This is a genomic window from Pseudomonas sp. WS 5411 (genome assembly GCF_012985595.1).
GTDB lineage: Bacteria > Pseudomonadota > Gammaproteobacteria > Pseudomonadales > Pseudomonadaceae > Aquipseudomonas > Aquipseudomonas shahriarae.
In genome coordinates this window covers 1-57,671 of the sequence record NZ_JAARMC010000005.1, presented here as the reverse complement: position 1 = coordinate 57,671, position 57,671 = coordinate 1, and the positions used below count along the sequence as shown (strand labels likewise).

Sequence of the window (57,671 nt, the reverse complement as noted above, 5' to 3'; positions counted from 1 at the left end):
CTGACGTTTCTGGCATTGGCCGGTTGCTCGACGCCGACCGTCGTGACCTTGCAAAACGGTACGCAGTACCTGACCACAGACACGCCGAATGCCAAGACTCCCGATGGTTTCTACGAATTTACCGATATCGCCGGCAAGCGCGTACGGGTCAAGGCGGCGGATGTCGCGACCGTGCGCAAGGAAGACTGACCGAATCACCGTAGGAGCCGGCGAACCGGCGCCTACGGTTTGTTTCAGGTAATCACAAACGCCTCCGCCGACAGGCTGCCCAGCCCTACCCCCACCAGCGTCACCGAGTTATCGCCGAAGGTCAGCAGCGTATCGCTGCCCACTGCCTTGGCATGGTCGAGGTAGTTGTACTGCCCGCCCACCCCCGCCACGCCCATAAATACCAATTTGTCCGTCGACTGGTAGCCCAGGATCCGGTCCTGGCCGAAGTCGCCGTCGAACAGGAAGGTATTGCGCCCGCCACCCGCTTCCAGCAGGTCATTGCCGGCCCCGCCCACCAGAACATCGTTGCCTTTACCGCCGATCAGGTGGTCATTGCCGTCCAGGCCAAACAACCACTGCCCGCTATCGCCGGCCTTGAGAACATTGGCGCCGGCATCGCCCTTGAGCGACGCCGCATAGGCGGTCAGGTCCTTGCCCGCCAGCAACCCCTTGTCGGTCACGCTGTGGGTCACCTCTTTGCTGAACAGCAACAGATAGCTTTCCTTGCTCACTATCGCGCCCATATCGCGGGTCATGCTGATACCGCCTTGGCCGTCGCGGATGTACAGGGTGCCTGCGCCATCGTTGGCCACTTCGACGTTTTTCAGCGACTGCTGCAAGTCCAGGGTGTTGAACCCCTTGCCGCCCAGCAGGATGTTGTAGCCGCCGCCATCACGGAAGGTATCGTTGCCGGCGCGACCTTCCAGGTAGTCGTTGCCCCGGCCACCCTGGATCAGGTCATTGCCGTCGCTGGCGATAATGAACGTACTGCCCTGGTGGGCTTCGGCGTTGCGGTTGAGGTCCTGCACCCAGGTGTTGGCGCGCGCCGGATCCGACAGATTGGCGACGATGATCGTCGAATCACGGCTGGTCAGGTCATAGAACTTGGATTCGAGGATGCGGCTCATGCCATCGCCATAACCCGTGGGTAAATGGGAAATCCACGTCGGCAGGTTGAGAATGGAAAACGGCAGGATATTCCAGAGCGTCGAGGCGTAGTGGTCGTTGAAGCTGACGATGTTATCGGCGCTGGAGGCATGCGGTTGGTCATGCACCCCGAGGGACGACAGGTTGAACGACGAACCGTCGAGGGCGCGATAGACCGGGTCGTTTTCATAACCGATGTTCAACACCTTGTCGCCGCTGCTCTGGGTCGGCGAGGCATAGGCCACGTAGTTGGCGTCCTTATAGAAACCCGCCCAGGTGGTGTTGCTCAAGTCGGCCATGCTGTTGACCGCCAGGCCACCGAGGCTATGGCCGCTGACCAGTACATCCTGGCCACTGAGCCCCTGCGCGCCGGCATACGCGGCGACTTTGCCGAGCAAGTCGCCAAACGCCTGGCCCGCGTAGTTTTTCGCATAGTCCGCAGGGCCGAAGGCTGCCAGCAAGTCGCTGATCACATCGCCGATTGAATCGACAATCAGGTTCTCCCTGGGCCCCGAGGTGCCACGGAAGGCGATGCCGATTTCCAGCAGTTTGCCGGCGTCATCGTATTTGCCCAGGACTTCCACCTGGGCACTGGTATAGCCGGTTTTCTCACCAAAGAAGGTGCCCCGGGCATCGACCTTGCCGCCGTAGTCGAGGGTGCTGGCGCTGATGGGGGTCCAACCGGCCTTTTGCACCGCGTCGAGGGCGGCCTTTTCCGAGTCGGGGTTCCATGGGATACCGGGGATCACGCCCTGGGAGTCGGTGCTGCCCAGCAACGCCTGCACCAGGGTCACCGGCAAGCCAAGCCCCAGGCCATGCTGCTGGTAGCCCACGGCAAAGCCGTTATCCAGGTTGTGGTAGGAGTACAACGTGATCGCCATGGCATCGGCGAACAGTGCTTTGGAGTCCTCGGTAGTAAGGTTTTTGTAGTCGTAGACACCCATGGTATTGCCTCTCTTTTGTTGGAATTGTCGAGAAAGCCAAAACGGTTGGAATGCTGTAACTGTGGGAGCAAACCTGCTCCCACAGTTTGGAGCTGCGGTGTTTAGAAGGCCCAGTCCAGGCTCAAGCCCACACCGTGGATTTTCTCCTTGCTGGCCAGCAGGCCGTTGTAGTCAAAGTTCAGCCGCGCATCCTTGGTCAGCGCCAGGCTGGCCCGCGCACCGACCAATGCCGCATCGCGCACCATCGGCGAGCTTTCCACGGCAAACGCAGTGCTACCCGAAGCAAACGCCAGGTGACGCTCGGAATCGGTGGCGCTGAGGTTGTGCTGCCAGCCCAGGGTGCCGGAAACGTCGAGGGCCTGATGGTCGGTGACGTTGAAGGTCTTCAAGGCCCGTACGCCCAGGGTGCTGAGCACCAGGTCGCGGGTGTCATCGCCGCCCTTGAGCGCCGCTGCATCGCCTTTCTCGCTGAAGCCATCGCTGTCCAGATGCACATAGGCCAGGTTGGCGAATGGCTCCAGCGCCAGCGGTTGCAGGTTCAGGCGGTAAGCCGCTTCGGTAAAGACCTGGGTGCTGCGGGCATCGACCTTGGCTTTCTGCTTGCCGGCGACTTCGCCGTATTGCAGCTCACGCGTCACATCAGCACGGTGCCAGCTGTAGGTTGCCCCGCCGCTCAGGCGCCAGGCGCCGATGTCGTGACCGGCATAGGCGCCAAAGTGGTAACTGTCCACCGATGCCCGCGAATGGGTGCCATCGCCCATGTTCAGCGAGGTATCGCTGTAGCCGGCGACCAGGCCCAGGCGCGTGTCGTCATCCAGCGCACCGTCCACACCCGCCAGCAGGCCGCCGATGGAGGTGGTGTAGCCCGCCGTATCGCTGGCGCTGTCGGTTTTACCCCAGGCGCCGAGGGCCTTGATCCAGACGTTGCCACGCGAGTCGAGGGTTTGCGCTGAAGTGCCCATTTCCCCCTGCTGCAGGCGCTCGCCTACGGCTTCACGCAGGTAGCGGTTGTCGTTGACCAGCGCGGTTTCCAGGGCGGGGTAGATTTCCCCCGACAACTGTTGGAACGCCCCTTGCGCCGAGGCCGCACTCGGCGCCAGCAGCAGGCTTTCATACACCCCGTTACCTGCACCCAGTTGCTCGGCAGCCGCCGCCACCGCACGTTGGTTATCGGTCGCTGCGACGCTGGCAAAGCTATTGGCCGTGCGCGCGACATCCAGTTGCACGCCGTTGGCGCCATAGTTCAGGTTGCCGCCGACAAACAGGTAATTGGGCAGTACCGAGGCAAAACTACCGGTAATCCCCCCGGCCGCCTGCAGAATGTTGTACTGGCGACCAATCAGGCTTTGCGCTTCGGGCTGGCTAAGCAAGGTCGGGCTGTTCTCCAGGGCCAGGGTCACAGTGCCGCCGTTGAGGGTCGCCTTGCCACCGGCGACGATGCGGTCGCTGCTGGTCGTGGACAGCTCTACCGCATAGGTGGAGCCCGCATCGAAATTGACATCCCCAGCCACATTCAAGGTGCCGATGGAGTTGCCCGGCGCGACCGTACCGCCGCTTTTCGCGTTTAGCGCGCCGATGCTACCGGCCCCGCCCAAGACCCCACTGTTGCTGACAGTGACCTGCGATGTAAGCGAGCCATTGACCGCCAGCAGGCCTTGATTGACCAGGGTCGGCCCGCTGTAGGTGTTGCTGCCGGTCAGCACCAGTGTGCCGATGCCCTGCTTGGTCAGGCCGCCGTGACCGGAAATGTTGTTGCTCCACACGTCCCGCCCGCAGTGCACATCGGTGCACAGGCGCTCGGTGGGCTTGCCGGCATCGACCACCGCCCCAACCCCGGGCAAGTCCGCGACAAACTGGCCGCTGCCATAGCCACCGTCGATGCGAAACTCGGTCGGAATATCCTCGGCGGTGATAAACATCCCCGGGCCGTTGACCGCCTTGCCCAGGTTGATCATGCCCCAGCCGTACAGGGAGTCGATGCCCGGTGCGCCAAGGTCGGTGGCGGTGGTCTTGAGCAGCGTGGAAATCTGCTCGCCGCTCATATACGGGAAACGCTCCATCAACACCGCGGCCGCGCCCGCCACATGGGGCGCGGCCATGGAGGTACCGCTTTTATTGTTCCAGCCCAGGTTCATGTTATCGACGGTGGTGCCGACCATCACCGAGCTGTAGATCGCCGTGCCCGGTGCCGATACGCAGATGCTCGCGGCATACCCGCAGCGCGAGGAGAAGGTGCTGATCACATAGGGGTTGGGGCTGTTGACGTCCGGGTTGCGCTGCAACGCCGCCACCGACAGCCAATTGGGCGCGATCTCGGGGACAAAATACGCCAGGCCGGAAATCGCATCGGGGTTGTTCAGGTTGTAGTCGTTGCCGGCGGCAAAGATTGTCAGCACGCCGCTACGCGCCGCATTGATCGCGCCCGAATAAGCCCCCCCTGCAGCGGTGCCCAGCAAGGGTTTGATCTGGTCGAACTGCGCCTGCGCCTCGCTGAGGCCGAAATGGGGGAACGCCGGGTCCTTGCCGCCCTGGGCAAACTGATCGCCAATGCCGATGCCCCAACTGTTGTTGATGATGCGCGCACCATTGGCCACCAGGCTGTCCCAGCCGGCCTGGTACACCGCGCCGTCGTTGCCCAGGATGATCCCGTCTTCGGGGCCGGGGTCGCCGTTCTCGGCGCTGAGGATCTGTGCGTTGTAGGCCACGCCGTGCATCGGCCCACCGTTACGGTCGCCGGCGGCAATGCCACCGACATGGGTGCCGTGGTCGCCCAGCTTGCCATTGGAGCCCTGGGACGGTGTGCCGTCATAGCGGAACGGGTCACCGGCCTTTACCGGGATGTACGGGTCGGTGTACTGGCGGATCCCTTCAGTGACCAGGGTCTGCACCTTGCCCGGGCTGGAGAACTCAGGGTGCAAGGCGTACACCGGCTGGTCGAAAATCCCCAGCTTCACGCCCTTGCCGCTGTAACCGGCGGCATACGCCACATCGGCATTCACCGCCCCCAGGCCCCAGTCGGCCTTGAACTCATTGCTGCGCCAACTGGCGACATCCCCCAGCTTGCCGGTTTCGACGTAGGGTGCGGCCTGGGCGGTACCCAGGCTGGCCAGGCAACACAGCAACGCGCCGTATGGCACGCGACTCAGGGCCTTGAGCGGGTAGCCCGGGCCTGTTGGGATGGCGGAGTGAAACCCTCGTTGTTTTACGTTCACGGTGACCTTCCTTAGTTTCATTGCGTTTGTTGTTCTTTTTGTTGGCGCCGCTTCAGAACTGCCAGTCGAGGCTCAGGCCCACGCCCTGGTTGTTCTCCTTCGCACCCAATTGGCCGCTGTAATCGAGGTTGACCCGCGTGGTCTCGCTCAATGCCAGGCTGGCCTTCAAGCCCACCAGCGCGGCGTTGCGCTGCAACGGCGTGCTTTGCACGGCAAACGATGGGCCACCGGCAACAAAGGCCAGGTGCTCCTCGGATTCAACCGGTGTCAGGCTGTGCTGCCAGCCGAGCGAGCCGGAGAGTTCCAGTTGCTGGCGGTCATTCAGCGGCACTGTTTTAAGGGCGCGCAGGCCCAGGGTGCTCAGGGTCGCGTCGCGGCGATCACTGCCGCGCTGCAGGGCGGCGGCATCGCCTTTTTCATGGAAGCTTTCGCTGTCCAGGTGCACATAGGCCAGGTTGGCAAACGGTTCCAGAGCCAGCGCTTGCAGGTTCAAGCGGTAGGCCGCCTCGGTGAACACCTGCAGGCTGCGTGCATCCAGCTTGGCCTTTTGCTTGGCGCTGACGTCGCCGTATTGCAGGTCGCGCTGCACATCGCCGCGATGCCAGCTGTAGGCGCCGCCCACACTCACGCGCCAGTTGCCCAGCTCACGCCCGGCATAGGTGCCCAAGTGATAGCTGTCGACATCGGCCGACGAGTGCGTGCCATCGCCCATGTTCAGCGAGCTGTCGCTGTAGCCCGCCATCACGCCGACGCGGGTCTGTTCGTCCCACTGGCCATCGACCCCCAGCAACATTCCGCCGATAGAGCGGGTGTACCCCGCGTATTCGCTGCTGCTGTCGGCCTTGCCCCAGGCACCGAGGGCCTTGATCCAGAGGTTGCTTTCGCCGGTCGCCGGCACATGGCGCAGGCGCTCACCGACGGCCTCGCGCACATGGCGGCTGTCGTTGATCAGCATCGCGCCCACCGCCGGGTAGATTTCGCCAGACAACTGCTGGAAGGCCTGGCGCGCGACCACTGCGGAGTCGGCACTCAGCACGCTTTCATACACCGGGTTGCCGGCCCCCAACTGCTCGGCAGCGGAAGCCACGGCAAGCTGGTTGCGGGTCGCCGCGACGCTGGCAAAGCTTGCGTCATTGCGCGCGATAGCCAGTTGCACGCCGTTAGTGCCGTAATCGAGGTTGCCGCCCAGAAACAGATAGTTGGGCAATACCGCAGCAAAACTGCCGGTCACTCCGCCCGCCGCCTGCAAGATGTTGTACTGGCGGCCGATCAGGCTTTGCGCCTGGGGCTGGCTGAGCAGGGTCGGGCTGTTTTCCAGGGCCAGGGTCACGGTGCCGCCGTTGAGGGTGGCCTTGCCGCCCGCGACGATACGATCGCTGCTGGCGTCCGACAGCTCCACCGCATAGGTGGAACCGGCGTCGAAGCGCACATCCCCGGTCACGTTCAAGGTGCCGATGGAATTGCCCGGCGCAATCACACTGCCGCTGTTGGCCTGCAATGCGCCGATGCGCCCGGAACCGCCCAGGGTCCCGCCAGGGTTGACCGTGACCGCCGAGGTCAACGAACCATCGACCTTCAAAACACCGCCATTGACCGTGGTCGGGCCGCGATAGGTGCTGTCGCCACTGAGCAGCAGGCTACCGGCGCCGGACTTGATCAGGCTGCCTTGGTAAATGCGCTGGGCCGCCGCCGCATCCCGGGCCATGCCCACCGCGTAGTCGGTCTGCTCCTGCTGGCTGGCGCCGGCGCCAGGACCATTTTCCCAGCCCTTGTCCTGCACGGTCTGTTGCCATGCCAGGTGTTCGGCGCTGTCTTCCGCCTGGCGCTGCAGCAGCGCCTTGTCGGAAATGCCATTGCTCCACACATCGCCCTGCCCGGCCGCCAGATTGACGTCCATGGCGCCCAGTAACTGCCCCGGTCCATGCATCGCCCGGCCAAGGTCCGGCACGCCCCAGCCGACCTTGGCGTTCGGCGCGTCGGTCACCGAACCGTCCAGTTGCGTGGCCGTCGTCAGCAACACCTGCAAGGCCTGTTCGTTGTTCAAGTACGGGTAGCGCTCCATCACCAGCGCCAAGGCGCCTGTGGCATGGGGCGCCGACATCGAGGTGCCGGACTTGACCGCATAACCGCCGCCCGGGATGGTGCTGTCGATCTTCGCGCCGGGGGTGGAGATGCACCAGTACTTGGCGATGCCGCACTGGTTGTACTTCTGGTTATTGGCCTGGTCCAGGCCCGACACCGCCAGCCAGTGGCCTTCCAGCGCCGGCTCAAAGTACGGTAAGGCCGAGCGCACGCTGGCATTGGCATAACCGCTGTTGCCAGCGCTGAACACATTGATCACCCCGGCGCGCGCCACATCGGCGGCGGCGTCCAGCCAGGTGCCCTGGTTGAAGTGTTGCGCGTAGGCGGCGTGTAGATCACCCAGGGTCTGGTAGCTGACATCCTTGGGCTGGCTGCCCCAGCTGTTATTGATCACGCGTACCCCGGAATCGACCATGGCGCTGTACACCGCCTTGAAGTACTTGGGGTCGGGCGTCGGGCCAAACAGGAAGCTGTCGTTGGCGTTGGTATTGCCCACATAGATCTGCGCGTTGTAGGCCACGCCATGCATACCGTTGCCGTCCCGCGCAGCCGCCATGGTGCCGGTGACGTGGGTGCCATGGGAGTCGTTGTTGGGATTCAGCGCGCCGGTGGTGGAAAACGGGCTGCCATCCACATAAGTGCCGCTGGCGGTCACCGGGTGAAAACGCTGCGGGGAGGCTTCCGGGTGGCTGGCATCAAAACCCGAGTCCAGCGCGCCGATCTTCACCCCGGCACCGCTGATCCCCGCGGCATAGGCTTGATCAGCCTGCATGCGGCCCAGGCCCCAGTCCCTTTGATATTCCGCCGAGCGCCAACTGGCAGGGTCGCCCAGCTTGCCGGCCTCTACATAGGGCGCGGCCTGGGCAGTGCCCAGGCTGGCCAGCCCACACAGCATGACGCAGTGATAGCCTCGTTGTTTCGCGTTCACGGTGACCGTCCTCACTTTTATTGTGTTTTTTATTCAGCGCGGGCCTGGGCCAAAGGCTTCGTCGACCTTGGCCAGATCCGTGTCGCGCAGGTTGCCCGCGTAGTAATGCAATTTGGTCCAGGCCATCAGGTAGTCGTAACGGGCCTGGGCCAGGTCGCGACGGGTGCTGTACAGCTGCTGCTCGGCGTTGAGGGCGTCGAGGTTGACGCGCTCGCCGCCAAGGATGCTTTGCTTGGTCGACACCACCAGCGCTTCAGCCGAGGCCAGGGCCTTTTGATAGGCGCGCAGCTTGCTGACCCCCGACAGGCAGGCACTGAACTGGCGCCGCAGCTCGATCAGGGTCTCGCGGGTCTTGCCCTCCAGCTCGTACTCGGCCTGCTCCATGGAGCGACTGGCCTGGCGGGTGGACGCCGAGACGCCCCCCCCGGCATACAACGGCACGCTGACTTCAATGCCGATGGTGTTGGTGTCGTAGCGCTGGTTGTAGGTGTTGCCGCTGTCGGACTCCTGCTGGCGCGAACTGGCGTACGCGGTGATGCGTGGCAGGTGCCCGGCGCGGTTGCGTTCCACCTCATAGCGCGCCACTTCCACGGCCTGGCGCTGGGAGGCCAGGGTCGGGTTGTTGGTCAATGCCAGTTCGTGCCAGCTGTCGTAGTTGGCCGGGGCCAGGGTCAAGGCGGCGAAGTCCTGGTTCAGTGGCGCCAGGTCGGCAATGTCGACGCTCTGTACGCCAAGCAAAGCCCCCAGTTCGCGCAGTGACGCGTCCTGCTCGTCGAGCGCCTGGATCTCTTCGGCCGTCGCCAGTTCATAACGGGACTCGGCCTCCAGAATGTCGGTACGCGTACCCTCGCCTTGCTGGAACAGGTGCTGGTTCTGCTGGAACTGTTGCTCGTAGGCCTTCTTCTTGGCCCGAGCGATGGCGATCTGGTCCTGGGCGAACAGGGCCTGGGTGTAATAGGTCAGCACCCGCACCAACAGCGCCTGGCTCTTGTCGCGAAAGCTCTCATCGGCAAACAGCGCCTGGGCCACGCCCTTGCGGTAGTTGGCATAGGCTTCGTAGTCGAACAGCGGCTGTTGCAGGGTGAAGGTCGAACCGAAACTGTTGTAGTTACGGTCGTCGTGGTAGTGGCCGCCACGGCCATCGGGCAGGTTGGCCTGGGAGTTGTTGCGGCCCTTGTTGTAGTTGTACGACAGCCGGGGCAACAGGCCGGCGCGGCCGATGGTGCGGTTTTCCAGGCCGGCGTCACGCTCCTTGATTGCGCCGAGGAAGGCTGGATCGTTACGCAGGGCCTGTTCATACACATCGAACGGGCCCATGGCAGCCTGGGCGCCGGTGCAGGCGAGAAACAAGGCGATGAACACAGGCTTCATGCTCATTCCTCGGTCAACGCAGAGCCGGCACGGTCGAGCAGCGGCTTGAACAGGTAGTTGAGCAGCGAGCGCTCGCCCGTGCGCACGAACATCTCGGCGGGCATGCCCGGCTTGATCACCAGGCCCTGGAGTTTTTCCAGGGCGTCATCGCTGACCGTGGTGCGCAGCACGTAATACGGCACACCGGTTTTTTCGTCGAGCAACTGGTCGGCGGAGATCAGGCTCACCTCCCCCGGCACCCGGGGCGTACGGCTCTGGTTGAAAGCGGTGAACAGGATATCCACCGGCAGATCGGTGCCGACCTTGTCCACCAGGTTCACCGGCAGGCGCCCTTCGACTTCCAGGCGCGTGCCCTGGGGCACGATTTCCAGCAGGGTTTCCCCGGCCCGCACCACCGCACCGATGGTGTGCACGCCGAGATTGACCGCAATGCCATCGGCCGGCGCGTTGATTTCACTGTGTTGCAGGTCAAAGCCGGCGGAGGTCAGTTGCTGCTCCAGGGTCAGGCTGCGCAATTGCGCGTCGGCCAACTGGCTGCGGACTTCCTTCTGGTACTCCTCGCTGTGCTGTTGCAACTTGAGGCGCGATTCGAGGATGCCCTGCTCCAGGCGCCCGCTTTCGCCGCTGTTCTGCGCCAGGTCCTGTTGCACCTGGGACAGTTGGCGCTGGTACTCCAGCAGGCGGTTGCGCGGGATATAGCCGTTGTCGGCCAAGGGTTGCAGGTTGCCCAGTTGGTCACGCAGCGATTGCGCCTGGGCGCTGAGGTCCGTGCGGGCGCGGCGCATGCCGTTGAGCTGGGCGCTGGCGCCTTCGATATTGGCGCGGATCCCCGATTGCTCGCGGGCAAAGGCCTCGCGCCGGCTGCTGAACAGTTGGCGCTGGCCTTCAAGTACCAGGGCCAGCGCAGGATCGGGGTTGGCACTCAGTTCAGCGGGAAAGGTCACGGCCGGCAAGCTGTCGCGCTCGCTCTGCCAACGGGCGACGCTGGCCCAGGCCATGCGGTACTGGGCTTGCAGGGAATGCACATCGGCCTGGCTTTGGGTCTGGTCGAGGCGAAACAGCGCCTGGCCCTGTTTGACCACCTCGCCTTCGCGCACCAGGATCCGGCTGACCACGCCGGGGCTCAGGGTTTGCACGGCCTTGCGCTTGCCGGACACCACCACTGTGCCCTGCACCGGGATCCCCTGGTCCAGCGGCGCGAGGCTGGCCCAGAGGAAGAATCCCCCGGCGCCAACCACTGTCATCAGCCAGCCCAGGCGGGAGAAAAAGCGCGCATCGCGCTCGGGAAAGGTCTGCTCGAGTGGCAGGCTGTTATCGGTACTCATTGGCCTGGATTCCTTGCCGCAGGATATTGACGGTTCAAGCTGACGCCGGCCTTTTCACGGGGGGGCTCCGCGTGGCCGGACAGTGCCCGCAGCACCTCCTGGCTGGGGCCAAAGGCTTGCAGGCGCCCTTCATTGAGCACCAGCAACTTGTCGGCCTGGGCCAGGGCCGAGGAGCGATGGGTCACCAGGATCACGCTGCTGCCCTGGGCTTTCATCTGCATGATGGCGCTGGCCAGGGCGGCTTCGCCTACGGTGTCGAGGTTGGAGTTGGGTTCGTCGAGCACGATCAGGCGCGGCCCGCCATACAACGCGCGGGCCAGGGCCACCCGCTGTTTCTGCCCGCCGGACAAGCCGCTGCCGTCGTCGCCCAACACCGTGTCGTAGCCCTGGGGCAAGCGCAGGATCAGGTCATGCACCCCGGCTTGCTGGGCGGCCTGCACCACCCGCTCGGGGTCAGCCTGGCGAAAACGTGCAATGTTGTCGGCGATGCTGCCGCTGAACAGTTCGATGTCCTGGGGCAAGTAGCCGATATGGGGGCCGAGGTCGTCGCGGTCCCAGCGATGGATATCGGCGCCGTCCAGGCGCACCGTGCCGGCCAGGGTTGGCCACACCCCCACCAGCACCCGCGCCAGGGTCGACTTGCCGGAGCCGGAGGCGCCCAACACCCCCAGCACTTCACCGGCCGCCAGCTTGAAGCTGACCTGATGTAAGGTCGCCGCCCGCCGCCCCGGCGGCCCGGCGCTGACCTGCTCGAAACTCACCTGGCCCTGAGGCGCCGGCAACGCCATGGCCTGCGCCCCAGGCGGGAACTCCTGCAACAGCTCATCGAGGCGTTGATAGGCCAGCTTGGCCGAACTCCATTGCTTCCACACGGCGATCAACTGGTCAATCGGGCTCAGCACCCGGCCCATCAGAATGGTGCCGGCAATCATCATCCCGGCCGTCATCTGACCCTTGATCACCAGCAAGGCGCCCAAGCCCAGCACAAGGGATTGCAGGAGCAGGCGCAGGGATTTGCTCAAGGAGCTGATCACCGAACCGGTGTCGCTGGCCCGGTTTTGCAGGCCGAGGAATTGTGAATGCACCTGGAACCAGCGACTGCGCAGCGCCCCCAGCATGCCCATGGCCTGGATGGTCTCGGCGTTGTGCAAGTGGCTGGTGGCCAGTTGGGTGGACTGCTGGGAGTAGCCGCTGGCTTCGCGCAACGGCTTTTTGGTCAGGTATTCGTTAAGGCACGCCAGGCCGATCAACAGCACTGCACCCGCCGTGGCCAGCACGCCCAGCCACACGTTGAACAGGAAGATCACCAGCAAGTAGATCGGGAACCACGGCGCATCGAAGAACGCAAACAACGCCGGCCCCGTGAGGAACTGGCGGATATGGGTCAAATCCCCGAGCGATTGCCCGGCGTGCCCCTCACCCCGTTGCAGGTTGCGTTCGAAGGCGGCCTTGTACACCTGCAGGTTGAACCGCCGCTCCAACTGGCTGCCGATACGAATCACGATAAAGCTGCGGACGATTTCCAGGGTGCCGATAAAAGCAAAGAAGCCCACCACCATCAGGGTCAACATCACCAGGGTGGTTTCATTCTGCGAGGACAGTACCCGGTCATACACTTGCAGCATGTAAATGGACGGCACCAGCATCAGCAGATTGATCAGCGCGGTAAAGCAACCGACGCTGATCAGGATACTTTTATAATCGCCGAGGGCTTTAAACAGTGGTGCAGTGGGAGTGGTCTTCGCCATGTTGCCTGATCTTCCCTGGACTGAAATACGCGCAATAGTCTGCCGAGCGCCCCAAACAATGAGGCGGGCAACTATTTCAATAGTGCTTAATGCGTTGGAAGTGACAGGTCGATAAAGGTCACGACCAACAAATACCTCTATACCCGGCAGTTATAAGCATATAACCGCAATACTTAATTAGTGTGTGCGTCGCAGTAACAGCTCTACTCCAGAAGCAGAACGCGCGGTGTATTCGCCTTCTTTCTGTCGATTCAAATGGGTAATACCGGTGCCCTCGGTATTCATCAGCCAAATGCCATCCGGGGTGGGCAGCCAGGTCAGGGGTTTTTGCCCCAGCCACTGTTGCGCGCACTCAATATCACCGGCCAGGCTGTTGGGTTCGGCGATCAGATCCAGCTCGCACACCTGCTCCTGCTGGCGCAGTTGCCAGTGCCCCGCCAATTGCGCGGTGCTGGGTAAAACAAGACTGCTTGCCATTGCGTTGGCTCCTGCCGACACGAGCAATGCCAGGATCAACCAGGCGATTGCGTTGCGAAAATTAGTCATCACCATTACCCGTTTACGGGGCTGTTGCAAGGGAAGAGCAGCGCCGGGGCGCCACCCTTCGTTACGCCTTGATCAAGCCACGATGTCGCTATACATCGCCTGGCCTACGGTGGTGACGAGGAAATCCGCCACGCCGTGCCCGGAGAAGTCCACCGCCAAGGTGCCCAGGTTGGTACCCGAGGCATAAGTCAGCACGGCATCACCGATAGCGCCGGTAAAGGCGTTGACGAAATGCAGGCCGCTGCCGTTGGTGATGCCGGTCAGGTCGATCTTGTCCGAACCCGAGGTGAAATCAAGAATCTGATCCGCCGCACCCGGCTTGGAGTCAGAGCTGGCACCGAACACAAAGGTGTCCGAACCCGCGCCGCCCCACAGTTTGTCGGCACCGCCACCGCCGTAGATCAGGTCATTGCCGGCGCCACCCTTGAGGGTGTTGGCCACGGCGTTGCCGATCAGCAGGTCGTTGCCCGAGCCACCAAAGGCGTTTTCCACGGTCACGCCCTGGGCGATCGACACGTTACCCACCAGGCCACCCACGTCGGAGAACGAGGTCGCGTTGAGGTTGATTTTCTGGTTCTGGGTAAAGCCGGAGAAGTCCAGGGTGTCGTTGCCGCCACCGTCCCATACCGAGAACACCAGCTTGTCGGCGTTGGACGTGGCGCTGAGGTGATCGCGCCCGGTGTTGGAATTGAAACCGTAGGTGGTGTCACCGGCACGGGTGTTGTAGTTGGCACCGTAGAGCTTCTGGATCGCCGCAATATCGTCGATCAGCGGGCCGGACGCATAGGCCTCGACCCCGCCTTTGGTGAAGTTCTGGTTGGTGTTGTTTTCGCCCCAGTAGCTCATGACGCTGTAGCCACGGGTGTCCTGGCCGTAGTCCGCGTCTTTGTAAGACGGGTTGCCGGTCCCGGCGTTGTAGTCGCCAGGGTGATCCAGGCCCAGGGTATGGCCGATCTCGTGGGTCAGGGTCTGACGCCCGTAGTTGTTCAGGCCAGGGTTGATGTTGGCGGTGTAGCTGTTGTTGATCAGGTACCACGAGGTGCCATCCGTGCCACTCGTGTGGTACTTCTCATTGGTGCCAGGCAGGTAGGCAAACGCCGCGGCGCCGTCCTGGCCTGCGCTGTAGTTGCCGAAGGTCATGTGGAAGTCGCCGCCCGAGGCTTTCTCGGTGAAGGTGACATTGGCCACATCGGCCCAGGATTGCATGGCCAGAACGGCCTGGCCTTTTTGCAGGTTGCTGAACTGGCTGAACCCGGAGATACCATGCTTGTTCATGGTCGCCGAGGAAGCCGAGGTCAGGAAGGTGTAGGTCAAGTCGATCCTGCCGTTACCGTCAACGTCCCGGTATGCCGCGTTTTCGCGCAGCAAATGGTCGGCTGCCTGGTCGACAGAGAACGAGGGTTTGCCATTGACCGTGAGATTGCCGCCACGGTCATACAAATGGCTAAAGCTATCGACTTGTGAATAGGCACTACTTGCTTGAGCTGCCGAGACAATAGCTTTGTCTTTTACTTTCGACATAAACGTACTTCCTTGTTTGCAAGTGGAACAGTTTTTGTCCGATAGCGACGCTCTCGGGCGAGATCGTCCTATCACTCGCCTCTTATGAAGGCGAAAAGAAACTGACACAATTCGAAATCACACGTCCACTATTTTTTTTGTTGGAAAAGTGCGTGGACGGAATAACGACTGCAAACATTGGGAATTAAGTGTTTATATTCTTTGTTTTGGGCTGGATGGCGGCAAGCGGGCTATTTAAATATTAAATAGTGCTAAATAGTTAAATGCCAGACACGTCACACTTTAGTGCTAAGTGGATCCAAAATATTGAGTGGGGTGCACTTTTAAAGTGCCACCGTGTCATTGGTAAATATTAAATAGCCACTGTTTAATTATCGACAGCTTGCGGCCGCTATCACCGGCAAGCCGGCGATAGCGAGGTCAAGACTAGCCACGCCACCCCGTTTGGCGCAGGGCCTCCAGCAGCGTCTGCCCCTCCAGCCCCGGTACCAGCACGCCATCGGCGGTGGTCATGTCCTCCCCGGCGAGGATCGCGTTGATGATCGCCTCTTCCACCGCCTCGGCCGCGGCGCTGAACAAGGGCGAAATATGATCGTTATTGACCATGCTCAACGTTGTGCTCAGGGGCAGGTCCTTGCGCCCGTAATCCGCCGGCGGCAGGTCGTGGTTGCCGGTGGCAAACGCGAGGAACAGATCACCACTGGAATCCTCGGTGCCACCGCCGGTACGGGCAATGCCGATAGAGGCGCGTTGCGCCAGGCGCTGGCACTGGTGCGGCAGCAGCGGCGCATCGGTGGCGATAATCACCACGATGGAGCCCATGCCCGGCGTACCACGCTCGGCAAATGGCGAGGCGATTTCCATCAGGTGCCGCCCCACCGGGTAGCCATCCACCCGCAGCTCCTGGCGCTTGCCGTGGTTGGCCTGTACCAGCACGCCGACAGTCCAGCCGCCCTGCTCCGCCGCCAGCTTGCGCGAGGCGCTGCCGATACCGCCCTTGAATTCATGGCAGATCATCCCGGTGCCACCGCCCACGGCACCCTCCTGTACCGGGCCGGATTCCGCGTTGGCCATGGCCTGCAGCACATGCTCGGGGCCGATATGCTGGCCCCAGATATCGTTGAGCAGGCCGTCGTAGGTTTCCATCACCACCGGCATGCACCAGTACACCGCCGGGTCAGCCAGGCTGTCGCGCTCCAGGGCAATCAGGGTGTCGCGCACAATGCCGATACTGTGGGTGTTGGTGATCGCCAGGGGCGTGGTCAGCAGCCCGGCTTCGCCGATCCACTCAAGGCCGGTGGCGTCGCCGTTGCCATTGAGCACGTGGTACCCGGCAAAACACGGCTGCAGCCGCGCTGCACCGGCCCGCGGCTGGATCAGTGTGACCCCGGTGCGCACCTGTTTGCCGTCGATCTGCTCCTTGAGCGTGCTGTGGCCGACCCGAATCCCGGGGACGTCGGTAATCGCATTCAATTCGCCGGGCGTACCCAGCCCCAACGTGATGCCCAATTGACGTGCGCGCATAACCACTCCTTACAGTTTCTGAAACGCCGGACTCGACCGGCCGCTGATGCAGTACAGGATCACCGACAAGGCCAGCAGGCCGATGATAATCATGATGTCGCGCATGGACGCCGCGCTAAACAAGGTAAATAACAGATAACCCGCGCCCGCCACGGCCAGCAGTGCCGGCACCGGCCACAGGGGCATGCGGTACGGGTGCTCGCGGTCGCGCAACAGCACCCGGCTCATCAGCGCGCTCAGGGCGACGATCAGGTACACCAGCATGATCAACAACACGCTGAAGGACGTCAGGTCTGCCAGGTTGGAGCTGAAGCTGAGCAGTGCCGATGGGATCGCCAGAAACAGCGTGGCCAGCCATGGCGAATCCCAGCGTGGGTGGATGCGGGTGAAGAGTTTATTGATGGTCGGCGTCCACAGCGCATCACGGCCGCTGCTGAACACCACCCGGCCGATCTGGATCACGATGGCTACGATGGCGTTGAACACCGAGAGGAAGATCCCGGCGCTGACCAGGCGTGACAGGGTTTCATTACCATGGCTGGTCAGCAGGTAGCCGATGGGGTCCGGGCTGCTGATCATCTCGCTCAGGGACGGGGCGCCGATCAACAGCGCGGTGATTGGCACCAACTCGATCACCACCACCAAGCCCAGGGACCACAGCACCGCCTTGTGCACGCCCTTGCCGCCGCACTTCATGTCTTCGGCCAGCAACACCGCCGGGCCGTAGCCGTTGAACGAGAACAGGCCGATGCCCACCGCGCCGATCACCAGGGCCCAGGGCGCCAGGTGCAGCACGCCGTTTTCGACGATCTGCGGTTGGAACAGCACACTGGCCGGCTGTACCGGGTTGCCAAAGCCGATAAACACAATCACCAGCAACGCCGCCACTTCCAACAGCAGGCAAGTGCCGGTGATCCAGGCGTTGAGCTTGATATTGAGAATGCCCAGGGCGTAACTGCACACCACAATCACCAGGGCCACGGTTTGTGAATCGAACTTCGTGCCCAGGGCGTTATTGAGGTAGGTCGCGGCGCCGGTGGCCAGGACCGGCGGAATAAACAACAGCATCACCAGTACCGTGAGGAACGTCGCGTAGCCGGCCATGCCGCCAAACACGCGCTTGGCGTACACGTATTCGCCACCGGCACTGTTATGGGCACGCCCCAGTTCCGCGTAGCAAAAGGCGAACATCAGCGCCAGTAGCCCAGCCATCACAAATGCCAGGAACACCCCGCTGCCCGCTTGCTGGATCGCGAACGGTGCAATAACAAATACGGAACTGGCCGGGGTTACCGCCGAAACGGTAATGGCCACCACATCGAACACACTCAAGGTAGGTTTCAGCACGCCGTCGGGTGCGGGGGTTGCGCTCATGTCGTTATCCTCGTGGTTATTCTTTTTATTGGAAAGCTGGTTGAGGCAGGAACGAAAAGGGAATGCGTGTGCGGGATATGTTTCCCGCTGAATGCCAGGGAATCTAGGCGCTGCGCCGGCACCCGCCAATTCCCCTATTGGAGTACTCCCCTTGACGGGCTCGTGCAAAAGCCGAACCCTTGGCCGATCTTTCAGCCATCGGAACCCATCACATGAGCCTGTTCAGGGAAATCGGCATGCATGCGGGGCTGGGTCGGACGGTGTCGCAAATTGGCACCGAGCGTTTCTGGAAGCAACTGGTGTTGCTGCTGCACCAGAACCTGGCGTTCGATAACGCCCTGGCAATCTTCTACCCGCTGGATGGCCCGCCCCAGGCGCTGGAGGAGTACGACGCGCAGCCCACCAGCAAACCGGCGTCGATGCTGGTGTACCTCAATGGTTTGTACTTGCTCGACCCGTTCTTCCAGGCCTGCCGTGAAGGCTATGCCAGCGGCGTGTATCGCCTGGAAGAGGTGGCGCCGGACCATTTCCGCCAGAGCGAGTACTTCCTCAATTACTTTCACGACAATGTGCTGGAGGATGAGGTGCAGTTCATCCTGCAACTGCCGGGGGTGGGCACCTTGTCGTTGTCCCTGGGGATGCAGCGGGTGTTTACCGCGTCTGAAACCGGGCTGCTGACCCTGCTGGCGGCGTGGGTGCTGCCACTGATGCAGCAGCACTGGCAGCAGAGCACCCGGCGCGCACCAGCCGGCGAGGCCATGGCCAGCCAGATTCGCGATGCGTTGAGCCATTTTGGCAGTGGGGTGTTGTCCGAGCGCGAACTGGAAATCGCCCGCCTGGTATTGCGCGGGTTCTCATCCAAGGCCATGGCCGAACGCCTGAGCATCTCGCCGGACACGGTCAAGGTGCATCGCCGGCACCTGTACGCCAAGCTGGATATCTCGTCGCAGCCGGAGTTGTTTTCGTTGTTTATCCAGTCGTTGGGGCATGACCTGGATAACCCATAAGGCAGGCATGTGGGAGTGGTGGATCAAGTAAGGATGTGTCGACTGGCCTACCGCCATCGCAGGCAAGCCAGCTCCCACATTTGACTTGTGGTGTGGCCACAATTTTCTGCTCGCTGAGTTCCCCCTGTGGGAGCGGGCTTGCCCGCGATGGCGGTGTGTCAGTCACATTTATCTAACCTGACACTCCAGCCCCCATCAGGGTAAGCGTGCTGCCTTAGCGCCCGGTACGGATAGTGTTCCAGATCCGCGTGCGAACACGGTCGATCTTCATCGGCATGGCTTCGAGGGCGAAGAGCTTGCCCATCATTTCCTCGCTCGGGTACACCTTGGTGTCGCTCTTGATCACCGGGTCTACCAGGCTGTCGGCGGCGCTGTTGCCGTTGGCGTAGTGCACGAAGTTGGTGATGTCGGCCATCACGTCCGGGCGCAGCAGGTAGTTCATAAAGGCATAGCCGGCCTTCTCATCCGGGGCGTCGGCGGGCATGGCGACCATGTCGAACCAGATCGCGGCGCCTTCCTTGGGGATGTTGTAGCCGATCTTCACGCCATTCTTGGCTTCCTTGGCACGGCTTTCGGCCTGCAGCACGTCACCCGAAAAACCCACTGCCACGCAGATGTCGCCATTGGCCAGGTCGCCGGTGTATTTCGAGGAGTGGAAGTAGGCAATGTACGGCCGCACTTTGATCAGCAACGCCTCGGCCTTTTTATAGTCCTCAGGGTTCTTGCTGTGGTGCGGCAAGCCCAGGTAATTCAGGGCAATGGGCAGCAGTTCCGGACCGTTGTCGAGGATCGCCACCCCGCACTTACTGAGTTTTTCCATGTATTCGGGCTTGAAGATCAAGTCCCAGGAGTTGACCGGCGCGTCGTCGCCCAACACTGCCTTGACCTTGTCGATGTTGTAGCCGATGCCGGTGCTGCCCCACAGGTACGGGAAGCCGTGTTCATTGCCCGGGTCGTTGGTTTGCAGGGCCTTGAGCAGCACCGGGTTGAGGTTTTTCCAGTTCGGCAGTTGGCTCTTGTCGAGCTTTTTCAGGGCCCCGCCCTGGATCTGCCGGGCCATGAAGTGGTTGGACGGGAACACCACGTCGTAGCCCGAGTTACCGGTCATCAACTTGCCGTCCAGGGTCTCGTTGCTGTCGTACACGTCGTAGCTGAAACCGATCCCGGTTTCCTTCTGGAAGTTCTTGGTGGTGTCCGGCGCGATGTAGCTCGACCAGTTGTAGATTTTCACCGTCTCGGCGGCCTGGGTCAGGGACGCCACCAACATCAAGGGCAACAGGGCAATGGGTCTCATGGTTCGATTTCCTGGCGGTTATAGGGCTGTTTTTATGGCAGGCGATCAAGGATCAAAAGATTAGAGGATCAACACATAGGTCTTGCGCACGGTCTCCTGGATATCCCAGATGCCCGTGCTGTTGGCCGGCAACATCAGTGCATCGCCGGCTTCGATATGCAGGGTTTCGCCGTCATCGGGGGTGAAGGTGCAGCGGCCCTGGATAAAGTGGCAGAACTCCTGGGCCACGATCTGGCGCCGCCAGCGGCCGGGGGTGCATTCCCAGATACCGGTTTCGACGCCGTCGTTGCGCTCTACGCTGAGGGTGGAGGCCACGGCAACCGGAGTGCCCAGGGGCACGGCGACCGGGTTTGAGTCCGGCAAGTGGCGGTTAAGGGTGTCTTTGAATTGGGTAATGCTCATGGTCATACCTGTGGTGATTGAAGCGACTTAGTGCATGAAACCTTCCATGAAACCGGCAATCCCACTGGCCAGCTTGCGCCGCCAGGGCGCGGTGTTCGGGTCGGCCAGGGTCTGGTCCTCATGGACAAAACTGCGAATGATGGCGTTGTAGCCCAACCAGCGGCACGGCTCCGGCTCCCAGCCCCGGAGGGTATTCAGGCCGCCGTCGCGCAACACCCATGGCTGCTGGACCAGCGGCGTGTCGCGCCCCAGGATCAGGTCGGCCAGGGTCCGGCCACCCAGGTTGCTGGCGCCCACGCCCTCCCCGCCATACCCGCCGGACAAGGCGATGCCACTCTGTTGGTCGCACAGCATGTGCGGCCGGAAGCGCCGCGACATGCCGAGGTTGCCGCCCCAGGAGTGGGTGACCCGCACATGCTTGAGTTGCGGGAACAGCTCGCAGAACAGATAGCGGCGCAGTTCCACTTCGCTGTCGGTGAGGTCGAAGTTGTGGCGCAGCTTGCCGGCAAACTGATAGCCGCCGCGGGCCCCGAACACCAGGCGGTTATCGGCGGTACGCTGGCCGTAGGTGACCTGGCGGCTGCTTTCACCGAAGGCCTGGCCCTGATTCAAGCCAATTTCCTCCCAGGTGCTGGCCGGTAGAGGTTCGGTGGCGACGATCAGGCTCTGCACCGGCAGTTGATAGCGACCCAGGGGCTTGAGCGTCGGCGCATAGCCCTCCACCGCCGGCACCACCCACGAGGCGCGGACCTGGGCCTGCTCGGTGCGCAGGCTGCCGGACTGCCAGTGGGTGACCGGGCTGTTCTCGTAGATCGCCACGCCCATGGCCTCGACCACCCGCGCCAACCCGCGTACCAGCTTGGCCGGGTGGATCGTCGCGACGTGGGGGGTGTAGACCGCACCATAGGCCGAGGCGATGCGGATCTGCCCGGCCAGTTGTTCGGGGCTGAGCCAGCGATAGTCGTCGTCGGTCAGGCCCTGGCCATGCAGCTTGGCCAGGTATTCGCGCAGGCTGGCTTCCTGCTCGGGGTAACGGGCGGCGCAGTGCAACGCCCCGCCTTTGCGGTAGTCGCAGTCGATACCTTCGCGCTGCAACACCTGCCCGACTTCATCGGGGATGCCGTGCAGCAGGTCAAACGAGGCCCGGCGCTGCTCGGCGGGCAGCCCTGCCAGCAAGCGATCTTCGCCCAGCAGATTGCCCATCAGCCAGCCACCGTTGCGCCCGGAAGCGCCAAAACCGGCGGTCTGCGCCTCGATGATCACCACCTTGAGCTGCGGCGCGTGGCGCTTGAGGTAATAGGCGGTCCACAACCCGGTGTAGCCGGCGCCAATAATGGCCACATCGACATCCAGGTCCTGCCCGAGGGACGCACGCGCCTCCAGCGGCTCTTGCAGCTGGTCCATCCATAAACTGATCTTGCGCCATGCCGGCATGCCGAACTCCACCACCAAACGTCGATGGCGTGATCCTAGTGCCTGGCTTCAGTCGTCGTCTTGCGCGCGTGCACGCAGGGAAATTTGTTTGACGTAGGCCTTGGGCGACAAGCCAGTGTGCTGGCGGAAACAGCTGTAGAACGCCGACAAGGAATTGAAACCGGCGGCAAACGCCAGCTCGTCGATACGGATCGGCGGCGTGGCGCCCTCCAGCGCCGCCAGTAAATGCTGCAGGCGGGCCTGGTTGACGTAGCGGTAAAAGCTCTGCCCCAGCACCTGGTTGAGCAGGTAGGAAATCTGGTTGCGGCTGTAGCCACATTCCTTGGCCACCCGCTGCAGGTCCAGTTCCGGGTCGAGATAGGGTTGCTGGCGCCGGAAGTACTGCTGCAGATCGTTGGCCAGGTAACTCAGTTGCTGGGGCGACAGGCCCAGGCGGCTGACGGTCGGCCGCGTGGCCTGGGACTGGGAACGGCTGGTGGCGGGCTCGTGCACCAGGGACGCGTATTCGTTGACGCGCCAGATCAGCCCGTCGCGCACGGTGATCGCCTCACTGGTGCGAAACGACACCAGGCCCTGGCCGCCACGCAAGGTCACGCGATACTGGATAAAGGCGGTATCGCCGTCGGTGCGAATGCGGTCGGTGTGTTCAATGCCTTCGTCGGGGTCGCGGGGCATGCTGGCTTGCAGGTACTCGCGCAACCGGTCGAAGCACACCACGCGGTTCTGGAAGAAATCGTGGTACTGGATATCCGGGTGATAGTGCGCCATCACCCCGTCCAGGTCCCGGTGTTTCCAGCAAAGATGATGGCGCAACACCACCTCGGCAGTCGCTTGCGTCTGTTGCGGGCTATCGGCCGGGGCGGTCTGTGGCATACAACGCTCGAAAACGGCTAAAGCCTGGAGCTTGCACAACTTTACCAAGGGCTTCAATGGCAACGTGACAGTTTTAAGTAGTGGCCTTTTGCCTAAGCATTCGTAAGACATGACCCACATCAAACTTCTTGCAAGCAACTGCCGAACGGATAGAAAAAACTCCGGTGTTCACTGCGAGTGAGTGCTATTTTTTAAGCTTCACGGTCAGCGCCATTGATGGTTCTGACGCCCTTGCCGCGAGCTAAAGGAAGCGCTCAATGAACAAGGTGGGCCACATGAACAAAGTGACGTTCCCCAACGCATGTCAGTTGATGCGCTGGCATTTTCATCCGGTCGGTTTTGAAGGCAGCATGGACGCACCCGGCAGCCTGATTGCGCGCCTGTTTGACCGAGAGAGTGGTGAAACCCTGATTGCCATCGCTGGCATTCCCTGCGCCACGGTGATGAATGCCACGGATGTGGAGCGGATTATCGAGGCGATCGAGGCTGAGCTGGAATCGTTTGTGCGGCCAAAGTTGCTGCAGGCCTGAAGGGTGTGGGAGCTGTCTCGCCCGGCGAGACATCTGCCACATTTGATTTATTGCGCTTTAATGGCGCGGCGATCATCAAAGAACGCCTTGCCCCCCGCCACCCGATCCGACGCTCTGGGCGCATGCCCCACCTGGCCATCCTGCCCTTCGACATACCAATAGCAATGGCTCACCGCCCGGGTAATCCCGACATAGGCCAGGCGCAGCACTTCGTCTTTTTGCGCATTGTCGTAAGGCTCGGCATCCCCGTCCTTGCCAAGGCCGGCCATGCGGTACACCTGGTTCTTGTAGGGCGAACGGGTCAGGTGCTGGCAGTCGCCGAGCAAAAACACGGCATCCGCCTGCAGCCCCTTGGCGCTGTGGTAGGTCAGTTGCTTAAAGCGGCGCATGCCCGGCGGCAAGCTAGAATCAAGGTTAACTACAGACTGAATATGCTCTTGAATCAATAGCTTATCGCTGCTTTTTCGATACAACATCAATACCGATTCGCCCCGTTGATAGTGCGCCAGCAACTGCTGCGCCAGGCCCGCCTCGTCACGATCCAGCACCTGTACCGGCACCAGCGCCCTGGCTGCGCCGCTGGCCTTGGCCTTCTTGCCGCTGATTGCCGGTGCGGCTTTAACGATATGTTCGGCCGCATCAATGATGTGCTGATGACTGCGGAAGTTCTCCCCGAGCATCACCCGCGTGGTGGTCGGCGACGGGAACTCCTTGTTGAACTCCATGAAGTACTTGGGCGAACTGCCGCGCCAGCCATAGATCGACTGCCAGTCATCACCGACACAGAGCAGCGAAGAATGCTGGGCCGCGCGCCCCACATGCAGCGCCGGCCCACGGCTGCGGATCTCGCGCAGGCTGGCGCGGATCCACGACACGATCTGTGGCGAGACATCCTGGAATTCGTCGATCATCAAGTGCGACAGCGGGCGCAACAGCCCGTCGCTGAGCAGCTTGAGGTTTTCTGGCGTGTTCTCGCCAAACAGCGAAAACATGCGGTTGTAGGTCATGATCGGCGGCGACTGGTCCAGCAGATGATCTTCCAGGGCCTTCCAGAAAATACTCAGGGCCTCGAAGAAGCCGCGGTCCGGGTCATCCTTGGCAAAGCTCATCTGGCCCACCGCCGTGGGCACGTCCAGGCCGAGGTTCTCGATAAAGCCGGCGGCGCTCACAAAACAGTCCAGCAATGGCGCTGAAGCCAACTCACCTTTGACCTTGTAATCAAACCCGGGGCCGGAGCTGGCATCCCCCGCCAGGCTGCTCAACAGGCGCTTGGATGATTCGTAGTTATCCAACCAAATCAATGGCTTGCGGCAGAATGCTTGAAACAGGGTGCGTTTTACCGCCCATTCAGCCCGCACCGACAGCTTGGCCCCAGGGCGGGCGATCTGTGGGTTTTCCCTGGCGTCGAAGCCCAGCACCACCCAGGCATCCAGCTCGGCGCTGTAGCCATGGCAATGGAACGACGCACCATTGATTTCAACACGCTGGCGGTTCGGCTCGATGCCCTTGATCGGCCATGCGCCGGCCCGGAACCACAGATCCTCGATCACATCGCACAATTCTTCATCGCGCTTGGCCGCCAACTCGGTGACGGCCACGCGTTTTTGCACATCCGGGTGGTCGCGCTCCAGCTCCTTGAGCTGCAAGGCATGGCGGGCCATCGGTGCAATCAACTCGCGAAAACGTGCATGCCGGCCGTAGAGGCCGTGGTAGCAGGCATTGAGCTGCTGGCGCTGGGCATCGTTGATGCGCAGGTCGAAGGGGTTGCTGTCGGCCTCGTCATCGTAGAGGCCGCTGCGCAGGTTTTCGAAGGCCTGCAACCGCTCAAAGCCCGGAAGGCTACGAACCATAGGCAGGATGCGCGAGTGAAAGGTCCGCACTACCGCCTGGGCTTCTTTCAAAGCAAGGGGTTGGCCCCACAGGTGGAGAATCTCCATGAGCTTGCGGATAAAGTCCTGGCGTGACTCGCGGGTGAAGGTCACCACGGTCATGGCGCTCAGCTCAAAGCCCAGGTAATGGGTCAACAGCAGGATCCGCAGGACCAGCGAGGTAGATTTGCCAGCCCCGGCCCCGGCAATCACCGAAGTTGAAGGGGTATCGCTGAAGATCATCTTCCACTGCGCCGTGCTGGGCTGCGCATGGGCCGGCAGCAGGCGCGCCACATCGGCTTTGATGCGTTTTTTCAATTCGGGGGTCAGTGGCAGGCGCCAATCGTCGAACAGGCTGTCGTCCACGCCCGGGGCGCGGTGCTCATCACTACGGAAGTCGCGAATCAACAGAACCTGACGGCCCTCCTCGATGCCATCGCGCCGGCCTTCCTGGTAGCCATACTCCACACCGGCCTCATGCCCGCTGCGAAAGCCATCGGCCTGACCGTGCAACCACGAAAAACGATGCTGGGCCCGCAGGCGCGTCAACCCATGGCCAAACAGCCGCGCAGCCAGGCGTTTGAACAGCGGCATTTGCGCCAGGGGGCGCAGTTCGGGAGGCAGATCGGGGGTGTGCTGCGGCACGCGGACTCCTGCGGGGGCTTGAGCGAACAGAGGCCCTATGGTCGCCGGAATCCCTCGACAGTTCCAGCCAATTGCTTTGGCTTCATGCAGTTAGGCGATGAACTGAAGCTGGGGTCTAGTTCTGGGGCTGGAAAAACAATCGAATAATCTGATAAGAATCAGGCATTTTTTACGCTTTTTGTCGATGATGCCCTGGCGGATGATACGCCCATCAACAGGAGACGATCATGCTTGAACTTCGACCTTTTACCTCCCTGGGCGGCGCCAATCACGGTTGGCTGGATGCTCATCACCACTTCTCGTTCGCCGAGTACCATGACCCGCAACGTATGCATTGGGGCAACCTGCGGGTGTGGAACGACGACATCATCGCGCCGGGCACCGGCTTTCCGCAGCATCCGCACCGGGACATGGAAATCATCACCTATGTGCGTGAAGGTGCCATCAGCCACGCCGACAACCTTGGCAACAAGGGCCGCACCGAGGCGGGCGACGTGCAGGTGATGAGCGCCGGTACCGGGATCGCCCATAGCGAATACAACCTTGAAGCCACGGCGACCAAAATTTTCCAGATCTGGATCATTCCCAATGAAGCGGGCTTGCCCCCTTCCTGGGGCGCCAAACCTTTTCCCAAGGGTGAGCGCGAAGGGTTCGTGACCTTGGCCAGCGGCAAGCACGGTGACCATGAAAGCTTGCGGATCCGTGCCGACGCACGCCTGGTGGCGGCCAATCTGAAGGCTGGGGAAAGTGCCGAGTATCACCTGGATGCAGGCCGCCGGGCGTACCTGGTGCCGGCGACCGGGGTGATCGAGGTCAATGGTCTGCGAGCGCAGGCGCGTGACGGCGTTGCAGTGCAGGATGAGCGGGTGTTGCGGGTAACGGCGGTCGAAGACAGCGAAGTGGTGCTGGTGGACCTGGCCTGATCTCGAGCCAGACTCAAAAACCAATGTGGGAGCGGGCTTGCCCGCGATGACGATGGGTCAGTCACACATGTATTGACTGATCCACCGCCATCGCGAGCACGCCCGCTCCCACATTTTTTACAACCGTGTGTCAGTTCGGGGTAATGGCGCCATCCACCAACACCTGCGCCTCTTCCACCAGGCGCTTGAGGTGATCTTCGCCAATAAAGCTCTCGGCATAGATCTTGTAGATATCCTCGGTGCCCGACGGCCGTGCGGCAAACCAGCCGTTTTCGGTCATGACTTTCAGCCCGCCAATCGCCTGGTCATTCCCCGGCGCATGGCTGAGGATCTGCTGGATGCTCTCCCCGGCCAATTGCTTGGACGTGACCTGCTCCGGTGCCAGTTTGCCCAGCAGCGCCTTCTGCGCCGGCGTGGCCTTGGCATCCACCCGAATGGCGAACGGCTCGCCCAGGGCGTCGGTCAGGCCACGGTAGATCTGGCTAGGGTCCTGGCCTTTGCGCGAGGTCATTTCTGCGGCCAGCAAGGCCGGGATCAGACCGTCCTTGTCAGTACTCCACACGCTGCCGTCCTTGCGCAGGAACGAAGCGCCCGCGCTTTCTTCGCCGCCAAACCCCAGGGAGCCGTCGAACAGGCCGTCGGCAAACCATTTGAAGCCTACCGGCACTTCGTACAGGCGGCGGCCGATGCGTGCGGCCACGCGGTCGATCAAACCACTGCTGACCACGGTTTTACCCACGGCCGCATCCGCCCGCCATTGGGGACGGTTCTGGAACAGGTAGTCGATCGACACCGCCAGGTAGTTGTTCGGCGCCAACAGCCCGCCCGACGGAGTGACGATGCCGTGGCGGTCGTGGTCGGGGTCGCAGGCAAACGCTACATCGAAGCGTTCTTTAAGGCCGATCAGGCCTTGCATCGCGTAGCTGGAGGACGGGTCCATGCGGATCTGGCCATCCCAATCCACGCTCATGAAACGGAAGGTCGGGTCGACTTCGGTATTCACCACGTCCAGGTTCAGACGGTAATGCTCGGCGATGGCCGACCAGTAGCGCACCCCTGCTCCACCCAGTGGGTCCACGCCCAGGCGCAGATCGGCGCTGCGGATGGCGTCCATGTCGATGACATTGACCAGATCGGCCACATAGGTGTTGAGGTAATCATGGCGATGGGTGGTGTCGGCTTTCAGCGCCTGCGCGTGGGTGATGCGCTTGACCCCGGCCAGCTTGGCCGCCAGCAGTTCGTTGGCCTTGGCCTCGATCCATTTGGTGACGTGGGTATCGGCCGGGCCGCCGTTGGGCGGGTTGTACTTGTAGCCGCCGCTCTGGGGCGGGTTATGGGAGGGCGTGATGACAATGCCGTCGGCCAGCCCGCTGGTGCGGCCACGGTTGTAGCAGAGGATGGCGTGGGAAATCGCCGGGGTCGGCGTGTATTCATCGCCTTCGGCGAGCATCACATGCACACCGTTGGCGGCCAGCACTTCCAGGGCGCTGGCGCCGGCCGGCGTGGACAGCGCGTGGGTGTCGAGGCCGACAAACAGCGGGCCATTGATGCCTTGCGCCTCACGGTACAGGCAAATGGCCTGGCTGATGGCCAATACGTGCCACTCATTGAAGCTCAAGTCAAAAGAACTGCCACGGTGCCCGGAGGTACCAAAAGCCACGCGCTGAGTGGAGATCGCTGCATCGGGCTGGCCAGTGTAATAGGCCGTCACCAGTCGCGGGATGTCCACCAGCAATTGAGCTGGCGCCGGTTTGCCCGCAAAAGGACTGAGAGTCATGCAAAAACCTCTGAAAAGAAGGATTCGGAAAAGGAATGCAGTTTACTGGGTGTTCGACCGCCACGCGACGGTATCTATCCCACAATAATCAGGGATATTTCCCACAAAACCAATTCATCCGTGCTGCCCCTGCTTGAGGGCCTGGGCCAACTCCTCCAACACCAGGTCCAGGCTGTGATGAGTGCTGACCGCATGGCTCAAGCGAAAGTGCTGCTGGTACAGGCCCGTCACGCTGAATAACTCGCCCGGGGCGATCACCACCTGGCGTGCCAGCATGTTCTGGAACACCCGGCGCATATCCACGGCCTCGGTCGAACGCAACCAGAAGGTGGCGCCAGCCTGCGGCGCCCGGTACGTCACGCGCTCGCCCAGATGCTGGGCCAGGCGTGCCTGCATCGCTGCAGCGTGTTCCTTGAGCACTATGCGCAAATCATCCAGGTGCTGGTCAAAGCGGCCACTGTGGTAAAGCCGGGCAATCGCACGCTGGCGAATGGACGATAAACGAAACGCACGCAACAGGAACTGACGCTGCAAGGGCGTGCTCAGGTGCCGCGAGAGCAGATAACCATAGGGCGCCTCCGGGCCCATGGCTTTCTCGAAACTGGAAAACACCATCAGCCGCTCGGGGTTCACCAGGTCCCGCAGGTAGCGGGTGCACGCCTCAAACGCCAGCCCGCCATGGGTGTCGTTTTCCAGCAGCCAGCAGTCATATTGCTCCAGTAACCCGGCCACCTGCGCCTGATCCGCCACACTCAAGGCGTTACCCGTGGCAAGGCCTGGGGTCGAGGACAGCAGCGCCAGTTGCACCCCCTCGGTCCGCAGTTGCTGCTCCAGATACCCAGGATCGAGCCTGCCCTGCTCGTTGCATGGCCACTCGATCACACGCACTCCGGCATCTTGCAACAGGCGCAGGATAAGCCAGTCACACGGCGACTCCACCAACACCGTCGCCCCTTTGAGCGCCAGCACCTCGATCAGAATGGCCAGGACACCTCGCAGGTCCGCGCCGATGTACACGTCATCCGCCTGCCAGCAACGTGTGGGCGAACGGGTATAGCGCGCCGCCAGTGCCGCACGCAGTTCCCAGATACCACACGGCTGGGAATAGGGTTGCAACTGGCGCGGATACTGGCGCACCAGTTCACGCTCCAGTTGCAGCAGCGGCGCGTCCAGGGACAACAGCTGTGCCGGCTCATCGGCACTGAGTACCAACATCCCCGGCCTGCGTGCCCCTACATACAAGCGCTCCAGCAAATCCCCCGTGGTACAGCACGCAGTGCTACCGGCAATGGGCAAGGCGTAGTAGCCGGACTTGGCTACCGAGTACACCCTGCCCTCCTTTTCCAGGAGCGAGTAGGCGTACTGAATGGTGGAAATCGACACATTCAACCGCTCTGCCAGGTGTCGCAAGGACGGCAGCTTGACCCGGCCCTCGGTGCCCACTTCATTGATCAGGTTGATCATGTAGCGATACACCGCCTGATAGGCGAAGTCTGCCTGTTTATCGTCCTTCATGAGGATTCCTGCCCGAGCAACGGCTGCCGTCGCGCAACCACCCTCAGTACCCTGGTACGCCGCACGGTCCTGTGGCCGGCTCCTCGACATTGATACAGGCCGCATTGGCCGCGACATGGGTGCCGTACAAATGCTGCAAAAGCGCCAGGGGCAAACCGCTGGTATCGACCATCCAATGCTGGATCAGCTCTGCCGATGCCTTGCCCTCAAGAGCTTTGTGCAGTTCGGGCAGCGCCACCAGCATGCCCGGGTGACAGCGACGCAAGAAGGCTTCCAGCCGCTGTCCTTGCTGGATAAACGGTGAAAACAACAGGCACACCAGTTGGCTCTCCTCCAGGCCAAAGAACTCGCGGGCGTAGGTCGCCGCCAGCATGCGCCCATCCTTGGTGCCGGCTTGGGCAATCAGCAATTCGGGGATTTTTTTACGGCGCATAAAGCCGCTGGCGTGTTCGATAAAGCGCGTGACGCCCTCTCGATAATCAAGGCCCAGCAGCACTTCAGCCTGCAGGCCATGCATATGCGCCATCAGCAAGGGGTTGGCGTAGGCCGGGGTGCTGAACTGAAAGGCGAATTCATCCTGTTTGTAACCCATAAAATCGTAAAGCAGTGCCGTGAAATCCTGCCCGGCCGCGCGTAACAGATCGGCCACGCCAATATAGGTCAGGTGACGATGCACCTCTTTGGAAGCGTTATCCTCCGACGCGTAATGTTCGCCATAGACATCGCGGTAATAGCCGGCGCTGCAATCATCCATCCGGCAAAACAGGGTATTGAGCGCCAGTGGCTGGCCGGCGTGGCCTTTCATGCCTGCAGCGCAGGTGGTCCTGAACAGCCACGCCAGGTATTGGTTCTGCTGGCGCGGCGAATCACTGCTGACCAGGGCGTGCACCCCGCCGTCCCATGCCGTGATACGGCGATAGAAATCCCCCAGGGACAGGTATCTGTCGTTGCACACGCTGGCGCGGATATCCCCTGAACGCTTATGCCCGATCATCAACATGTTGCGCCGGCCGATATCCTGGCCCGCTGCTGAAGCGGGGCGCAGGTGGTTGAAGGGCAGAACTTCCTGGTTTTCCACCATCAGCAGCTCGACCCTGGGGTCGTCGTGGAAAAACAACGCGCTATAGCCCCGATGAATGCTGTCCAGTGCCGCTTGCGTCATCCCGGTATGGCGCAGGGTGGCGACTCGCAATTGAAAACTCCTCGGCGCCCGGCCGGCGATGGTCAATTGGGCGGCGCGCAAGAAGGCCAGTGCGTAACTGCTGCCTTTGCCGCCCCCGTGGGTGACCAGTACTTTGTAGTCGCCAATCTGCTCGATGCCACCTGCCGCTACAATCAATCGCTGAATCAATAACTGAAGTGCGGTGCGCTCCGCTCGCGAGAAGTAGCCCTGCAACCGTTGCAATACCTGCTGGTAAACATAATTCATGGCTTGTTCGTGAATAGCGCTCATAGCTTTACTACCTGAGGTTAACTGTCAGTTCCGAGCAAGCAGTTGCGCGTGCCTGTCCGACCTGCTGTTTGCTTAGAGTTGACGTCTGTTGCGATTAAAGCTGATAGCTAAATGTTAGCACCGCACAACAAAACGCCAGTTGGAACATCCCGACGAAGATGCCACCACCTGCTGAAGAAAGCCCCTACAGCGGCCCAATGACCACCTTAGGAACGGTCTTACAACTTCCTACTAGTCTTTAACTCAAACATTAAAGAATGATCTGACATATGCAGTGCAGGGCAAAGTCGGGATTCAGTTCGCGCGCACTTTAAACCTCTCTCTACAGGCCAACGTCCTTGAGCCGGTATACAAGACGACTTATTAGTTACAGCGAACCGCTGTTTGGATTTGATTTCTGCAATCATTGCTCAGTCCTTGAGATGAAAGTGACTGGGCAATTATCAGCGCTTGTTTGATGATTAAAAGATACAGACTCGGCGCGAAAACCAGTGCAGTTTGGCGAGCCGGTGTTTACCGCAGTGCCCATGTAAAACGCCGCTGCTCTGGGATTCAGGGCAGCGGCGGCATTAAAGGCAGGTTTTGCAGGGGAAGAATCCCGGCGGCAGATTCAGCAGGCGCGGAGATCCTGTCCTTCTAAATGGCGTATTTGCCCCATGGCAAACACCGGCGAAATGTCCGTTTACGAACATTCCCACAGATCAAACAGCTTCAACCTGCAACGCCACCCGCTCGCGGCATGGGCATTCGTCCATATAGCGATGGGCTTCGACGAACTGGCTGAACGCAAACACCCGGGTCTTGAGCGGCACCAGCATGCCGTCGGCGGTCAACTGGTTGATCTCGCGCAGGGCCCGTTGCAATGCGGCCTGGTCCTGGGCAATGCCCAACTCCGGCTTGCCGGTGAAGTTGCCGATGCAGTGCACAAAGAACTGGATGTTTTTCTGGAACGCGGCACAGGCCGGGAACGGGGTCTGGTTGCCACCTTGCAAGCCATACAACACCAGGCTGCCACGGGGTGCGAGCACATCGCCCAACAGTGACATCTGGGGGCCACCGAGGCCGTCGAACACCACATCCACACCGCGTCCATCGGTGAACTTGTTGATTTGCATCAGCAAGTCCTGCTCTTCAGTGACGATGACCTTTTCCGCGCCCAGGGACAGCAGGTATTCACGCTCGTCCGGCGACTTGGTGGCGGCAATCACCCGCGCCCCCAGGGCCTTGCCCAATTGTACGAACGAAGGCCCGGCACAATGGCTGGCATCCGTGACCAGGGCGAATTGACCGGGCTTGACCCGCGCCAAATCGACATAGGCAAAGTAGGCAATCAACAACGGCGTGTAATGCACGCTGGCCTGTACCGGGCTCAAGACATCCGGGTAACGGGTCAGGGCCGAACGGGGCAGGACAATCAGTTCGCCATACACTGGATAGTCATTCGGGCTTTCGGCCGGAAAACTGGCAACCTTGTCGCCAATGGCCAGGTCTTCAACGCCCTCGCCCACCGCCACCACCACACCGGCCATTTCATGGCCAAGGCCCGACGGCAAGCGCGCATGGGAAGACGCCAGGTTCTGCCGCCAGAGAATGTCGTACCAGCTGATGCCAATCGCTTCGACACGCACCTGCACTTCGCCCGGTGCGGGCAACGTGGCTTCATGCTCTTCGCACTTGAGCACCTCGGCCGGACCAAACTTGTGAAAACGGATCGTGCGGGACATCGCAAACCTCGCCAAAGTAACCTCTAATGCCATGAACTTTATCTGGGCTTTCGGGGCAAGGCCACCAGTCGCCATTAATAGTCGTCATGTCTGTCATTGATTCCGCCCCTTCGGAAAATACCCCAGGCAGCGTAGGAAATCTGAATTAGCCGGTGCAGAGTACCAGCCTTTCCCCGTAAGATTCATGCCGGCCATTGTTATCATGTGGCCGCTCACGTCAAGTTCGCTGAATCTGCCAGGACACAAGATGAACCGTAACGACCTGCGTCGTGTCGACCTGAACCTGTTGATCGTATTCGAAACCTTGATGCATGAGCGCAGTGTGACCCGCGCTGCCGAGAAGTTGTTCCTCGGCCAGCCGGCCATCAGCGCCGCCTTGTCGCGCCTGCGCGGGTTGTTCGATGATCCGCTGTTCGTGCGCACCGGGCGCAGCATGGAACCCTCGGCCCGGGCGGTGGAGATTTTCGCCCTGCTCTCGCCGGCCCTGGATTCGATTTCCACCGCCGTCAGCCGCGCCGCCGAATTCGATCCGGCCACCAGCACCGCAGTGTTTCGCATCGGCCTGTCGGACGATGTAGAGTTCGCCTTGCTGCCACCCCTGCTCAAGCGCCTGCGCGCCGAAGCGCCGGGCATTGTGCTGGTGATCCGCCGCGTCAATTACATCCTGATGCCAGGCCTGCTGGCTTCCGGGGAAATCTCCATCGGCGTCAGCTACACCGCCGACCTGCCGGCCAACGCCAAGCGCAAGCTGCTGCGCCGCAGCCTGCCCAAACTGCTGCGCGCCGACAGCGTGCCCGGCTCCCTGAGCCTGGACGACTTCTGCGCCCGCCCCCACGCCCTGGTCTCGTTTGCCGGCGACCTCAGCGGGTTTATTGATGAAGAGTTGGAAAAACTCGATCGCAAGCGCCATGTGGTGCTGGCCGTCCCGCAATTCAACGGCCTGGGCACCCTGCTGGCGGGCACCGACATCCTCGCAACCGTGCCCGACTACACCGCCGAAGCCCTGACCGCCGCAGGCGGCCTGCGGGCTGAAGACCCGCCGTTGCCTGTGCGCAGTTTTGAATTGCATATGGCGTGGCGTGGTTCGCAGGACAATGATCCGGGGGAGCGCTGGTTGCGGTCGCGGATACAGATGTTTTTTGGGGATCCTGAGAGTCTATAGGAGTCGTCTGGCAGGCTGTTTATCTGATCATTTTTGCCTTTCCACAAACTGTGGAGCTCCATCCACTTCAGTAGATTGCTACATTGGGGCGCATCTGAGGGCATGCTTTGATACCTTGTCCGTCACTTTGACCAACAGCGCAGTGGCCGGCGAGACGCGGCTTTCGTCGTAGCTGACTTTCGACGCCCAGTCACCGAAGTTCTCGGTGGTGTTTTCCACGCGCTGGCGGCGGGCGCCCACGGTCCATTGCACGCGGTCATCGGCGAAAGACAGGGTATCGGCAAGCGCATAACTGCCCAGGGTCGCGCGGGTCTGCGAGGTGGTCACGCCATAACCCGGGAAGGTCGGTGTGTCGCCAAAGTCCAGGTTGTCGAAATGGGTGGTACCGGGAATACCGGCCCTGGCGTCCTTGAAGCTGTTGTCGGAGGTGAAACGGGTGGTGGCGAGGGTCCAGGCGTGGCCCACAGGCCCGGTCTGGAATTTGCCCTTCAGGCCTACTTCACCGGATTGCTGGGTGCCGCTGCGGGTCGAGCTACTCGCCGAAGAACTGATGTCACCCACATCGTTGATCAGGGTGCTGGAGTTGATCTGCGCGTTGTCACTCCCATCGCGCGGCCCCCATGCCGCGTAGGCCGTGACGGAATCTGAAGGGTCGCCCGTATTGGACCGGATCCCGGCTAGGGCGCGCCCGGCCTCAAAGGCAGTTTGCAAAGTAGCGACCCGGTGTAACACCGAACGTGCGACGAAACAGTGCAATAAAAGCGCTGACGTTTTCGTAGCCCAATTCCAGGGCCACACGGGTGACCGACATGTCCGCCGCAAGCATTTCCAGGGCCCTTAGCAGGCGCACCCGCTGACGCCATTCGGTAAAGCTGAAACCGGTCTCCACCACAAAGCGCCGTGTCAGCGTGCGCGGTGCCATCCCCACCCAGGTCGCCCAGGCCTGCAGGCCGCGCTCGTCATCGGGGTGATCCGACAGCGCCTGGGCAATCTTGCGCAACCGGGCGTCCTGAGGTATCGGCAAACCCAGGGCCACCCGGGGCAGAGTCTGTATTTCATCAAGCACTACACCGGCCAAACGCGACTGCGCCTGGTCCAGAGGCTTGGCTCCCCACCCCGCAGCACGGGCAACTACTTCTCGCAGAAGCCCGGACACTGCAAGGATGCATGGCGTTTCAGGTAAATCAATGCACGCCAGTTCGCGCACGTAAACGCTCCAACCGGCAAACGGCCCATGGGAACGCACGCCGTGGGGGATATTGGGCGGGATCCACACGGCATGTGTCGCGGGCACCACCCACTGACTGGTACCGGCATCCACCGAAAGCAGGCCCGACGTTGCGCCAAGCAACTGGCCCCGCGCATGGCCGTGGCGCTCGGTAACCCGTGGTTCAAGCTCCTTGCGGATCACTGCAACAATCAACGGATCCTCGGCCGAGGACGCCTCGGCGGGGGAAATCAAGGCAGCTGGCATGAGTGGCCTCATTGGGTTATTGATTGTCTTTAATAACGTAAATCAGCCAACACTACGCCCTTATAGTCAAGGTCTTCAACACCTAGCGAGGAGACACCATGCGCGCAGAAGATATGCTGCCCGATGACAAAAACCATGTACAACGCAACGGTGTCATGATTCGTAAAGGCAGCGTTGGCGCCTTCCTGATCAACGCCAGAGTGTGGACCGCCCCTACCTCCACGCCCGCGGCGCGCAGCGCTGCCGAGCAGGACCTGATCGACAGCCTGCCGGCCCTGCGTGCCCTGGGACTATTTGAAGTGCTTGCGATCCGTGATGGCGCCTTGCAGCGTCTGGTGGATGCACATTGATGGGCTTTTGCCCACAGGGCTATCACTTGCAAGGTCTTTTGAAAGGCCAGTTGTACTTGGAGATGGAGGCTGACCTGGGTCTTGACCTGAACCTTACTTGAGGTTTTATAAGGAGTGCCTGAATCGCAACGTGGCCTCCCTATGAATACCCACCACACCTCACCAGATCAACGTTCGCAACCGGTACCAGAGGTCGATGATCCTCCAAATGCAGGTTGGGCCACCCTCCTCTCTGGCGCCAATGGCGTGCGCTCCCTGGCGTTGGCAGGGGGCGTCGTGCTCCACGCGATCAACGTCTACATTGCCACTACGATCCTGCCCTCAGTTGTCCGGGACATTGGCGGTATCGACTACTACGCGTGGAACACCACACTGTTCGTCACCGCCTCGATCCTTGGCTCAGCACTGTCAGCCAGGCTCCTGGTCGGCTTGGGGGCACGCGGCGCCTACACCCTCGCCACGCTGGTGTTTGCAGCCGGTGCGCTGATCTGTGCGTTTGCCCCATCAATGCCCGTGATGCTGGCCGGCCGTCTGATCCAGGGGTTGGGTGGCGGTTTTCTGTTCGCCCTCTCTTACGCGATGATCCGCCTGGTGTTCCATGAAACCTTGTGGCCGCGAGCGATGGCGTTGGTGTCGGGCATGTGGGGAGTGGCCACGCTGATCGGCCCGGCGGTCGGTGGCGTCTTCGCTGAACTCGGCGTATGGCGCGCGGCTTTTTGGTCGCTCATCCCTGTCGCCGGGTTGTTCGCTCTGTTGGCTGCCGTGGTGTTACCCAAACGCAACGCCATCAGATCACAACGCTTGCCGCTCCCTCTGGCCCAGTTGGTGTTCCTGACGTCGGCCGTGCTCGCTGTTTCAGCCGCCAGCGTCTCATCAACACTCGCCTGGAACATCGCCGGCCTGGGTGCCGCCGCGCTCCTGACTGGCCTGCTGATAATCACAGAAAGCCGCGCCCGCCATCGACTGCTGCCAACGGGCGCCTTCAGGATCACCTCCGCGCTGGGAGTGCTGTATGCAACCCTGTCCTTGCTGGCGGTGGCCGTTACCAGTGGCGAGATCTTCGTGCCACTTTTCCTCCAGGTCCTGCACCATCAATCGCCGCTCGCCGCCGGCTACCTCGCGGCGCTTATGGCGGGCGGATGGACGCTAGGCTCAATCGCAAGTTCCGGGGCACATGGCAAAGGCATCAGGCGTGCGATCCTCACCGGCCCAATCCTTGGCTTGACGGGCATGGCTGCACTGGCCGTTTTGATTCGCGTCGAAAGTAGCGGTGGCTGGCTGACGGTCACGCCGATCTGCCTGGCGCTCGTCGCCGTCGGGTTTGGCGTCGGGCTGGCGTGGCCGCATTTGCTTACCCGGGTATTTCAGGTGACGCCTGCCAGCGAGCAGGACTTGGCAGGCGCGTCGATTACTACTGTGCAACTGTTCGCCACCGCCCTCGGTGCGGCCCTCGCCGGCATGGTGGCAAACCTTGCCGGCCTTACGCATCCCGCAGGCATCGCCGGCACGGCCAATGCTGCCGGCTGGCTGTTCGGTGTGTTTGCGGTCGCGCCCGGCGTTGCCATTTTTACCGCCCTGCGGGTGATCCGGTGTTACTCCAAAGACCAGGCAATCACTGCAGGGCACCGGTAGAGGTCACTGCCCAAAAACGCCTTGGCGCCTCAGGACTCCGACATCACCACCATCACTTCGGCGGCGGTGCCATCCTCGCCTTCCGCCAGGTAAATATGGCCGATTGCACTATTGAAATAGGCCGTCTCACGACAGCCGATGCTAAGGGATTCACCGGTTTCAAATTGAATGCGCACGCGGCCTGACAGGACGACCGCGAACTCTTGCCCCGGGTGCCGGATGTAGTCTTCGAATTGACCCAGTTCCCGCGCATAGATCCGCGCATACATGGGCGTCATGCTGCGCCCGGGGAAATCCCCGGCCATCGGGTGATAGTCATAATTGCCCGTGCTGTAGCCGGCCGCACCGTCGATGGCGGTACTGACCACCGTAGGCTGTTGGGCGCTGACACCTTGCCTGGTCGGGCTGAACAGCTGGGCAATATCTATATTCAGGGCCCGCGCCGCAGCCGCCAGTTTTTCATAACTGACCGACACCTGCGCCAGTTCCATCTTCGACAAGGTCGACAAAGCCACACCTGAGCGCTCGGACAGTTGTTTGAGCGTCAACTTCTGGTGCTTGCGGATCACACGCAGGCGGGCGCCAACCTGGGCGCGATCTATCAAGGGATGGGTTGTGGAACCCGAGGCGCAATCGGAACTCATGCAGGCTCTCTGTCGTACAAAAAACGGTGCCTGGAGCTGAGCCAGGGCATGGGCAGGAATAATACCTCATGGTTGTGGGTTGACTGGAAAATTCTCATATCTTACATTTCTCTTATCTGAGAATTATAAAAACACAGGAAAGGGCATGTCGTCCCTTCCCCAGAGACAGGAGGTACTCGCAGTGCCCAACAGCGAATGTTTCGATTTCGCCATCATCGGCGGTGGTATTGCGGGGGCCTCCCTGGCTTATCGCCTGGCCGGCCAGGCCAGTGTCGTGGTGCTCGAACGTGAAAGCCAGCCGGGTTACCACGCCACCGGGCGCTCTGCTGCAATGTTCATGGAGAGCTATGGCACGCCACAGATCCAGGCCCTGACCCGCGCCAGCCGAGGCTTCTATGAGCAGCCGCCCGCCGCGTTCACCGAACATGCACTCCTGGAGCCGCGCGGCTGCCTGTACATCGCCGGCCAAGAGCAGCAATCCCTGCTGCAACAAACCTTCGCCACCAGCCGGGCGCAGGCCGGCAACGTGTCATTGATTGATACCGAGCAGGCCCTGGCATTGGTGCCGTGCCTGCGCCCCGAGGCGGTTGCCGGGGCGATGCTCGAGACCGATGCCCGCGACCTCGACGTGCATGCGCTGCACCAGGGCTTTTTGCGGGCCATGCGGCGGGCCGGCGGGGTGCTGCACTGCGATGCCCAACTGAATGTCGCCACCCGCGAAGGCCTTCAATGGCACCTGGTACTGGCCGACGGCCGCCAACTGCGCGCGCGCCACCTGGTCAATGCCGCAGGCGCCTGGGCCGATCAGGTCGCACAGCAGTGCGGCGTGCCGCCCGTTGGGTTGCAACCGTGCCGACGCTCCGCCTTTACCTTCGACGGCCCCGAAAACACGGACTTTTCCCGCTGGCCGGCGGTGATCGGTATCGACGAAAGCTTCTACTTCAAACCCGACGCTGGCCAATTGCTGGGCTCACCGGCCAATGCCGATCCTGTCCCACCACAAGATGTAATGCCCGAAGAGCTGGATATCGCCACCGGCATCTATCACATCGAGGCCGCCACCTCCTTGACCATTCGCCGCCCACGCCATAGCTGGGCCGGCCTGCGCTCATTCGTCGGCGACGGTGACCTGGTGGTCGGCTGGGACAATCATTGCGAAGGCTTCTTCTGGCTGGCGGCACAGGGCGGTTATGGCATCCAGTCTGCAGCCGGTGTATCGCAACTGGCCTGCAGCCAATTACTCGATCTTCCCCTTCCCGAGACTCTGCGCCACCAGGGCGTCGAGCCACAACGCCTGGCCCCTGGCCGCTTGCGTTAATTCATCCCCCCAATGAGGTGCATAGCATGTCTGACACTTTCCAGCGTTACCCCAGCCACCTGCCCTACCCGTTCTCCAAGGCCATTCGGGTCGGTGATTTCCTGTACCTCTCCGGGCAAGTCCCCATGAACCCTCTGGGCGAAGTGGTGCTCGGTGATATCCGCGAGCAGACCGAGGCGGCCATGGCCCGCATCGGCGAAACCCTGGCCGAATGCGGAGCAAGTTTCGAGCAGGTGATCAAGGCCACCGTGTGGCTGTCGGACATGCAGCATTTCGCGGGTTTCAACGACGTGTATAAGCGCCACTTCGACGGTGGCTTCCCGGTGCGCTCCACGGTCGGCGGCGCCCAATTGGCCTTGGGCGTCGATGTCGAGATCGAAGTCCAGGCATGGGTCGGCGCCCGTTGATCCACCCCTGCCGTTTGCCAGAGCGATGCCCCGGTAGGCCATGAGCAGTGGCCTTCCCCCCTGAGCGATAACAACAATAATTTGAGGGAAGTCGTCATGAAAGAAAGTCTGAAAATAGCCGGCGCATTTGTCGGCGTCATTGTCGGTGCAGGGTTCGCCTCCGGTCGGGAGCTGCTACTGATGTTCGTGGATTTCGGCGTCTGGGGGCTGCTGGGTTCGGTGGTCAGCGCCGCGCTCTTCATCTTTCTCGGCATGGCGTTGGCGGGCATGGGCAGCCGGCTGCGGGCAAAGTCCCACAAGGACGTAGTGCATGCGTTGTGCGGACGCTACCTGGGGACCTTTGTCGACCTGATGATCACCTTTTTCATGTTTGCGGTAACGGTGGTCATGCTGGCCGGGGGTGGCGCCTTGCTGGAACAGCAGTTCGGCATTCCCGCCCTGTTCGGCAGCGCTGGGGTGACGCTGATCGTGGTCGCCATCGTGTGCCTGGATGTGAAGAAGGTCATTGGCATGATCGGCGCCGTCACGCCGCTGCTGGTCCTGACAGCGGCAGGCGTGGCCCTGTATGGCGTCGCCACCCGGGGCCTGAGTTTCGGTGAACTCAACCAACTGGCCAGCCAGCAAGACCCTGGCGCGAGCCATTGGCTGCTGGGCGCGTTGTTGTATGTGTCCTACAACATCGTGGCCGGGGTGCCGTTTCTTGCGATCATGGGCGGCGCCGCCAAATCCGAGAAACAGGCGATCTGGGGTGGCATTTTCGGCGGAGCATTACTGGGGCTGTTGATGTTGGTAATGAGCCTGGGTCTGCTGTCACGCCTGGACAGCGTGGCGGAACTGCCCATGCCCATGCTGTCCATCGCCACTGAGGTTTCGCCGGCCCTCGGCCTGCTGATGGCGTTGATCATTTTCCTGATGATCGTCAATACGGCCGTGGGGACCTTGTATTCCTTTTCGGCCCGATTGCTGCCGGCAGGCACACGTACATTCCGCATTGGCTCGGCAGCCTTCGGTGCATTGGCATTCGCTGGCAGCCTGGTGGGATTTGTCAGCCTGGTGGGCCAGGTCTATCCACTGTTCGGTTACCTGGGCTTTTTGCTGATTGGTGCAGTGGTCGTGGGTTGGCTACGCGTAGGGGGATTGTGGCTGGCCAGTAACGGTAGATGATTCGGTACACCTGCGCCGCACACAAAAGCTAACCGAGCAAGGCCTGGGGCCCTGCTCGGTCAGGGTCTAAAGCAGCGTCCAGGTGTAACTGAGGATCAACCGGTTCTCATTGATATCGCTGCGGTAGTTTGAGCGCGCCATCACATTGCGTACCCGAATCCCCAGGCCACTGAGCACGCCGCTTTGCACGGCATACCCGATATCCAGGTCACGCTCGCGGTCCCGGCCCTCGTAGCCGCCGCCGGTGTTGACGTTGTCGCCGGTGATATAGCGCACCGTGGTAGTCAGCCCCGGCACCCCGAATGCCGCGAAGTTGTAGTCATAGCGCACCTGCCAGGAGCGCTCGTCGGTATACGCAAACTCGTAGGTGGGGACTTCGTTGCCCAATGGCGTGACATTGGCAAATACCCGGGGGAAGGCGCTGTCGCCGTACATCGCCTGGTACCCCACGTAAAAGGTATGGCCACCGCGCCTGGCCGACAGCAGCGAGAAAAACGCCTGGTTGTCGATCTTGCCGAGTAACTGCTCGCCCTCCTCGCGCGCTGTGTAGTAACCCAGGTTGGCGCCCAGCACCCACGTCCCGAACGGCTGGCTGTGCTTGAGGCCGATAAAGTCCTGGGCGTAGATGTCCTGCAACTGGCCATGCCAGAGGCTGACACTGGTGCGTTCGCGATTAAACGCGTAGTCGCCGCCGACATAATTGAAGGCATCGCTCTGAGCCCCACGCTGCGGCACATGGCCGAGCATGGCGATCATCTTGCCGTCACCGGCCTCGTTGCGCAGGCTGGTGGTGCTCAGGTGCCCCGCCTGCAGGGTCAGCCCCGTGATTTCATTGGAGCTGAGACTGAGTCCCTGATAACTCGGCGGCAGCAAGCGAATGTCGCTGAACGCCAGCACCGGCAGGTTCGGCTGCAATTCCCCAACCTTCAGTTCGCTACCGGATAACCGCGCCTTGAAGGTCAAGCCCAGGCGGCTGTAGTCGTCGGCAGCGCGGCCGTCGTCCTTGACCGGCAACAAGCCGCTATTGACCCGGTCCGGACTGCTGTCGAGCTTGAGGCCCAGGGTGCCCAGCGCATCCAGGCCAAAGCCAATGGGGCCGGGGGTATACCCGGATTTGTAAGTCAGGATAAACCCCTGGCCCCACTCCTGGGCCTGGGACTGTTGGTTGGCGCCGACAATATCGGAGAAGTCGCGGCTGAAGTAATAGTTGCGGGCCTGCAAGGTAGCCGTGGAACCCGCGAAAAAACCACCCTCGCCCGCCGTTGCCGCAAGGGGCAGCCCTAGCAGGGAAAGCCAGATACGTTGTGTGTGCATGTCGTTGCTCTTTGTTTTTATTATCGACAGGTCGGACAGTTACAGCGCCTGGGCGGCGGGCAACCGGATAGCGGTGCGCCGCTCATTCAAGGCGAACACCGTCATGGCCAGGGCCGCAATGGCACCGGGCACGGCAAAGGCCATGAAGTTCAGTTGCAGCGGCAGCTCGATCGCCATCAGCGCGCCGCCTAACAGTGGGCCGACGATGGCGCCATTGCGCCCGATGCCGGAGGCCCAGCCCAGGCCAGTGGCGCGAATCGACAAGCCATAGAGTTGCGCCGCCCCCGCATACAGAAGGATTTGCGTGCCGATGGTGGTGGCACCCGCAATAAAGATCAGCAGGTACAAGACCGGCATCGGGCTGTTGATGCCCAGCAGGCTGATGGAAACCACGGCGGCAACAAAGAAGCAGATCACCACTTTCACCAGGTTCAGCCGATCCCCCAACCGCCCGCCAATCAACGCCCCGGCCATACCGCCCAGGTTCAGGGCAATCAGGAACGACAAGCTCGACCCGAGGCTGTAGCCAGCCCCGGCCATCAACTTGGGCAGCCACGAACTCAAGGCATAGACCATCAACAGGCAGCAGAAAAACGCGGTCCAGATCATCGCCGTACGCATGGCCAGGCCATGGCGGAACAGCTCCACCACCGACGCGCCTTTGCTCTTGACGTCCGCGATGAGCAGTTCATCCCCGGCGTTGATCGGGGTGTCTGGCGACAGGCGATTAAGCAGCACTCGGGCCTGCTCTACACGGCCCTGGCGGATCAGAAAGCCAATGGATTCGGGCAACCACAGCACAATCACCGGCAACAGCAGCAGTGGGATGACGGCGACAAAAAACATCGACGACCAGCCATAGGCCGGCAGCATGAAAATCCCCACACTGGCGGCGAGCATGCCACCCAGGGAATAGCCGCTGAACATGAAGGCCATCAAGGTGCTGCGCACTTTTTTCGGCGCATATTCGTTGATCAGCGCCGCCGCGTTGGGCATCAGCCCACCACAGCCAAGCCCGGCGATAAACCGGCAGATGCCGAACTCCGTAGGGCTGCTGGCAAAGCCGTTGATCACCGTGGCAATGCTGAACAACGCAAAGCAAAAGACGATGCCTTTCTTGCGCCCGAAGCGGTCCGCCAGGGTGCCGAAGATCAGCGCGCCGAACATCATGCCGAACAGCGCATAACTGCCCAGGGCGCCGGCCTGCAGGGGCGTCAGCCCCCACTCGCGCATGATCGATGGCAAGACCACGCCATAGATAAACAAGTCATAGCCATCAAAGATCAACAGCAAGGCACACAGGCTGACAACCAGCCAATGGAAGCGATTGAAAGGGGCATTGTCGATAATCGAATGAACGTCATGGGTACGCATGGCAGTGCTCTCTTTATTGTTGTTGTGAGTCAATGTCTGCAGGTAACGGTGAATCAGCCGAGGTCGCCACCTCCTACCGGCAAGGTCACGCCGGTGATATAGGAGGCCTCGTCAGAGGCCAGAAATAGAATCGCGCCCGCTTGCTCGTCGATGCTGCCGTAGCGTTTCATCGGGCTGCTGTCGAGGGTCTGGTCGACGATCTGCTGGTACCACACGCGCTCCTGCTCGCTTTGCGGCTGGCTGTTGCGCGGGATGCGCCGCGGTGGGGCCTCGGTGCCGCCCGGTGCGGTGGCATTGACACGGATGCCGCTGCCGGCGGTCTCCAGGGCCAGGCACGCGGTCAGGGCATTGACCCCGCCCTTGGCCGCGCCATAGGGCACCCGATTGACCCCGCGTGTGGCGACCGAAGACACATTGACGATGGCCCCACTGCCCTGCTCCAGCATGTAGGGCAGCACGCAATGGCAACACCACAGCGTGGGGAACAGCGAGCGGCGCACTTCGGCTTCGATTTGCGCTACCGCGTAGAACTCAAAGGGCTTGGCCCAGATAGTCCCGCCGACGTTGTTGATCAGAATGTCGATGCGCCCAAACCGCACCTTGGCGGCGGCCATGACCTCGGCACACGCGGCATGTTGCTCAAGGTCGGCGATCAGGGTCAGCAGCCGTGCATGCTGCAACTCATGCACCAGCTCCGAGCGATCGACCGCAACCACCCAGGCGCCCTCCGCCAGCAACCGCTCGGCCACGCGCCGGCCGATGCCCTGGGCGGCGCCGGTAACCAGCGCTACCTTGGTGTCAAAACGTGGATTCATGCTGATCTCCTCACGCGGCGTCAGAACTTGCGACGGCATTGGCGGTGAATTTCTCGTAATGGAAGCTGGCCGGGCTCACGCCTTGGTGCTTGAAGTGTTGGCGCACCGCATCGACCATCGGCGGCGGCCCGCACAGGTAGACATCGACATCGCCGTCGTGGAGCGCCTCGCGGGCCATATGCTGGGTGACATACCCCTGGCGCGGGTGCGCGGTCTGCGGGTCGGCCACGCAAGTGACAATCGTGAGCTGGGGCAAGCGCGCGGCGAAGGCCTCAAGGGCCTCAAGCAGGACCAGGTCCTGATCCCGCGTTACCCCGTAGATCAGTGTGATCGGCCGAGTTTCCCCGCGCCGCGCCAACACCTCAAGCATCGACAGAAACGGCGCCAGACCGGTGCCGCCGGCCAATAACAACAGGGGCCGCACCACCTCGCGCAGGTAAAAACTGCCCAGTGGTCCAGTCATCGGCACGCGATCGCCCGGCTGGGCGCGTTCCAGCCAGCTGCTCATCAAACCGCCCGGCACATGCTTGATCAGGAAACTCGCGTGCGTATCGCCAGGGCGGCTGCTGAATGAATAGGAGCGCGTCTGCCCACTGTCGGGCACACCGATATTCACGTACTGGCCGGGTAAAAACACCGGCGCCTGGTCCAATGCAAAGCTCACCTCCAGCGCGGCATCGGCGTGGCGGGTAATGCTCGCCAGCGTCGCGGCAAACTGCGTGGTGCCGGTCTTGCACGCACTGGACGGCAGCGGCACGGCAATCACGCAATCGGATTGCGGCACCATCTGGCAGGTCAGCACCTGGCGTTCCCGGGCTTCGTCGGCGCTCAGGGCGTCGTCGATATAGTCGTCACCCAAGTCGTAGGCGCCGGTTTCACAATGGCATTTGCAGGTACCGCACACCCCGTCGGAGCAGTCCATGGGCAGGTTGATGCGTTGGCGAAAGGCGGCGTCGAGGACCTTCTCCCCCACCTTGCAGTCGATGAAGCGGGTCACCCCATCTTCGAAGTTCAGGGCAATGGCATAGCTCATGGCGGTGTCCTCAGATGTGGTAGATGTCGATGACCTGGTGGATGTAATCGTTTTTCAGCACCACCTTCTTGCGCGTGATCAGCGGCTGCTCGCCACTGATATCCAGGCCATAGAAGGACGTCCCGAAATAGCTGTCCGTGGTCTTGTAGCGGTGGCTGAGGGTGTGCCAGTTGAAACGCAGCTCTACGTGCGCGCCATCGTCGGCCAGCACTTCGAGGTTGCCGAGCAGGTGCACCGTGCGCGGCTCGGGCGTGCTGGCGCTGGATCGCTCGGTCTTGATCCGGAAGATCCGGTCTTCCAGGCCGTCGCGGCTGGGGTAGTAGATCAGTGAGATTTCGCTGTGCGGGTCTTCGGTGAGGGTGTCGTAGTCGTCCCAGGCGGGCATCCAGAACTCCACTTTGGGCGAGTAACACGCCAGCCATTCATCCCACTGGCGGTCATCCAGCAGACGCGCTTCGCGGTAGAGAAAATCCAGCAGGCGGTCACGGGACAGGCTCATGGCTGCACCTCCCGGTCGCTGGCGATCAGGCCCCGCTGTTCGCGCTCGATTGCGCGCTGCAGGCTTGCGGCCCAATGCGCATGCTGGCGCACGAACAAGCCTTCGTCTTCGGTCTTCACCCCGCTCAGTTGCGGGTGCATGCCCATGGCCCTGGCGTTGTCGTCGGCCCCCTCCACCCACTGTTTGGCGCCACGGCTCAGGTCATTCCACAGGGTGGTCGCCCCCTGGTAGCCGGTCTGGCAGGCGCGGAACTCCTCCAGGTCATCCGGGGTGCCCATGCCGCTGACGTTAAAGAAGTCTTCGTACTGGCGAATCCGCGTCGCCCGCTCCTGGGCGCTTTCGCCGATCGGCGCCATGCAATAGATGGTCACTTCGGTCTTGTCCACCGCGAGGGGCCGCACCACACGGATCTGCGTGGAGAACTGGTCCATCAGGTACACATTGGGGTAGAGGCACAGGTTGCGGGTCTGGTCGACGATAAAGTCCGCACGCGCCTTGCCCAGGCGCTCGGCCAATGCTTCGCGGTGGGCATGCACCGGACGCACCTCGGGGTTGAGCAAGCGCGTCCACAGCAGGATATGCCCGTGATCGAAGGCGTAGACCCCGCCCAGGCTTTTCGACCAGCCATTGGCATCGACCGTGCGCGTGCCTTCGGCCTCGTAATTGCGCCGGCCCATGGTCGCCGAGTAGTTCCAGTGCACGGAACTGACGTGGTAACCGTCGGCACCGTTCTCGATCTGCAGCTTCCAGTTGCCGTCGTAGACATAGGATGAACTGCCGCGCAGCACCTCCAGGCCCTGGGGAGCCTGGTCAACCATCTGGTCGATGATAACGCGGGTCTCGCCCAGGTAATCACTCAGTTCCGGCACCGCGTCGCTGAGGCTGCCGAACAGAAAACCGCGGTAGTTTTCAAAGCGCGCCAGGCGCTTGAGGTCATGGGAGCCGTCACAGTCGAAGCTGTCCGGGTAGGCCCCGGTCTTGCCATCCTTGACCTTGAGCAGCTTGCCGGCGTTGCTGAAGGTCCAGCCGTGGAATGGGCAGGTGAAGGAGCCCTTGTTGCCCTGCTTGCGCCGGCACAACATGGCGCCGCGATGGGCACAGGCGTTGACCAGGCCATGCAGGGTGCCCTGTTTGTCGCGGGTGATCACCACCGGCTGGCGGCCAATCCAGGTGGTGTAGTAGTCGTTGATTTCCGGCACCTGGCTTTCATGGGCCAGGTACAGCCACCCGCCTTCGAAGATGTGCTTGATCTCCAGGGCAAACAGCTCGGGGTCGGTAAAGATGTCGCGGCGGCAGCGGAACACCCCGGTAGCGGGATCTTCCTGAACGGACTCGCGCAGTTGTGCAGCGAGGCGCTCGAGTGTACTGGTCATGGGGCAGGCCCTCCGTTGTTCTTGTATCAGGCGCCCTCACCGTACGTGTTCGTCCTGTTCCTCAATATCCGCTTCCTGCAAATCAGTATCCGGCTGGCGCAAGCCGCTTAGCGATGGCGCTTCCAGGTCTGCGAAGGCAGCTCACCAAAGCGTTTGCGATAGGCCTCGGAGAAGCGCCCCAGGTGCATAAAGCCATGGTCCAGTGCCACCTCCGTCACACTGCGCGCGGTAGTCAGTTGCAAACGCGCATGCACCCGCTCCAGCTTGCGCTGGCGCACATAATCACGGGGCGACAGGCCCACCTGGCGTTCGAACAGGCTATACAGCGAACGCTCACTGACCTTGGCCACCGCCATCAACTGCTCGATGCTGATGTCCTCGCCCAAGTGTCCCTCGATAAACTCGCGCACGGCCTCAAAACCGCCGCCTTGCGCCGCCTGGGGAACCACCCGCAACACATTGCTGGCCAGCAGCGCCAACAGCTTATTGGCCACAATCCGCTCATACAGGCCCTGCACCTCAGGCTCGGCGGCGTTTTCCGCCTCATGGCAGATCAGCCCCAGTAACTGCAGAAAACCGTCCATCTCACTCAGCGCCCGGCGTGCATCCGCAAAGCGAATACCCGGCTGCGGCAGCGTCCAGTGCTGCGCCAGGCAAGCGTTTTCCAACAGACGCACCGGCAACTTGATGATGAATTTTTCGCAGTCGGCGGAATAGGTCAGGTCCACCGGGTCATCCGGGTTGATCAGCAAGATCTCCCCCGGTCCGAAGACCTGCTCCCCGCCCCGGGAATTGGAGCGGCAGTGGCCTGTCAGCAGGATCTGCAAGTGATAAATGGTTTCCAGCGCCACCGACGTGACCCTGACCGGCGCGCCATAGCTGATACGGCACAAGTCCAGGCTGGAAAAGGTCCGGTGACTGATACTCGCCATCGGCCGGCCCTTGGGCGGCAGGCGGATACAGTGGCTGCCCACATGCTGGTTGACATAGTCCGACACGGCATAGGCATCGGCGCCCTGGAAAATCTGGCTGCGCTCACTCAATAGCACGGTCATGGTGCGCCTCTTTATCGTTATTGGCCTCAGGCTGAGGCGTGATGCCGCGACCGTCCAATATGGATAAGGTCTGACGGGATACCTGGGAGGTATGGTCGGCTTTGCGTGGGGCGATAATCCGCACTAGGCCGGGCATCATGCGGCGCACGACCGCTTGGGGGGCGACATGTCTTGATACGTGTTCCGTAGCGCCTTAGATCAGAAGTGCGCTCATGGGACGTGCTGCCACTTTTTATAAACGGGCGCGGGTTGCGGACTTCGAGGTGGGCTAGTCTCGGCCCTCGACAAGCGGGGTCAATATCTCCAGAAAACAGGAGTTACGAGTACCAACACCGTCAGGATTTCCAACCTTCCCAGAAGCATGCCAACGGTCAGTAGCCATTTTGCGGCATCCGGTAATGATGAGAAGTTACCGGCCGGGCCAATGATTGTGCCAAGCCCCGGCCCGACGTTACACACCGCAGTAGCGGCACCGCTCAACGCGGTTGTCCAATCAAGCCCGATGAGCGCCAGGCCCAAGGCAATCGCGGCAATGGTGATGGTGAAGAAAAACGAGAAGGTCAATAGCGAGCGCACGATCTCTTCGTCGATGGGATGGCCGTTGTATTTTTTCTGAATCACGGCTCGAGGGTGGATCAACTGCTTCAAGCTACTGACCAGTAGAGCGGCAGCCACCTGAAAACGGAAGATTTTAAGCCCGCCTGCAGTGGAGCCGGAACAACCACCCACGAACGTCAGATAGAAAAACAGCAAGACCGCGAAGCTGCCCCACAAGGTGTAGTCGCCAACAGCAATTCCGGTGGTCGTGACCACCGAGGTCACGTTGACTGCCACGATACGAAACGCATCCCACCACCCGTAATCGCTGTGAAAATACAGCCAGGTTCCCACGGCCAGCGATGTGACAAGCAAGAATCCAATAAATCCGCGTACTTGGTGATCCTTGATCAGCGCACGCCGATTACCCCGCAATGTGGCGACGTACAAGGTGAACGGCATACTGCCCAGAATCATGATGGCCACTGCCACCCAGTGAATCGTTGGTTGTGTCCAATGCCCGAGTGAGGCATCGGAAGTTGAGAACCCGCCGGTAGAGATCAACGACATTGCGTGGTTGATCGCGTCAAATGGCGTCATTCCAGCGAGCCAGAGCGCGATTGCGCCGATGCCAGTAAGCCCGCAATAGAGCAGCAGGATGTACTTGGCGCCCACATGGGAACGCGGCGTCATTTTCTCTGACCAGTCTGAGGACTCTGTCTGGAACAGCCGCATGCCACCCACTCGTAACAGTGGAAGGATCGCCACCGCCATGCCAATAAATCCTATGCCTCCCAACCAATGCAGCATGGAGCGCCAGATCAACAAGCCGGGAGATGAGGTGTCCAGGCCACTGAGTACAGTCGAGCCGGTGGTTGTGATGCCAGACATCGTTTCAAAAAACGCGTCGGTGTAACTGATGTCAGTGATGAACAGCATTGGCAACGCTGCGAAGGTGCACACCACCACCCAACTGCCCGTCGTCAGCAGATACATATCTCTCGGGCGAAGCTGACCAGTATCCGGGCGCCCCCGGACGACCAACAGGAGGCCACAGATGAGGGTAATCAAACTCGACCAGAGAAATGCCGACAGATCGTCGCTACGGCCGTAGACCACCAGCGTGATCATGGGAATAGCCATGCTTATGGCCAGCGTGACCAGAAAAATGCCTAAGATAAATCCAATAAGCCGAATTGCTGCGAGGGACATGAGGCGCGTTCCAAATTATCACCGCGCAGTATTCGATGCCGAACCTGGAAGCTCCGTAAATTTTGCGTAAAATTTTCACGAGCAAGCCGTCAGACTGCGTGCGTCAAAGACAGCTTTTGGCCCAGAGCAATTCAACCAGCAGCATGCTGCCAAACCGGTATGACCTCATCACGTAGCCGGGTACCCGACTCGCTTAAAGCATCTGCATTTCAGTCGCCATTATTATTTCCCCATTTAATAACGAAAAAGCTCGTTGTAAAGATAAAAAATTATCTGTATTGCCAACATTCAAAACTAGAATCGACCATCCAATTCGCTAGAGGCGAATAGATCGAGGAAAGACATTTCTTAATATTACAGAGCGAAGCACGAATAATTTAGTTAGGCTGGTCTTGTTTTGAACGTATACAACAGGATGTGCCGTGTGAAGCCCCTAGCGACAAACCCAAGATTCGCCATTGTCTTAGCTGTTTTTTATACACTATCGATGGTTCTTGCGGCCAAAGTAACTTACCTGATGATTTTTTCCCATGAGTTCCTGGCCAGCGAAGGCCGCAAACGAACAACGCGAATGATTGAAACGATCCCCGTTCGCGGGACTATATTCGACAGATTCAGTCAGCCGTTGGCAGTTTCCACACCGGTGAGCACCTTGTGGGTAAACCCTAAACAGTTTGACCCAACAAATCAGCAAGCAGCCCTACTCAAAGAACATCTTGACATCAATGAATCACTAACAAAAAACCTAACACTAAACACTCAAAACAAATCCTTTGCCTATTTGGCCAGAAGGATTGATCCCCAGCTGGCGAACACGATAATGGAACTATCTATTCCTGGCGTTTATGAACGCCAGGAATACAAGAGATACTACCCTCAATCCTCGATGCTTGCTCAGTCAATAGGCTTCACCAATATTGACCAGAACGGTATCGAAGGTATCGAATTAATGTATAACCATAAACTTTCTGGCCTGCCTGGCATAGAAGAGCACACGTTAAACCTACACAAGCGAGCCACCCGTGAAATCGTTGTGCACAAACCCTTTACTCCGGGAGACAATCTGCATTTGACGATTGACTCCACACTTCAACATTACGTTGAAAAAGCACTACTGAAAGCCCTCATGAAAAATGCAGCCAAGTCTGCAAGTGCGATCCTTATACACGCTAAAACAGGTGAGATATTAGCACTCTCTACAATGCCCTCCTTCAATCCCAATGCACGCAAAAGCTTCAACGCGGAGCTTATTCGAAATCGCGTTTTCACTGATGTGTATGAGCCCGGCTCAGTGATAAAACCATTCAGTATGGCAGCCGTTCTGACGGCTAAAATAATTGACAAAGACGCCATTATTCAAATAGCACCAGGATTCGTAAAGATAAATGGATATACCATTAGGGATGTAGGCAGAGACAGCCAATTGGATTTGGCGGGAATTATCCGCCGCTCTTCAAATGTAGGCATGAGCAAGGTCGCGATTCCGACAGGTGGCGCAGTCATCTCGCAATTGCTTACTGAGTTGGGATTCGGAATCAACACCGCTATCTACTTCCCCGGAGAAAGCGTCGGGACGGTTCCAGTCAACCGGGTGTGGTCCGACATTGCTACAGCGAGCCTCTCATACGGATACAGCTTGTCTGTCAACTTGGCACAACTGGCTCAAGCCTATACCGTCTTTGCGAATGACGGGAATCTAGTTCCACTATCAATAATCAAAGGCGAGGCAAAGCCGTCACGCAACGTCATAAGTCCGGAGGTCGCCAACAGTGTTCTAAGCATGATGGTGCAGGCCGTGGATGGCCCTGGAGCAGGTGGAAAGCGCGCAGCCATCGACGGTTATACAATTGCAGGCAAAAGCGGCACGTCACGCAAGGCATCCAGCGGCGGATATCAAAACAATAAATATAGAGCCATGTTCGTAGGTATCGCTCCGGCCAACGCGCCGGAATTCATAATGGCCATAATCGTAGATGAACCCACTGCCGGAGGCTATTTCGGGGGAGCTATTGCGGCACCGATTTTTAAGGAGGTCCTTGAAGACGCTCTTCGGATCAGAAATATTCCGAGTGATGAGCGTCGTTCTACTCGCGCCACGCCTGGGCGTGCTGGGGCCCCATCGCCCGCGATGTTTACGACGCCTATACACTCGCAGCCACTATTGCGAGCCCATATACCCGCAACGGGTTGAACGCTCAGTCTGAACTGGGCAGTAAGCTGGGTTCCCAATGATGAGTTGGATGTGGGCCAGCTTTCCGAGTGCAACTCAATGATCATTGCTAGGGAGCCATTTCTCGCAGCAACGCGGCTAGCGATGAAACGGCAACAGCCCCTAGAGCTGAAAGCGCGAGATGTTCTCTCGCAATGTCACGCTGGTGCGTGCCAATCCTTCGCTTTCCTGCTGAGCGCTGCGGAAGGCTGCAGCGGATTGCTCGGCGCTTTCGCTGACGGTCACGATGCCCCGGCTGATCTGCTCGGCAACGGTACTCTGCTGCTCGGCGGCAGCGGCGATTTGATGGTTCATGCCGTTGATCCGCTCGATCATGGTGACGATCGTGCTTACCGCGTCACCGGCCTCGGAAACGCCGGACACCGACTGCGCACTGGAGTACTTGCAGCGTTGCATATGCTGCGAGGTCTCATCGGCAATTTTCTGCAGACTGGCGATCAGCCCCTCAATCTCTGAGGTGGCCTTCTGGGTACGCTGAGCCAGGCTGCGCACCTCGTCGGCTACCACCGCGAAGCCGCGTCCGGCCTCGCCAGCACGGGCAGCCTCGATGGCAGCGTTGAGCGCCAGCAGGTTGGTCTGGTCAGCCACCGACTTGATCACTTCAAGCACGCCGCCGATATTGCCGGTTTCATTCTTCAGCCGGCTCATGGCCATGTTGGACTGTTCGATTGTCTCGGCCAGTTCGCCGATCATGTTCACGGCATCTTTGGCCTTCTGCTGGCTGTACAGGGCCGCGCTATCGGCCTCGCTGGCGGCACTGGCGGCGGATTCGGCATTGCGCGCGACATCCTGCACGGTGGCGGCCATTTGGTGAACGGCGGTGACGATCTGCTCGACCTCGCACTGTGCCACGGCCACGCTTTCGGCGTTTCTCAGGCTCGACTGGCTAAGCTCCTGGCTGGATTCGGCCACGGTCTGTGAGGACAGGTTTATGCCCTTGGTCATGTCCCGCAGGTTCTCCTGCATGCTCAGCAAGGCGGCCATGATGCTGGCTTGTGGTGGCTCAATCGTGCGCTCGCTAGCGCGCAAATCGCCCTGGGCAACTCGCTGGGCGAGCTGGTTGAGTTCACTCGGTTCGGCACCCAGTGCGCGCAGCAGGTTACGGCTGATGACGTAGCCCAGTACCGCTGCTAGCAAGACGGCCAGCGCCGTAATGGCGAGCAGCAGGTTGCGTTGTGACAGATAATTTGCGTCATTTTCGCTGACCTGCAGGTCTGCCTTCTGGTTGGTGTAGCTCAGGTATTCGCCAATTGCCCGGGTCAGCTCGGCCAGCAATGGTGTGCACTGCTCGCTGACCATGCGCATGGCCTCATCGTTTTCACCCTTGAACAGGTGTTCGGCAATGGTGTGCGCTACCGGTTTGTAGCGGCTCTCGACCTGCTCGATGGTTGAGAACAGCTCACGTGATCTGGGCGACACATCATCATGGGTATCAATTGCCTGGCGTAGCGCGGCGAGGCTGCTGGCCACCGTTTGTTCGTTAAGGGCAATCGCGCCCCGCTGCTGTCCTCTCGCAGTGACATTGCTGTTCAAGGCGATGTTACGCAGGGCAATCGCGCGCTGGGCGGCGGCGTCGTTCAGTGTGTTGGCCAGGCGGGTACGTGCATCAACGCCATTAACGTAGAGAAAAAAATCCTTATTGCTGTTAGCCAGGGCGTACAGCGAGATCGCGGCGATCAGCAACATAAACGCGACCAGGCTGGCATAGCCGGCATAGAGACTGGTGCGTGTAGAGAACCGGAGAGTGTGCGATGGCATGATGTACCTGCGTAATGAGAGGAGCAATTAAGGGACACCTGCAAGGGTATGTATTCGCCCCTGGTCCGCATCCTGCGCAGGTATTCTTTTGTTCATCGGCAACGAGTAGCGGCGTTGTTTCCTGGCCAGCGATACTTGTACAAGAATTTATTCCTGTACAACTCTTGTACAGATATATTTGGATGATGTCGTCATGACATCACTCCATCCCGATGAACGGTTAGTCACCTCCGGTTTCTGACAGGCGCGAGAAATAGAGGTCGGGCTGACTGTCGCCAACGTCAGCGATAGCTCGAAAGCGCTCCTTTCTCTGACAACATCGCCCTAGCCCGCGCTCAACCCCCACAACACATCCAACACATGCTGCGTCGGCCGCTCGACGTCCCCACCACGGTGGGCAATACCGAGTTGACGCCACAATAAAGGCTGTAATGGCCGCATGACGATCCGGGTATCGGGCAATGGCGTGGAGGCTTCATGGGGCAACAACGTCGCACCGTAACCGGCCGCCACCAGGCTTTTGATCGCATCGTTGTAGTTCAGTTGAATACGCGGCGTGGGCTGGCGTCCATCACTGGCGAACCACTCCGAGGTCAAGCGCGAAAGCCGAGTAGTGTTGTCATTCAGAATCAATGGCTGAGCGGCCAGCCAACCAGGGCTCACAACCTCCGGGCATTCCCAGCGTGCCGGCAAGAAAGCCATGACCGGGTCCCGCCGCCATGGTTCGATCCGCAATGCCTTCACCGGGGTCTGTGGCAGCGCGACCAGACCGATCTCCAAAGAGCCCTCGGCAAGCTTCTTCAAGGTTTCCTGCGACGTGAGCACCGCGACCTGCACATCAATAGCGGGATGGCGTTGGCTCAAGGTCTCCAACGCTTGCGGCAACAACTGCGCGATAGCCCCCGTGGAGGCACCCAGCCGCACACGCCCGGCCAAGCCCTGCACCTGACGCTCCACATCCTCAAGCGCCTGCTCGGCATCCGCCAACAGGCGCCGCGCGCGGTCCACCAGGGTTCCTCCTATCGCCGTAGGCTGCACGCGCCCACGCGTGCGCGACAACAGCTTGCCGCCAACCCGCGACTCCAGGTCGGCGATATGCAAACTCACCGTGGGGGGCGCCAGGTGCAGTGCACGGGCCGCCTCGGCAAACGAACCCAGGTCGGCAATGGCCACCAACGTGCGCAGACGGTCCAGGCTGATTTCGCGCATGATCACTCATCCTTCAGAAAAACTGAATCTCATCGTTTGGAAATTCAACTTTTCCTATCTTAACCCCGCGCTGAAGATTGGAACTCCTGATTTCCTATGTCCGAGAGCATTCCATGGCAAGCCCCCTTGTATTCATCGACGGCGACCAAGGCACCACCGGGTTGCAAATCCATCAACGTCTACGCGACCGGACCGATCTGCGGCTCATCACGCTCAGCCCCGAACACCGCAAGGACCCGCAACGTCGCGCCGAAATCATCAACGCCTGCGACATCGCGATTCTCTGCTTGCCCGACCAAGCCGCACGCGACGCCGTAGCGAGCATCGAAAACCCCGCCGTTCGGGTGATCGATGCGAGTTCGGCGCACCGCACTCATCCAGACTGGACCTATGGTTTTGCGGAGATGAACTCGCAGCAGGCCCAACACATCGCCCTGGCGCGGCGGGTCAGCAACCCCGGTTGCTATCCCACGGGGGCGATAGGGTTGCTGCGCCCATTGCTGGAGGCCGGGTTGCTGCCCAGGGACTTCCCGACGAACATTCATGCGGTGTCGGGCTATTCCGGAAAAGGCCGCGTCGGCGTGCAAGAGCATGAGGGAGAAGGCGCATCACAGGCGCCGTCGTTTCAGGTTTATGGCCTGGGGCTGGCACACAAACATATTCCGGAAATTCAGCAGCAAAGCGGCCTGACGGAACGGCCGATGTTTGTGCCGGCCTATGGGGCTTTTCGTCAGGGGATCGTGCTGACCATACCGTTGCAACTTCGGTTGTTGGCGCCGGGCGTGGATGCGCTGCGATTGCATGCGTGCCTTATGCAGCACTACATCGGTGCGGAGCATGTACAGGTGATGTCGATGCAAGAGTCTAAAGAGTTGACGCACCTTGATCCTCAGGCGCTTAACGGGACGGACAGTTTGCGCTTGGTGGTGTGTGAAAATGATGAGATGGGGCAGGTTTTGTTGGCTGCGGTGTTTGACAATCTTGGGAAGGGAGCCGCTGGAGCGGCGGTGCAGAATCTGGACTTGATGGTTGCAGGAAGCCGTTTGCAATCCAGTCGGGCTTGGGGTTAAACGGTCGTCCACGGCAGGCAGCAATCGGCCAGAAGCAGACGCTGGACAGGACAGCTACCCAACCTCGACTAGATTCTAATTCGATCTGCTCAATCGCCGTACTGCTGAGGTTTCGTCGCTGGCGGATGCACATGTTTTGACGGAAAATTCGGTGCTTTAGATATTAGCCGCCAAGGAACGGACATGGCATTGACCAGCAAGATCACTCCCTACAACCCAACTTGGCCCGCCCGCTTTCTGGCAGACATGCCACTCATCGCTTCGGCCTTTGGCGATGAACTGATTGCCATACACCACGTTGGAAGCACCTCTGTTCCAGGCCTCGCGGCGAAGCCCGAGATCGATGTTCTTATCGAGGTTCACGATCATCGCAATGCCTCGGCGAGGGACGAGATGTTGATGGGGTTGGGATATGTACGAGGAAGTGATCTATCGGAAGGGCATCATTTCTATCGGCGTAATGTGGATGAGATTCGCACGCACAAGCTCCACGCTTGTACCCGTGGCCACCTTACGATCACCCAGATGCTGGGGTTCAGATATTTGCTTAGGCGCGATGCCTCGATCCGCCAGCAGTATGAAGCGCTGAAACTTCAGTTGGAGTCGAGCAATACGGGTGGGATGGCTGAGTATCTGGAGAAAAAGTCTCCGTTTATTATCGCGGCGCTACTTCATGCCGGTATATCCATTCCTGAATGACCGAGGGGTCGCTGAGCGACCCTGGTATCAATTGTCCGGTTTGGGTCGATTGCTGCCATGAATCGCCCCGGGTTTCGTAGACACCTCCATGCCTTAAACTGAGGCCAATCAGGAGGTGCCATGAGCAACCCACGTTATCCCGAAGAATTCAAAATCCAAGCGGTCAATCAAGTGACCGAAAAGAA

General features: G+C 60.8%; 45 protein-coding genes (1 of these 45 running past the window's edge). 13 read left to right on the top strand and 32 right to left on the bottom strand.

Features of this window, described 5'->3' with window-relative positions; genetic code table 11:
• Positions 1–189, top strand: partial view of a YgdI/YgdR family lipoprotein gene (locus tag HBR93_RS10710; protein ID WP_057438460.1) — the 3' portion only. 36 nt of this gene lie to the left of the window's left edge; the window shows 189 of its 225 coding nt (coding positions 37–225); its start codon lies beyond the left edge, outside the window; the stop codon is at positions 187–189.
• 44 nt (positions 190–233) lie between these two features.
• Here HBR93_RS10710 and HBR93_RS10705 read toward each other — a convergent pair whose 3' ends face one another.
• From HBR93_RS10705 to HBR93_RS10660, 10 genes are all read right to left on the bottom strand, one after another.
• On the bottom strand, positions 234–2,081 hold the full coding sequence (locus tag HBR93_RS10705; RefSeq protein ID WP_169960304.1) for a polyurethanase: 1,848 nt from the start codon (positions 2,079–2,081) through the stop codon (positions 234–236).
• Positions 2,082–2,182: 101 nt separating this feature from the next.
• Complete coding sequence (locus HBR93_RS10700; RefSeq protein ID WP_169960303.1) at positions 2,183–5,314, bottom strand: autotransporter serine protease; 3,132 nt, start codon at positions 5,312–5,314, stop codon at positions 2,183–2,185.
• Between the two features lie 31 nt (positions 5,315–5,345).
• Positions 5,346–8,270, bottom strand: coding sequence for an autotransporter serine protease (locus tag HBR93_RS10695; RefSeq protein WP_169960360.1), 2,925 nt, complete (start codon positions 8,268–8,270; stop codon positions 5,346–5,348).
• 66 nt (positions 8,271–8,336) lie between these two features.
• Positions 8,337–9,674: a TolC family outer membrane protein gene (locus HBR93_RS10690; RefSeq protein ID WP_169960302.1), complete on the bottom strand. Its 1,338-nt coding sequence runs from the start codon at positions 9,672–9,674 to the stop codon at positions 8,337–8,339.
• A gap of 2 nt (positions 9,675–9,676) precedes the next feature.
• The gene (locus HBR93_RS10685; protein WP_169960301.1) at positions 9,677–10,999 is read right to left on the bottom strand and encodes an HlyD family type I secretion periplasmic adaptor subunit; all 1,323 of its coding nucleotides are present in this window, start codon (positions 10,997–10,999) and stop codon (positions 9,677–9,679) included.
• On the bottom strand, positions 10,996–12,747 hold the full coding sequence (locus tag HBR93_RS10680; protein ID WP_169960300.1) for a type I secretion system permease/ATPase: 1,752 nt from the start codon (positions 12,745–12,747) through the stop codon (positions 10,996–10,998). The genes HBR93_RS10685 and HBR93_RS10680 overlap by 4 nt, the downstream gene beginning before the upstream one ends.
• Before the next feature lie 177 nt (positions 12,748–12,924).
• Entirely contained in the window at positions 12,925–13,299 is a 375-nt protein-coding gene (locus tag HBR93_RS10675) for an AprI/Inh family metalloprotease inhibitor (RefSeq protein ID WP_169960299.1), read from the bottom strand.
• A gap of 66 nt (positions 13,300–13,365) precedes the next feature.
• Positions 13,366–14,814: a serralysin family metalloprotease gene (locus HBR93_RS10670; protein WP_057438454.1), complete on the bottom strand. Its 1,449-nt coding sequence runs from the start codon at positions 14,812–14,814 to the stop codon at positions 13,366–13,368.
• Positions 14,815–15,240: 426 nt separating this feature from the next.
• Positions 15,241–16,338 carry a P1 family peptidase gene (locus HBR93_RS10665; RefSeq protein WP_057438453.1) on the bottom strand — a complete coding sequence of 366 codons (1,098 nt, stop codon included), beginning with the start codon at positions 16,336–16,338 and terminating at the stop codon, positions 15,241–15,243.
• A gap of 9 nt (positions 16,339–16,347) precedes the next feature.
• Complete coding sequence (locus HBR93_RS10660) at positions 16,348–17,712, bottom strand: APC family permease (RefSeq protein ID WP_057444785.1); 1,365 nt, start codon at positions 17,710–17,712, stop codon at positions 16,348–16,350.
• Between the two features lie 212 nt (positions 17,713–17,924).
• On the opposite strand from HBR93_RS10660, the gene HBR93_RS10655 reads away from it, so the two are divergent.
• Entirely contained in the window at positions 17,925–18,719 is a 795-nt protein-coding gene (locus HBR93_RS10655) for a helix-turn-helix transcriptional regulator (RefSeq protein ID WP_057959676.1), read from the top strand.
• A gap of 214 nt (positions 18,720–18,933) precedes the next feature.
• Here the strand turns inward: HBR93_RS10655 and HBR93_RS10650 are convergent, their stop codons facing one another.
• The 4 genes from HBR93_RS10650 to HBR93_RS10635 are packed head-to-tail and all read right to left on the bottom strand — an operon-like array spanning position 18,934 to position 22,722.
• Positions 18,934–20,013, bottom strand: coding sequence for a polyamine ABC transporter substrate-binding protein (locus HBR93_RS10650; RefSeq protein ID WP_057959677.1), 1,080 nt, complete (start codon positions 20,011–20,013; stop codon positions 18,934–18,936).
• Between the two features lie 60 nt (positions 20,014–20,073).
• Positions 20,074–20,415, bottom strand: a complete 342-nt coding sequence (locus HBR93_RS10645; RefSeq protein WP_057438450.1) for a cupin domain-containing protein — start codon at positions 20,413–20,415, stop codon at positions 20,074–20,076.
• Between the two features lie 27 nt (positions 20,416–20,442).
• Positions 20,443–21,849: an FAD-binding oxidoreductase gene (locus tag HBR93_RS10640; RefSeq protein WP_057444789.1), complete on the bottom strand. Its 1,407-nt coding sequence runs from the start codon at positions 21,847–21,849 to the stop codon at positions 20,443–20,445.
• A gap of 48 nt (positions 21,850–21,897) precedes the next feature.
• The gene (locus tag HBR93_RS10635; RefSeq protein ID WP_169960298.1) at positions 21,898–22,722 is read right to left on the bottom strand and encodes a helix-turn-helix domain-containing protein; all 825 of its coding nucleotides are present in this window, start codon (positions 22,720–22,722) and stop codon (positions 21,898–21,900) included.
• Between the two features lie 257 nt (positions 22,723–22,979).
• On the opposite strand from HBR93_RS10635, the gene HBR93_RS10630 reads away from it, so the two are divergent.
• The gene (locus HBR93_RS10630; RefSeq protein ID WP_057438448.1) at positions 22,980–23,252 is read left to right on the top strand and encodes a DUF1652 domain-containing protein; all 273 of its coding nucleotides are present in this window, start codon (positions 22,980–22,982) and stop codon (positions 23,250–23,252) included.
• 47 nt (positions 23,253–23,299) lie between these two features.
• On the opposite strand, the gene HBR93_RS10625 is transcribed toward HBR93_RS10630, so the two are convergent.
• A complete protein-coding gene (locus HBR93_RS10625; protein ID WP_115128199.1) occupies positions 23,300–25,765 on the bottom strand; it encodes a UvrD-helicase domain-containing protein in 2,466 nt (821 codons plus the stop codon).
• A gap of 227 nt (positions 25,766–25,992) precedes the next feature.
• Here HBR93_RS10625 and HBR93_RS10620 point away from each other — a divergent pair, with 227 nt between their 5' ends.
• A complete protein-coding gene (locus tag HBR93_RS10620) occupies positions 25,993–26,688 on the top strand; it encodes a pirin family protein (protein WP_057438447.1) in 696 nt (231 codons plus the stop codon).
• Positions 26,689–26,818: 130 nt separating this feature from the next.
• Here the strand turns inward: HBR93_RS10620 and pgm are convergent, their stop codons facing one another.
• From pgm to HBR93_RS10600, 4 genes are all read right to left on the bottom strand, one after another.
• Positions 26,819–28,465 carry a phosphoglucomutase (alpha-D-glucose-1,6-bisphosphate-dependent) gene (gene pgm, locus HBR93_RS10615; protein WP_169960297.1) on the bottom strand — a complete coding sequence of 549 codons (1,647 nt, stop codon included), beginning with the start codon at positions 28,463–28,465 and terminating at the stop codon, positions 26,819–26,821.
• Positions 28,466–28,579: 114 nt separating this feature from the next.
• The gene (locus HBR93_RS10610; protein ID WP_169960359.1) at positions 28,580–29,986 is read right to left on the bottom strand and encodes an aminotransferase class I/II-fold pyridoxal phosphate-dependent enzyme; all 1,407 of its coding nucleotides are present in this window, start codon (positions 29,984–29,986) and stop codon (positions 28,580–28,582) included.
• A gap of 37 nt (positions 29,987–30,023) precedes the next feature.
• A complete protein-coding gene (locus tag HBR93_RS10605; protein ID WP_169960296.1) occupies positions 30,024–31,433 on the bottom strand; it encodes a hypothetical protein in 1,410 nt (469 codons plus the stop codon).
• 701 nt (positions 31,434–32,134) lie between these two features.
• Positions 32,135–33,157, bottom strand: coding sequence for a zinc-dependent alcohol dehydrogenase family protein (locus tag HBR93_RS10600; protein ID WP_057438444.1), 1,023 nt, complete (start codon positions 33,155–33,157; stop codon positions 32,135–32,137).
• A 247-nt stretch (positions 33,158–33,404) separates the two neighbouring features.
• On the opposite strand from HBR93_RS10600, the gene HBR93_RS10595 reads away from it, so the two are divergent.
• The gene (locus HBR93_RS10595) at positions 33,405–34,319 is read left to right on the top strand and encodes a LysR family transcriptional regulator (RefSeq protein ID WP_057959684.1); all 915 of its coding nucleotides are present in this window, start codon (positions 33,405–33,407) and stop codon (positions 34,317–34,319) included.
• 78 nt (positions 34,320–34,397) lie between these two features.
• Here the strand turns inward: HBR93_RS10595 and HBR93_RS10590 are convergent, their stop codons facing one another.
• The gene (locus tag HBR93_RS10590) at positions 34,398–35,030 is read right to left on the bottom strand and encodes a hypothetical protein (RefSeq protein WP_262377285.1); all 633 of its coding nucleotides are present in this window, start codon (positions 35,028–35,030) and stop codon (positions 34,398–34,400) included.
• On the bottom strand, positions 35,014–35,793 hold the full coding sequence (locus HBR93_RS10585; RefSeq protein ID WP_169960295.1) for a helix-turn-helix transcriptional regulator: 780 nt from the start codon (positions 35,791–35,793) through the stop codon (positions 35,014–35,016). Before HBR93_RS10585 ends, HBR93_RS10590 begins: the two co-directional genes overlap by 17 nt.
• A 98-nt stretch (positions 35,794–35,891) precedes the next feature.
• Here HBR93_RS10585 and HBR93_RS10580 point away from each other — a divergent pair, with 98 nt between their 5' ends.
• Both HBR93_RS10580 and HBR93_RS10575 read left to right on the top strand, forming a co-directional pair.
• A complete protein-coding gene (locus HBR93_RS10580; RefSeq protein ID WP_169960294.1) occupies positions 35,892–36,143 on the top strand; it encodes a hypothetical protein in 252 nt (83 codons plus the stop codon).
• A 141-nt stretch (positions 36,144–36,284) separates the two neighbouring features.
• Positions 36,285–37,775 (top strand): MFS transporter, encoded by a 1,491-nt coding sequence (locus tag HBR93_RS10575; protein WP_169960293.1) that lies wholly within the window; start codon positions 36,285–36,287, stop codon positions 37,773–37,775.
• A 29-nt stretch (positions 37,776–37,804) separates the two neighbouring features.
• On the opposite strand, the gene HBR93_RS10570 is transcribed toward HBR93_RS10575, so the two are convergent.
• Entirely contained in the window at positions 37,805–38,419 is a 615-nt protein-coding gene (locus HBR93_RS10570) for an XRE family transcriptional regulator (protein WP_057959698.1), read from the bottom strand.
• A 181-nt stretch (positions 38,420–38,600) separates the two neighbouring features.
• On the opposite strand from HBR93_RS10570, the gene HBR93_RS10565 reads away from it, so the two are divergent.
• From HBR93_RS10565 to HBR93_RS10555, 3 genes are all read left to right on the top strand, one after another.
• Positions 38,601–39,737 carry an FAD-dependent oxidoreductase gene (locus HBR93_RS10565; protein WP_169960292.1) on the top strand — a complete coding sequence of 379 codons (1,137 nt, stop codon included), beginning with the start codon at positions 38,601–38,603 and terminating at the stop codon, positions 39,735–39,737.
• A 26-nt stretch (positions 39,738–39,763) separates the two neighbouring features.
• The gene (locus HBR93_RS10560) at positions 39,764–40,144 is read left to right on the top strand and encodes a RidA family protein (RefSeq protein WP_057959700.1); all 381 of its coding nucleotides are present in this window, start codon (positions 39,764–39,766) and stop codon (positions 40,142–40,144) included.
• Between the two features lie 96 nt (positions 40,145–40,240).
• Entirely contained in the window at positions 40,241–41,308 is a 1,068-nt protein-coding gene (locus tag HBR93_RS10555; protein WP_169960291.1) for a hypothetical protein, read from the top strand.
• 66 nt (positions 41,309–41,374) lie between these two features.
• On the opposite strand, the gene HBR93_RS10550 is transcribed toward HBR93_RS10555, so the two are convergent.
• The 8 genes from HBR93_RS10550 to HBR93_RS10515 all read right to left on the bottom strand — a co-directional run bounded on the left by HBR93_RS10550 (position 41,375) and on the right by HBR93_RS10515 (position 50,520).
• Complete coding sequence (locus HBR93_RS10550; RefSeq protein WP_169960290.1) at positions 41,375–42,622, bottom strand: OprD family porin; 1,248 nt, start codon at positions 42,620–42,622, stop codon at positions 41,375–41,377.
• A 39-nt stretch (positions 42,623–42,661) separates the two neighbouring features.
• Positions 42,662–43,996, bottom strand: coding sequence for an MFS transporter (locus tag HBR93_RS10545; RefSeq protein WP_169960289.1), 1,335 nt, complete (start codon positions 43,994–43,996; stop codon positions 42,662–42,664).
• A gap of 53 nt (positions 43,997–44,049) precedes the next feature.
• Positions 44,050–44,811 (bottom strand): 1,6-dihydroxycyclohexa-2,4-diene-1-carboxylate dehydrogenase, encoded by a 762-nt coding sequence (locus HBR93_RS10540; RefSeq protein WP_057959704.1) that lies wholly within the window; start codon positions 44,809–44,811, stop codon positions 44,050–44,052.
• Positions 44,812–44,821: 10 nt separating this feature from the next.
• Entirely contained in the window at positions 44,822–45,844 is a 1,023-nt protein-coding gene (gene benC / locus HBR93_RS10535; RefSeq protein WP_169960288.1) for a benzoate 1,2-dioxygenase electron transfer component BenC, read from the bottom strand.
• A gap of 10 nt (positions 45,845–45,854) precedes the next feature.
• Complete coding sequence (gene benB / locus HBR93_RS10530) at positions 45,855–46,343, bottom strand: benzoate 1,2-dioxygenase small subunit (RefSeq protein WP_057444779.1); 489 nt, start codon at positions 46,341–46,343, stop codon at positions 45,855–45,857.
• Positions 46,340–47,716 carry a Rieske 2Fe-2S domain-containing protein gene (locus HBR93_RS10525; RefSeq protein WP_169960287.1) on the bottom strand — a complete coding sequence of 459 codons (1,377 nt, stop codon included), beginning with the start codon at positions 47,714–47,716 and terminating at the stop codon, positions 46,340–46,342. The genes benB and HBR93_RS10525 overlap by 4 nt, the downstream gene beginning before the upstream one ends.
• 107 nt (positions 47,717–47,823) lie before the next feature.
• On the bottom strand, positions 47,824–48,771 hold the full coding sequence (locus HBR93_RS10520) for an AraC family transcriptional regulator (protein WP_057959707.1): 948 nt from the start codon (positions 48,769–48,771) through the stop codon (positions 47,824–47,826).
• Between the two features lie 294 nt (positions 48,772–49,065).
• Positions 49,066–50,520 carry a TrkH family potassium uptake protein gene (locus HBR93_RS10515; protein ID WP_169960286.1) on the bottom strand — a complete coding sequence of 485 codons (1,455 nt, stop codon included), beginning with the start codon at positions 50,518–50,520 and terminating at the stop codon, positions 49,066–49,068.
• Positions 50,521–50,944: 424 nt separating this feature from the next.
• On the opposite strand from HBR93_RS10515, the gene HBR93_RS10510 reads away from it, so the two are divergent.
• On the top strand, positions 50,945–52,711 hold the full coding sequence (locus HBR93_RS10510; protein ID WP_169960285.1) for a penicillin-binding protein 2: 1,767 nt from the start codon (positions 50,945–50,947) through the stop codon (positions 52,709–52,711).
• 141 nt (positions 52,712–52,852) lie between these two features.
• Here HBR93_RS10510 and HBR93_RS10505 read toward each other — a convergent pair whose 3' ends face one another.
• Entirely contained in the window at positions 52,853–54,508 is a 1,656-nt protein-coding gene (locus HBR93_RS10505) for a methyl-accepting chemotaxis protein (protein WP_169960284.1), read from the bottom strand.
• A 324-nt stretch (positions 54,509–54,832) separates the two neighbouring features.
• Entirely contained in the window at positions 54,833–55,717 is an 885-nt protein-coding gene (locus HBR93_RS10500; RefSeq protein WP_169960283.1) for a LysR family transcriptional regulator, read from the bottom strand.
• 113 nt (positions 55,718–55,830) lie between these two features.
• Here HBR93_RS10500 and argC point away from each other — a divergent pair, with 113 nt between their 5' ends.
• Both argC and HBR93_RS10490 read left to right on the top strand, forming a co-directional pair.
• Positions 55,831–56,787, top strand: a complete 957-nt coding sequence (argC, locus tag HBR93_RS10495; protein WP_057438425.1) for an N-acetyl-gamma-glutamyl-phosphate reductase — start codon at positions 55,831–55,833, stop codon at positions 56,785–56,787.
• A gap of 183 nt (positions 56,788–56,970) precedes the next feature.
• Positions 56,971–57,486: a GrpB family protein gene (locus HBR93_RS10490; RefSeq protein WP_169960282.1), complete on the top strand. Its 516-nt coding sequence runs from the start codon at positions 56,971–56,973 to the stop codon at positions 57,484–57,486.
• Positions 57,487–57,671 lie beyond the last annotated feature (185 nt).

What these genes read in the sequence shown, in the direction of transcription:
- HBR93_RS10705 (WP_169960304.1), bottom strand. Translation starts at nt 2,081, where the DNA reads ATGGGTGTCTACGACTACAAAAACCTTACTACCGAGGACTCCAAAGCA.
- HBR93_RS10700 (WP_169960303.1), bottom strand. Translation starts at nt 5,314, where the DNA reads ATGAAACTAAGGAAGGTCACCGTGAACGTAAAACAACGAGGGTTTCAC.
- HBR93_RS10695 (WP_169960360.1), bottom strand. Translation starts at nt 8,270, where the DNA reads ATGCTGTGTGGGCTGGCCAGCCTGGGCACTGCCCAGGCCGCGCCCTAT.
- HBR93_RS10690 (WP_169960302.1), bottom strand. Translation starts at nt 9,674, where the DNA reads ATGAAGCCTGTGTTCATCGCCTTGTTTCTCGCCTGCACCGGCGCCCAG.
- HBR93_RS10685 (WP_169960301.1), bottom strand. Translation starts at nt 10,999, where the DNA reads ATGAGTACCGATAACAGCCTGCCACTCGAGCAGACCTTTCCCGAGCGC.
- HBR93_RS10680 (WP_169960300.1), bottom strand. Translation starts at nt 12,747, where the DNA reads ATGGCGAAGACCACTCCCACTGCACCACTGTTTAAAGCCCTCGGCGAT.
- HBR93_RS10675 (WP_169960299.1), bottom strand. Translation starts at nt 13,299, where the DNA reads ATGGTGATGACTAATTTTCGCAACGCAATCGCCTGGTTGATCCTGGCA.
- HBR93_RS10670 (WP_057438454.1), bottom strand. Translation starts at nt 14,814, where the DNA reads ATGTCGAAAGTAAAAGACAAAGCTATTGTCTCGGCAGCTCAAGCAAGT.
- HBR93_RS10665 (WP_057438453.1), bottom strand. Translation starts at nt 16,338, where the DNA reads ATGCGCGCACGTCAATTGGGCATCACGTTGGGGCTGGGTACGCCCGGC.
- HBR93_RS10660 (WP_057444785.1), bottom strand. Translation starts at nt 17,712, where the DNA reads ATGAGCGCAACCCCCGCACCCGACGGCGTGCTGAAACCTACCTTGAGT.
- HBR93_RS10655 (WP_057959676.1), top strand. Translation starts at nt 17,925, where the DNA reads ATGAGCCTGTTCAGGGAAATCGGCATGCATGCGGGGCTGGGTCGGACG.
- HBR93_RS10650 (WP_057959677.1), bottom strand. Translation starts at nt 20,013, where the DNA reads ATGAGACCCATTGCCCTGTTGCCCTTGATGTTGGTGGCGTCCCTGACC.
- HBR93_RS10645 (WP_057438450.1), bottom strand. Translation starts at nt 20,415, where the DNA reads ATGAGCATTACCCAATTCAAAGACACCCTTAACCGCCACTTGCCGGAC.
- HBR93_RS10640 (WP_057444789.1), bottom strand. Translation starts at nt 21,849, where the DNA reads ATGCCGGCATGGCGCAAGATCAGTTTATGGATGGACCAGCTGCAAGAG.
- HBR93_RS10635 (WP_169960298.1), bottom strand. Translation starts at nt 22,722, where the DNA reads ATGCCACAGACCGCCCCGGCCGATAGCCCGCAACAGACGCAAGCGACT.
- HBR93_RS10630 (WP_057438448.1), top strand. Translation starts at nt 22,980, where the DNA reads ATGAACAAGGTGGGCCACATGAACAAAGTGACGTTCCCCAACGCATGT.
- HBR93_RS10620 (WP_057438447.1), top strand. Translation starts at nt 25,993, where the DNA reads ATGCTTGAACTTCGACCTTTTACCTCCCTGGGCGGCGCCAATCACGGT.
- pgm (WP_169960297.1), bottom strand. Translation starts at nt 28,465, where the DNA reads ATGACTCTCAGTCCTTTTGCGGGCAAACCGGCGCCAGCTCAATTGCTG.
- HBR93_RS10605 (WP_169960296.1), bottom strand. Translation starts at nt 31,433, where the DNA reads ATGAGCGCTATTCACGAACAAGCCATGAATTATGTTTACCAGCAGGTA.
- HBR93_RS10600 (WP_057438444.1), bottom strand. Translation starts at nt 33,157, where the DNA reads ATGTCCCGCACGATCCGTTTTCACAAGTTTGGTCCGGCCGAGGTGCTC.
- HBR93_RS10595 (WP_057959684.1), top strand. Translation starts at nt 33,405, where the DNA reads ATGAACCGTAACGACCTGCGTCGTGTCGACCTGAACCTGTTGATCGTA.
- HBR93_RS10585 (WP_169960295.1), bottom strand. Translation starts at nt 35,793, where the DNA reads ATGCCAGCTGCCTTGATTTCCCCCGCCGAGGCGTCCTCGGCCGAGGAT.
- HBR93_RS10580 (WP_169960294.1), top strand. Translation starts at nt 35,892, where the DNA reads ATGCGCGCAGAAGATATGCTGCCCGATGACAAAAACCATGTACAACGC.
- HBR93_RS10575 (WP_169960293.1), top strand. Translation starts at nt 36,285, where the DNA reads ATGAATACCCACCACACCTCACCAGATCAACGTTCGCAACCGGTACCA.
- HBR93_RS10570 (WP_057959698.1), bottom strand. Translation starts at nt 38,419, where the DNA reads ATGAGTTCCGATTGCGCCTCGGGTTCCACAACCCATCCCTTGATAGAT.
- HBR93_RS10560 (WP_057959700.1), top strand. Translation starts at nt 39,764, where the DNA reads ATGTCTGACACTTTCCAGCGTTACCCCAGCCACCTGCCCTACCCGTTC.
- HBR93_RS10555 (WP_169960291.1), top strand. Translation starts at nt 40,241, where the DNA reads ATGAAAGAAAGTCTGAAAATAGCCGGCGCATTTGTCGGCGTCATTGTC.
- HBR93_RS10550 (WP_169960290.1), bottom strand. Translation starts at nt 42,622, where the DNA reads ATGCACACACAACGTATCTGGCTTTCCCTGCTAGGGCTGCCCCTTGCG.
- HBR93_RS10545 (WP_169960289.1), bottom strand. Translation starts at nt 43,996, where the DNA reads ATGCGTACCCATGACGTTCATTCGATTATCGACAATGCCCCTTTCAAT.
- HBR93_RS10540 (WP_057959704.1), bottom strand. Translation starts at nt 44,811, where the DNA reads ATGAATCCACGTTTTGACACCAAGGTAGCGCTGGTTACCGGCGCCGCC.
- benC (WP_169960288.1), bottom strand. Translation starts at nt 45,844, where the DNA reads ATGAGCTATGCCATTGCCCTGAACTTCGAAGATGGGGTGACCCGCTTC.
- benB (WP_057444779.1), bottom strand. Translation starts at nt 46,343, where the DNA reads ATGAGCCTGTCCCGTGACCGCCTGCTGGATTTTCTCTACCGCGAAGCG.
- HBR93_RS10525 (WP_169960287.1), bottom strand. Translation starts at nt 47,716, where the DNA reads ATGACCAGTACACTCGAGCGCCTCGCTGCACAACTGCGCGAGTCCGTT.
- HBR93_RS10520 (WP_057959707.1), bottom strand. Translation starts at nt 48,771, where the DNA reads ATGACCGTGCTATTGAGTGAGCGCAGCCAGATTTTCCAGGGCGCCGAT.
- HBR93_RS10515 (WP_169960286.1), bottom strand. Translation starts at nt 50,520, where the DNA reads ATGTCCCTCGCAGCAATTCGGCTTATTGGATTTATCTTAGGCATTTTT.
- HBR93_RS10505 (WP_169960284.1), bottom strand. Translation starts at nt 54,508, where the DNA reads ATGCCATCGCACACTCTCCGGTTCTCTACACGCACCAGTCTCTATGCC.
- HBR93_RS10500 (WP_169960283.1), bottom strand. Translation starts at nt 55,717, where the DNA reads ATGCGCGAAATCAGCCTGGACCGTCTGCGCACGTTGGTGGCCATTGCC.
- argC (WP_057438425.1), top strand. Translation starts at nt 55,831, where the DNA reads ATGGCAAGCCCCCTTGTATTCATCGACGGCGACCAAGGCACCACCGGG.
- HBR93_RS10490 (WP_169960282.1), top strand. Translation starts at nt 56,971, where the DNA reads ATGGCATTGACCAGCAAGATCACTCCCTACAACCCAACTTGGCCCGCC.